The organism is Streptomyces sp. NPDC030165, assembly GCF_055573595.1.
Genome location: NZ_JBVIBD010000033.1, coordinates 1 through 56,867, shown reverse-complemented (window position 1 = coordinate 56,867; position 56,867 = coordinate 1). Strand labels below are relative to the sequence as shown.

Annotated in this window: 48 protein-coding genes and 6 pseudogenes; 27 read left to right on the top strand and 27 right to left on the bottom strand. The window is 68.1% G+C overall.

Going from position 1 to position 56,867, the window contains the following annotated elements:
* Window positions 1-278: 278 nt before the first annotated feature.
* Window positions 279-493: pseudogene (locus ACZ4Z1_RS38155) on the top strand (IS5/IS1182 family transposase); the annotation flags it as partial.
* A 93-nt stretch (window positions 494-586) separates the two neighbouring features.
* Here ACZ4Z1_RS38155 and ACZ4Z1_RS38150 read toward each other — a convergent pair.
* The 5 genes and pseudogenes from ACZ4Z1_RS38150 to ACZ4Z1_RS38130 all read right to left on the bottom strand — a co-directional run.
* Window positions 587-754 (bottom strand): annotated as a pseudogene (locus ACZ4Z1_RS38150) (transposase); the annotation flags it as partial.
* Window positions 755-1,004: 250 nt separating this feature from the next.
* Window positions 1,005-1,706, bottom strand: a complete 702-nt coding sequence (locus ACZ4Z1_RS38145; RefSeq protein ID WP_468491273.1) for a DUF6283 family protein — start codon at window positions 1,704-1,706, stop codon at window positions 1,005-1,007.
* Between the two features lie 82 nt (window positions 1,707-1,788).
* Window positions 1,789-1,935: a hypothetical protein gene (locus ACZ4Z1_RS38140; protein WP_468491272.1), complete on the bottom strand. Its 147-nt coding sequence runs from the start codon at window positions 1,933-1,935 to the stop codon at window positions 1,789-1,791.
* 344 nt (window positions 1,936-2,279) lie between these two features.
* A complete protein-coding gene (locus ACZ4Z1_RS38135; RefSeq protein WP_468491271.1) occupies window positions 2,280-3,422 on the bottom strand; it encodes a hypothetical protein in 1,143 nt (380 codons plus the stop codon).
* 98 nt (window positions 3,423-3,520) lie between these two features.
* Window positions 3,521-3,997, bottom strand: a complete 477-nt coding sequence (locus tag ACZ4Z1_RS38130; protein ID WP_468491270.1) for a transposase — start codon at window positions 3,995-3,997, stop codon at window positions 3,521-3,523.
* A 1,409-nt stretch (window positions 3,998-5,406) separates the two neighbouring features.
* Between ACZ4Z1_RS38130 and ACZ4Z1_RS38125 the strand changes: the two genes are divergently transcribed.
* Window positions 5,407-5,889: a hypothetical protein gene (locus tag ACZ4Z1_RS38125; RefSeq protein ID WP_468491269.1), complete on the top strand. Its 483-nt coding sequence runs from the start codon at window positions 5,407-5,409 to the stop codon at window positions 5,887-5,889.
* On the opposite strand, the gene ACZ4Z1_RS38120 is transcribed toward ACZ4Z1_RS38125, so the two are convergent.
* Window positions 5,886-6,116: a hypothetical protein gene (locus ACZ4Z1_RS38120; RefSeq protein ID WP_468491268.1), complete on the bottom strand. Its 231-nt coding sequence runs from the start codon at window positions 6,114-6,116 to the stop codon at window positions 5,886-5,888. The two genes, ACZ4Z1_RS38125 and ACZ4Z1_RS38120, sit on opposite strands and share 4 nt — an antisense overlap.
* 215 nt (window positions 6,117-6,331) lie before the next feature.
* Here ACZ4Z1_RS38120 and ACZ4Z1_RS38115 point away from each other — a divergent pair, with 215 nt between their 5' ends.
* The 5 genes and pseudogenes from ACZ4Z1_RS38115 (at window position 6,332) to ACZ4Z1_RS38095 (ending at window position 16,399) form a co-directional block, all read left to right on the top strand.
* On the top strand, window positions 6,332-8,203 hold the full coding sequence (locus tag ACZ4Z1_RS38115) for an HNH endonuclease (protein WP_468491267.1): 1,872 nt from the start codon (window positions 6,332-6,334) through the stop codon (window positions 8,201-8,203).
* A gap of 697 nt (window positions 8,204-8,900) precedes the next feature.
* Window positions 8,901-11,162, top strand: a complete 2,262-nt coding sequence (locus tag ACZ4Z1_RS38110; protein ID WP_468491266.1) for an ATP-dependent nuclease — start codon at window positions 8,901-8,903, stop codon at window positions 11,160-11,162.
* Complete coding sequence (locus ACZ4Z1_RS38105) at window positions 11,155-12,636, top strand: UvrD-helicase domain-containing protein (RefSeq protein WP_468491265.1); 1,482 nt, start codon at window positions 11,155-11,157, stop codon at window positions 12,634-12,636. The genes ACZ4Z1_RS38110 and ACZ4Z1_RS38105 overlap by 8 nt, the downstream gene beginning before the upstream one ends.
* A 125-nt stretch (window positions 12,637-12,761) precedes the next feature.
* Window positions 12,762-13,196: pseudogene (locus ACZ4Z1_RS38100) on the top strand (transposase family protein); the annotation flags it as partial.
* Window positions 13,197-13,378: 182 nt separating this feature from the next.
* On the top strand, window positions 13,379-16,399 hold the full coding sequence (locus ACZ4Z1_RS38095) for an NB-ARC domain-containing protein (RefSeq protein ID WP_468491264.1): 3,021 nt from the start codon (window positions 13,379-13,381) through the stop codon (window positions 16,397-16,399).
* A gap of 387 nt (window positions 16,400-16,786) precedes the next feature.
* On the opposite strand, the pseudogene ACZ4Z1_RS38090 reads toward ACZ4Z1_RS38095, so the two are convergent.
* Window positions 16,787-17,148 (bottom strand): annotated as a pseudogene (locus ACZ4Z1_RS38090) (transporter); the annotation flags it as partial.
* Between the two features lie 108 nt (window positions 17,149-17,256).
* Between ACZ4Z1_RS38090 and ACZ4Z1_RS38085 the strand changes: the two are divergent.
* Window positions 17,257-17,511: a hypothetical protein gene (locus ACZ4Z1_RS38085; protein WP_468491263.1), complete on the top strand. Its 255-nt coding sequence runs from the start codon at window positions 17,257-17,259 to the stop codon at window positions 17,509-17,511.
* Window positions 17,512-18,056: 545 nt separating this feature from the next.
* On the opposite strand, the gene ACZ4Z1_RS38080 is transcribed toward ACZ4Z1_RS38085, so the two are convergent.
* From ACZ4Z1_RS38080 to ACZ4Z1_RS38070, 3 genes are all read right to left on the bottom strand, one after another.
* Window positions 18,057-19,454: a tyrosine-type recombinase/integrase gene (locus ACZ4Z1_RS38080; RefSeq protein ID WP_468491262.1), complete on the bottom strand. Its 1,398-nt coding sequence runs from the start codon at window positions 19,452-19,454 to the stop codon at window positions 18,057-18,059.
* Complete coding sequence (locus ACZ4Z1_RS38075; protein ID WP_468491285.1) at window positions 19,451-19,648, bottom strand: helix-turn-helix transcriptional regulator; 198 nt, start codon at window positions 19,646-19,648, stop codon at window positions 19,451-19,453. Before ACZ4Z1_RS38075 ends, ACZ4Z1_RS38080 begins: the two co-directional genes overlap by 4 nt.
* A 1,098-nt stretch (window positions 19,649-20,746) precedes the next feature.
* Window positions 20,747-20,902 carry a hypothetical protein gene (locus tag ACZ4Z1_RS38070; protein WP_468491261.1) on the bottom strand — a complete coding sequence of 52 codons (156 nt, stop codon included), beginning with the start codon at window positions 20,900-20,902 and terminating at the stop codon, window positions 20,747-20,749.
* A 389-nt stretch (window positions 20,903-21,291) separates the two neighbouring features.
* Between ACZ4Z1_RS38070 and ACZ4Z1_RS38065 the strand changes: the two genes are divergently transcribed.
* Entirely contained in the window at window positions 21,292-22,422 is a 1,131-nt protein-coding gene (locus ACZ4Z1_RS38065) for a tyrosine-type recombinase/integrase (protein ID WP_468491260.1), read from the top strand.
* 49 nt (window positions 22,423-22,471) lie between these two features.
* On the opposite strand, the gene ACZ4Z1_RS38060 is transcribed toward ACZ4Z1_RS38065, so the two are convergent.
* The 4 genes from ACZ4Z1_RS38060 to ACZ4Z1_RS38045 are packed head-to-tail and all read right to left on the bottom strand — an operon-like array spanning window position 22,472 to window position 25,552.
* The gene (locus tag ACZ4Z1_RS38060) at window positions 22,472-23,308 is read right to left on the bottom strand and encodes a phosphotransferase (RefSeq protein WP_468491259.1); all 837 of its coding nucleotides are present in this window, start codon (window positions 23,306-23,308) and stop codon (window positions 22,472-22,474) included.
* Window positions 23,280-24,194 carry an aldo/keto reductase gene (locus tag ACZ4Z1_RS38055; protein WP_468491258.1) on the bottom strand — a complete coding sequence of 305 codons (915 nt, stop codon included), beginning with the start codon at window positions 24,192-24,194 and terminating at the stop codon, window positions 23,280-23,282. The genes ACZ4Z1_RS38060 and ACZ4Z1_RS38055 overlap by 29 nt, the downstream gene beginning before the upstream one ends.
* Window positions 24,191-25,387, bottom strand: a complete 1,197-nt coding sequence (locus ACZ4Z1_RS38050; RefSeq protein ID WP_468491257.1) for a cupin domain-containing protein — start codon at window positions 25,385-25,387, stop codon at window positions 24,191-24,193. Before ACZ4Z1_RS38050 ends, ACZ4Z1_RS38055 begins: the two co-directional genes overlap by 4 nt.
* 27 nt (window positions 25,388-25,414) lie before the next feature.
* A complete protein-coding gene (locus tag ACZ4Z1_RS38045; RefSeq protein ID WP_468491256.1) occupies window positions 25,415-25,552 on the bottom strand; it encodes a hypothetical protein in 138 nt (45 codons plus the stop codon).
* Between the two features lie 233 nt (window positions 25,553-25,785).
* Here ACZ4Z1_RS38045 and ACZ4Z1_RS38040 point away from each other — a divergent pair, with 233 nt between their 5' ends.
* On the top strand, window positions 25,786-27,222 hold the full coding sequence (locus tag ACZ4Z1_RS38040) for a Twin-arginine translocation pathway signal (protein ID WP_468491255.1): 1,437 nt from the start codon (window positions 25,786-25,788) through the stop codon (window positions 27,220-27,222).
* Window positions 27,223-27,610: 388 nt separating this feature from the next.
* Here the strand turns inward: ACZ4Z1_RS38040 and ACZ4Z1_RS38035 are convergent, their stop codons facing one another.
* On the bottom strand, window positions 27,611-28,555 hold the full coding sequence (locus ACZ4Z1_RS38035; RefSeq protein ID WP_468491254.1) for a recombinase family protein: 945 nt from the start codon (window positions 28,553-28,555) through the stop codon (window positions 27,611-27,613).
* A gap of 438 nt (window positions 28,556-28,993) precedes the next feature.
* Between ACZ4Z1_RS38035 and ACZ4Z1_RS38030 the strand changes: the two genes are divergently transcribed.
* Window positions 28,994-29,413, top strand: coding sequence for a phage tail protein (locus ACZ4Z1_RS38030; RefSeq protein WP_468491253.1), 420 nt, complete (start codon window positions 28,994-28,996; stop codon window positions 29,411-29,413).
* 147 nt (window positions 29,414-29,560) lie between these two features.
* Here the strand turns inward: ACZ4Z1_RS38030 and ACZ4Z1_RS38025 are convergent, their stop codons facing one another.
* Window positions 29,561-32,692 carry a Tn3 family transposase gene (locus ACZ4Z1_RS38025; RefSeq protein WP_468491252.1) on the bottom strand — a complete coding sequence of 1,044 codons (3,132 nt, stop codon included), beginning with the start codon at window positions 32,690-32,692 and terminating at the stop codon, window positions 29,561-29,563.
* Between the two features lie 357 nt (window positions 32,693-33,049).
* Between ACZ4Z1_RS38025 and ACZ4Z1_RS38020 the strand changes: the two genes are divergently transcribed.
* The 3 genes from ACZ4Z1_RS38020 (at window position 33,050) to ACZ4Z1_RS38010 (ending at window position 35,971) form a co-directional block, all read left to right on the top strand.
* Window positions 33,050-34,168, top strand: a complete 1,119-nt coding sequence (locus tag ACZ4Z1_RS38020; protein WP_468491251.1) for a tyrosine-type recombinase/integrase — start codon at window positions 33,050-33,052, stop codon at window positions 34,166-34,168.
* On the top strand, window positions 34,168-34,494 hold the full coding sequence (locus ACZ4Z1_RS38015; protein ID WP_468491250.1) for a helix-turn-helix domain-containing protein: 327 nt from the start codon (window positions 34,168-34,170) through the stop codon (window positions 34,492-34,494). The genes ACZ4Z1_RS38020 and ACZ4Z1_RS38015 overlap by 1 nt, the downstream gene beginning before the upstream one ends.
* Window positions 34,495-34,762: 268 nt before the next feature.
* Window positions 34,763-35,971 (top strand): hypothetical protein, encoded by a 1,209-nt coding sequence (locus ACZ4Z1_RS38010; RefSeq protein ID WP_468491249.1) that lies wholly within the window; start codon window positions 34,763-34,765, stop codon window positions 35,969-35,971.
* 31 nt (window positions 35,972-36,002) lie between these two features.
* On the opposite strand, the gene ACZ4Z1_RS38005 is transcribed toward ACZ4Z1_RS38010, so the two are convergent.
* From ACZ4Z1_RS38005 to ACZ4Z1_RS37995, 3 genes are all read right to left on the bottom strand, one after another.
* A complete protein-coding gene (locus ACZ4Z1_RS38005; RefSeq protein ID WP_052877024.1) occupies window positions 36,003-36,230 on the bottom strand; it encodes a hypothetical protein in 228 nt (75 codons plus the stop codon).
* Window positions 36,231-36,540: 310 nt separating this feature from the next.
* Window positions 36,541-36,777 carry a DUF397 domain-containing protein gene (locus ACZ4Z1_RS38000; protein WP_468491248.1) on the bottom strand — a complete coding sequence of 79 codons (237 nt, stop codon included), beginning with the start codon at window positions 36,775-36,777 and terminating at the stop codon, window positions 36,541-36,543.
* Window positions 36,768-37,634, bottom strand: coding sequence for a helix-turn-helix domain-containing protein (locus ACZ4Z1_RS37995; RefSeq protein ID WP_468491247.1), 867 nt, complete (start codon window positions 37,632-37,634; stop codon window positions 36,768-36,770). Before ACZ4Z1_RS37995 ends, ACZ4Z1_RS38000 begins: the two co-directional genes overlap by 10 nt.
* Before the next feature lie 429 nt (window positions 37,635-38,063).
* On the opposite strand from ACZ4Z1_RS37995, the gene ACZ4Z1_RS37990 reads away from it, so the two are divergent.
* The 12 genes from ACZ4Z1_RS37990 (at window position 38,064) to ACZ4Z1_RS37935 (ending at window position 45,283) form a co-directional block, all read left to right on the top strand.
* Window positions 38,064-38,924, top strand: coding sequence for an ATP-binding protein (locus ACZ4Z1_RS37990; RefSeq protein WP_468491246.1), 861 nt, complete (start codon window positions 38,064-38,066; stop codon window positions 38,922-38,924).
* Between the two features lie 85 nt (window positions 38,925-39,009).
* Window positions 39,010-39,240: a DUF5999 family protein gene (locus ACZ4Z1_RS37985; protein ID WP_468491245.1), complete on the top strand. Its 231-nt coding sequence runs from the start codon at window positions 39,010-39,012 to the stop codon at window positions 39,238-39,240.
* On the top strand, window positions 39,240-39,749 hold the full coding sequence (locus tag ACZ4Z1_RS37980) for a hypothetical protein (RefSeq protein WP_468491244.1): 510 nt from the start codon (window positions 39,240-39,242) through the stop codon (window positions 39,747-39,749). The genes ACZ4Z1_RS37985 and ACZ4Z1_RS37980 overlap by 1 nt, the downstream gene beginning before the upstream one ends.
* Window positions 39,746-40,156, top strand: a complete 411-nt coding sequence (locus ACZ4Z1_RS37975; protein ID WP_468491243.1) for a hypothetical protein — start codon at window positions 39,746-39,748, stop codon at window positions 40,154-40,156. The genes ACZ4Z1_RS37980 and ACZ4Z1_RS37975 overlap by 4 nt, the downstream gene beginning before the upstream one ends.
* A gap of 57 nt (window positions 40,157-40,213) precedes the next feature.
* Window positions 40,214-40,693 carry an NUDIX hydrolase gene (locus ACZ4Z1_RS37970; protein ID WP_468491242.1) on the top strand — a complete coding sequence of 160 codons (480 nt, stop codon included), beginning with the start codon at window positions 40,214-40,216 and terminating at the stop codon, window positions 40,691-40,693.
* A gap of 3 nt (window positions 40,694-40,696) precedes the next feature.
* Complete coding sequence (locus ACZ4Z1_RS37965) at window positions 40,697-41,311, top strand: hypothetical protein (protein WP_468491241.1); 615 nt, start codon at window positions 40,697-40,699, stop codon at window positions 41,309-41,311.
* Between the two features lie 291 nt (window positions 41,312-41,602).
* On the top strand, window positions 41,603-41,845 hold the full coding sequence (locus tag ACZ4Z1_RS37960) for a hypothetical protein (RefSeq protein ID WP_468491240.1): 243 nt from the start codon (window positions 41,603-41,605) through the stop codon (window positions 41,843-41,845).
* Window positions 41,836-42,873: an MvdC/MvdD family ATP grasp protein gene (locus tag ACZ4Z1_RS37955; RefSeq protein WP_468491239.1), complete on the top strand. Its 1,038-nt coding sequence runs from the start codon at window positions 41,836-41,838 to the stop codon at window positions 42,871-42,873. Before ACZ4Z1_RS37960 ends, ACZ4Z1_RS37955 begins: the two co-directional genes overlap by 10 nt.
* Window positions 42,874-42,880: 7 nt before the next feature.
* On the top strand, window positions 42,881-43,381 hold the full coding sequence (locus ACZ4Z1_RS37950; RefSeq protein WP_468491238.1) for an NUDIX domain-containing protein: 501 nt from the start codon (window positions 42,881-42,883) through the stop codon (window positions 43,379-43,381).
* Complete coding sequence (locus ACZ4Z1_RS37945) at window positions 43,378-44,052, top strand: phytanoyl-CoA dioxygenase family protein (protein WP_468491237.1); 675 nt, start codon at window positions 43,378-43,380, stop codon at window positions 44,050-44,052. The genes ACZ4Z1_RS37950 and ACZ4Z1_RS37945 overlap by 4 nt, the downstream gene beginning before the upstream one ends.
* Before the next feature lie 123 nt (window positions 44,053-44,175).
* Window positions 44,176-44,805, top strand: coding sequence for a phytanoyl-CoA dioxygenase family protein (locus ACZ4Z1_RS37940; RefSeq protein WP_468491236.1), 630 nt, complete (start codon window positions 44,176-44,178; stop codon window positions 44,803-44,805).
* Window positions 44,806-44,833: 28 nt separating this feature from the next.
* Window positions 44,834-45,283, top strand: coding sequence for a hypothetical protein (locus tag ACZ4Z1_RS37935; protein ID WP_468491235.1), 450 nt, complete (start codon window positions 44,834-44,836; stop codon window positions 45,281-45,283).
* Window positions 45,284-45,330: 47 nt separating this feature from the next.
* Here the strand turns inward: ACZ4Z1_RS37935 and ACZ4Z1_RS37930 are convergent, their stop codons facing one another.
* Window positions 45,331-46,560: an MFS transporter gene (locus ACZ4Z1_RS37930; RefSeq protein WP_468491234.1), complete on the bottom strand. Its 1,230-nt coding sequence runs from the start codon at window positions 46,558-46,560 to the stop codon at window positions 45,331-45,333.
* A gap of 319 nt (window positions 46,561-46,879) precedes the next feature.
* On the opposite strand from ACZ4Z1_RS37930, the gene ACZ4Z1_RS37925 reads away from it, so the two are divergent.
* Window positions 46,880-47,224 (top strand): hypothetical protein, encoded by a 345-nt coding sequence (locus ACZ4Z1_RS37925; RefSeq protein ID WP_468491233.1) that lies wholly within the window; start codon window positions 46,880-46,882, stop codon window positions 47,222-47,224.
* A gap of 458 nt (window positions 47,225-47,682) precedes the next feature.
* Here ACZ4Z1_RS37925 and ACZ4Z1_RS37920 read toward each other — a convergent pair whose 3' ends face one another.
* The 7 genes and pseudogenes from ACZ4Z1_RS37920 to ACZ4Z1_RS37890 all read right to left on the bottom strand — a co-directional run.
* The gene (locus ACZ4Z1_RS37920) at window positions 47,683-48,306 is read right to left on the bottom strand and encodes a ScbR family autoregulator-binding transcription factor (RefSeq protein ID WP_468491232.1); all 624 of its coding nucleotides are present in this window, start codon (window positions 48,304-48,306) and stop codon (window positions 47,683-47,685) included.
* Between the two features lie 302 nt (window positions 48,307-48,608).
* Complete coding sequence (locus tag ACZ4Z1_RS37915) at window positions 48,609-49,976, bottom strand: helix-turn-helix transcriptional regulator (RefSeq protein ID WP_468491231.1); 1,368 nt, start codon at window positions 49,974-49,976, stop codon at window positions 48,609-48,611.
* A gap of 132 nt (window positions 49,977-50,108) precedes the next feature.
* Window positions 50,109-51,344 (bottom strand): IS701 family transposase, encoded by a 1,236-nt coding sequence (locus tag ACZ4Z1_RS37910; RefSeq protein WP_468491284.1) that lies wholly within the window; start codon window positions 51,342-51,344, stop codon window positions 50,109-50,111.
* Between the two features lie 237 nt (window positions 51,345-51,581).
* Window positions 51,582-52,622: a polyprenyl synthetase family protein gene (locus ACZ4Z1_RS37905; protein ID WP_468491230.1), complete on the bottom strand. Its 1,041-nt coding sequence runs from the start codon at window positions 52,620-52,622 to the stop codon at window positions 51,582-51,584.
* Between the two features lie 93 nt (window positions 52,623-52,715).
* Window positions 52,716-53,969 (bottom strand): terpene synthase family protein, encoded by a 1,254-nt coding sequence (locus tag ACZ4Z1_RS37900; RefSeq protein WP_468491229.1) that lies wholly within the window; start codon window positions 53,967-53,969, stop codon window positions 52,716-52,718.
* Window positions 53,970-54,080: 111 nt separating this feature from the next.
* Window positions 54,081-55,454: pseudogene (locus ACZ4Z1_RS37895) on the bottom strand (cytochrome P450).
* A gap of 1,248 nt (window positions 55,455-56,702) precedes the next feature.
* Window positions 56,703-56,867 (bottom strand): annotated as a pseudogene (locus ACZ4Z1_RS37890) (transposase); the annotation flags it as partial.

Sequence of the window (56,867 nt, the reverse complement as noted above, 5' to 3'; positions counted from 1 at the left end):
CCGACCGCCGGACGGAGCAACATCTTCTGGCCCGCCGCTTCCATACTACGAAGCCGCCAGGCTCGGCGGTCACCGTCGCCGGCGGAACGTGCACCTGGCCCGTGTCCTGGCCGCTGCCTGCGCACCGCTGTGGCCTCGGCAATCAGCGTGTGCCGGAAGTCGTGCCCCGGAGCTGACGGCGTTCCTGGGGACCGACGCCGAAGGTTCCTGCGAGCGAGCCCTACCGAGCAGCCCTCACCCTCGCATCACTCCCGATGCGGGCGTGACGTTCGAAGACAATTCCTCATCGTCACGCACCGCAAAAACGGCCCGGGTGGCCACTGCTGAGGGGCGAGTAAGAAGACAACGCCGCCCCCAGCAGGGCCCACCCCCGGGTGGGCATGTGATCGGCCGGATGAAGAACCACAAGATCCTCCGCTACTGCCGGCAACGCGGCGACGGTCTCCATCACGCCGTCCAGGGCGTCGCCCACATGCACAATCTCGCTCTTGCAGCATGCATGAACAGACAACGCCAAAATCACAGGCGCGGCTGGCAGTTCACAGCCTTCTGCAACACACTTTAGAGGGCGCCTGAGAGGTCCCGTTCAGGGCAGCGGTCTTCCGACGCGGTGCAGCAGGAGCAGCACGGTCGCCAGGTAAATCGCGTTCTCCTGGCTGGCGGCCAGGTACTCGTAGTCCTTCGAAAGCCGCCGGTAGCGTCCCAGCCAGGCGAAACTCCGCTCGATCACCCAGCGGCGGGGAACGACCGCGAACATCGGCACCACGCGTGGTGGAGCGTCGGCCCTGGCCCAAGTACTGCGGAAGCCGCCGTCCTTGCGCTGGTGCCGGGCAGGGCGGCCAGGTGTCCGGCACACGCGGCGAAACGCGGCTGGCGCTTCAGCGCCGCCACCGCGGCCCGGGTTTGGCCCGGGCGGCGGGGAGCGGGCAGCGGCCGTGCCCTCTGGTCCGCGGCGGACCGGGCCGTACCCGGCGGCTCGGCGCGGCGGGAGCAGGACTTGACACTCATCGCGGGTCCCCCTTCTTCGATTGGTCGCAGGAGAACGGCACGAAGTCCGCTGTGGCGCGCGCGGTGTTCGGAGCCGGGCCGGTCAGGACCGGGTCGTCGGGGGCGACGCCGTTGGCGACGGCCATGGCGGCATAGGAGTCGTACAGCTCCATCCCGGCAGGCAGGACAGGGCGGGCCAGGGTGCCGTCGGCGAGCATCCGCTGCACACCGGCGTGGTGCCGGGCGCCGCGCAGCAGCCACCCGGCGCAGGTCTGAGGCTGCTCGGGGCGGCTGGCGTGGCAGCCGAAATGCCGGTCGGCCCCCGGCAGGGAGGTCGCGGCCGAGTGCCGGAACGCTTCGGCAGGGAACTGGCCGGGCGGGGCGTCGCGGCGCCACGGGCACGGCTCGGGCCCGCCGCACGGCCGCGCCCGCGCGGCGGACGGACCGGCATAGGCCACGGACGTCGTCACGCTCCACTCGCCGTCGGCGAGGCGCCGGGCGATCACCCGGGCCCGGGGGCTTTTGGTGTCCGCTGCCGCGCTGTCGGCGGCCGCCGGCTGCGGCGCGGGAGGCCGGCCGTCGGCGAACGCCGCGTTCAACTGGGCGAGCACCTCCTCGGCCGGCAGACCGCGTTCGGCGGAGAGTTCGGCCAGCCGGGCACGCACCCGGCGGTCGTGCGCACGGTCCCCGCTGGACGGCAGGGCGTCGGCGGCGCTCACCGGGCACCCCCGCCCGGGACGCCGGAGCGGCCGGCGGCGACGTGCACCTGGCGCTGCCAGCGGCGTAAGACGCGCGGCGAGATCAGCGCCTCCCCCTGAACCGGGCCGCCGCCACCACGGCGGAGCCGGTGGTCAGGGCGAGCCCGGCCACCGTGCAGGCGGCCAGGCGCAGCGCGGCGGGCCCGCCGACGGGCACCAGCATCGCGGCGGTCCCGGCCAGGGTCAACACGACTGTTCGCGAGTGCCCCGTCCCCGGCATGCGCCTCGCCGGTGTCCTTGGCCAGCTCTTGCTGCCTTCCTGGCCTCACTCGCAACGCTCCTCCGCCCCAGCTTATTGCTTTGCATTCTGCCCGATCGCGGTCGCCCGGCAAGGTACGGCACATGAGAAGTAGACCGTCGGCGACTACGTTCTCCGTCTGCGTCGGCTCCAACGTGGTCCACGGCACCAACATCAGCATTCCCTGCCTTTGCCCTATACACGAGCGCTTCCGGTTCCATCATCGCGAGGGACACTGACAATGCAGGCCCGCCGACCAGGCGAGGGTGGTTGCCGCAGGAACGGTAGGCACGACGTCAGCCGGAGGAGGCAGCAGCCGCCTGGTAGCGCTCCGCGTAGTCGCGCACCCTGCGCTGGGCGTCGGGCGCGTGGAAGACGAGGGTGTGTGAGGTGAAGTAGTCGGGGCGGGTGGAGGTCGTCAGGACCAACCCGTCGTCCCGGAGGCGATGTTCGGTGAAGCCGGGGAAGGCACCGTCGGCGATCGGGATGCTCGCCCACGGGTTGTGAAGGATGTGGAAGCCCTCGCTGAAGGTTTCACGCTCCTCGGGGCCGTAGTCCCCCACCACGTAGGCGTGCTCGATGGGCCGGTCCACATTCGGGTCTGGGTCGGGCAAGGTTCCGTACCGCAGCATGGCGACATCGTCCGGCCCGTAGCCCAGCTCGGTGCCGATGCGGTGAAACTTCGCGACCGTGGCGCTGTTGGAGAAGATAACGGCCGAAAGATGCGAGGCTTCGGGCTGGGCGAACAGGCCGCTGGGGATGCTGGTGTCGCCGCGCCGATGTTCGGTGATCTTCTCGCTGGTCAGGACGAGAGCGCCACGGTCGTCGCGCGTGGTCACGTCTCGGCGCCCATACAGGTAGCTGGCCAGCGGGCCAACGGTGTGGAACAGCGCGCTGAGGTGATGAAAGGACTCCAGGGCGATCACGAACGGGCGGCCCTGCACGTGGAGGGCCTGCCAGTAGGCGTGCCCCTGGGCGGACCGCTTCTCGAGCTTACGGCGCAGCGCCTTGGCAGACTGGAGCACGAACTCGGCTTCGGCATCGTCCAGGTCCGCGGGGACCAAGGGGTGCTTGCCCTGTGGGAGCTGTTCGAGATCGGCCGCAGGCGACGCGCCTTGAGTGGGATTGCTGGTGGTGGCTTCAATTGCCACCGGGTCGTCTCCCCCGAGGAGGAAGTCCGGTGCACCCCCGGTGTGTTCGAGAGTGTGTCCCTGTTCGTGGAGCGCCGCGAACAGAGCCAGCTCCAGGACGCGGGGAGAGAAGCCGCCGGTCTGGAACTCGCGGACGAAGCTTCGGTCAGCGCCGTTGAACGTGGCGAAGGTTTCGTCCATCAGCCGCCGGGTGGCTTGGTGGATGTGGTGGTCGCGGAGGACGCGGAAGCGCGGGTCCATGACCTCGTCGGACACCTTGCGCACGCGCTCAAACAAGCTGCTGGGCATAGCCGCATATTTACACCAGATCATCAGTTCGATGCCATGTTTTGTCGATCGCCTCAAGGTCTGCTATCCGTGTATGGGCGGTACTGGCACTGGGACGGTTACACAGGCGAGATGGTGCGGATCACGTGGCCGGACTGGCCACTGCGAGGGTCCGGCAGAGACCGAATGGCATGGCCCTCTTCGGAGGGACCGCGAACTGAGGCAATGCTCGACGGTATGTCCGGTCTTCTTGCCCCCAGCGTGGCGGTGGAGGAAGCGACTCTGCCCGTGGGCGTCGGGCGGGCGGGGGCGGGGGCGTCGATGCCTAGGTGGGCGCCGTGGTCGATGACCGTGGTGCGGTAGCCGGCGTGCAGCCAGGCTTTGCGGATGCGGGGATGGGCGGGGGCGGTGCGGGACAGCAGGGCGACGTCGGCCGCGGTGTCGGACACGCTTGCGGCGGTGACTTGCCCGGTAAACAGGCCCACGGTGTCGCAGTCCAGATGCCGCTTGCACCCGATGGGCCATTTGCCCGCGTCGGTGCATAGCCCGGCCCGCGGCACGTTCGCCGAGGTCTTGATCGTCTGAGAGTCGAGCACGCCGAGGGCTCGACATCGCGGCCCTCACACACCGGACCAGCCGCCGGAGCAACCCGGTGAGCTGCTCGAAGATGCCGTCCTGCTGCCAGTGGACGAAGGAGCCGTAGACAGTACTGGAAACCGCCGTTTGAGTCCCAGCTAAGGTCGCTCACAAGCGTCCGTCACGCTACAAGTTCGGCTGTTCGGGCCTACCTCTCAGTCGCTGCACCGGCCCGCTGTGCCGGAATACAAGCCTGCTACGGCTCGGCCGACGCGAGGGCACAACCTTCGACTCCGCACGATCTTGGATCGGCCCGCGGGTCCACCCACGCTCGAACCCAGACAGCGAGCGTCCGGGCAACCAACCACCTATCCCGTCTGCTCTCAATCCCTCTCACTGCCGCCGCAACATGACCCGAACTAACGCCACCAAACCAAGATCCGGACCATTTCCGGACCAGCCTCCGCCCGAAGGGGGCACCAACTACCGTTTTACGAGGTCAGGATGGGATCAGCTGCTGTACCACCAACAGACGAAGAATCTTCTTTGTTCCTACAACCCAAAGAAACTTGGATTCTTCTAGAGTCTGAAGTCGGTTGCCTGGAGGCATCGTTGCGCTCCAGGCAAACCCGACACGCCAGTTACTTTACGCAATCAGCAGCGCGCCTCATGGCACTACCCGATGTCCAAGCAGGCGCTCCCGGACCTGCCGCGGACCAAAACAGCGCCCGCGTGGAACCACTTCCGCGGGGTATGTCCGGCGTGGCAGTCGAGCGGCCCAGTCTTGCCGCTGGCACCTGCCGCCGTGTGTCGGCCGGGTGAGGGCGACGTCGCAGGCGACTTGGGCGCAGAACTAACCGTACTGGGCCGCCGAGCGGCCCCAGCTCTGCGACGCCGCCCCCAGGCTCTGTCCGCTTGGTCGAGCAATCGGTCCTCGTGGACTTGGTCTTCCCGGTGTTGTCGGGGCCGCTGAAAGCGACCGACACGGGGTGCATGTCGTCGCCATGCTGGCTGGGCATCGGCTTTCCTTCTTTCGCTGTGATGCGAGGCACGCGTGGGCCGGCGCCTCTATCGGGCGCCGCCAGCCAAAGGGACGTCGTCGGCACTGATCGGCGGGTGCGCCAACGGCATCTGCACCGACGACTGCCCGGCCTGGACCATGACTCTGAGGGCCGCGAGTCCAGCAGCCGTACCGAGCCGCCCAGACCCAGCTCAGGGCCGTCCCCAGCGGGGTCGGATAACGGGACCCGGCTCACCGCCGCGCCTCCCGGAGGGCGGAAACAGCAGACACCGACCAGTCCGGAAGGCGGGTTCGTAAGGGTCCGTGCGCTGCCAGCGGGCATCGCCGCCACGGTTCCTCTCACGTGTCCAGGCAGGCGCCAACGGGACCTGAACAGGGCCTTCGAGCCATTCGGAGATCTGCAGGGTGATGTTCAGTGAACGGCGGTCCGCCCTCTCCGGAGCCGTCCGCGTCGCCCAGGACGACGACCGCCGCATGGCCACCAAGCACCTCGCCATGTACGAGACCGACATCGGCAAGTCGGCCGCCGCGGGCGGCGGCTCCTGGGCCGACCGCCCCCCCGGCCGCTGGGCCCACGAATCCGGCATCCTTCTTTCCCGCCTCGGCGACCTCGATGCCGCCGAAGAACACCTCCACCTCGCCCTCGACATCCACGGCCTCGACCGCCGCCGCACCCGCGCCATCGTCCTCGCCGACCTTGGCGGCGTACGGCTCAGCCAAGACTACGTCGACGGCGCGATGGCGACCTGGCGGGGCTTCCTCGCCTGCGCGGACGGCACCCGTTCAGTGAAGGTCCAAGCTGCCCTCTGGGACATGCGCGTCCGCCTGCGGCGATACAGCGGAGTCCCCGGAAGCCGAGGAGCTCCGCGAGAGGGCAGCCCGCACCGCTAGTTGACGGCAACTTCACTGATCAGGCAGATGATCGCGGATTGAAGACTGGGATGGGGGCGGGAATCACCCGCCCCCAGACACTCCAACTCCTCTGTGGTGGTCTGCTCGTCAGTGGAGCGCCAGCTGCTTCGGATCCGCCAGGTCGCCCACGTGGCGGCGGCAATTACAAGAACGGCGGCAAGACTTCCCAGATACTCGGACAGAACGTCACGGAACAGGCCGTTCACAGAGTCATTCCATCAGTGCGCATACGTCCTCGCTGACGGGACGGCTTACCGCAGCAGACAGCGCCCGATCCGACGATCTTGAATCGTCGGCCGGTTCACCAACCCATTTCGGCAAGGTTGGTACGCCATCCGTTGCGTGCTCTCCGGCGGTCACGAGCCACCTGTCGAGCAGTCCCGGCGAGAGCTTCCTAAAGTCTGCAAGATCCGGTGCCCCCATGGCAGCAGCTTCCATGTCACTTCGGTTCGGATCGTCGGCCCTCCTCAATCTGACCAACTGTGTTGTCAGACCCTGCCGTTACCCTGCCCGGAACCGAGCCGATGGCAACAGCCGGATGGAGAACCAGAAGATGGCATCAACCTGCGCATGGTGTGGCGGCAGCATCCCACCAGACCGGGCTCCCCAGGCCAAGTACTGCGGGGTGGAGTGCCGCGAACGACGAGGCGTTGCGAGCAAACGGGGTACCCGCCGCCCCCCGCAGAAGCACTTCGTCTGCGTGGTATGCGCAGGCCCTATCCCCTCCACCCAGCATCGTGCCTGTAAAACCTGCTCCGAGGAGTGCACTGCGGAGCGGCGCCGTGAATTGGGCAATGAGGCCCGCCGGGCCAAGACTCAGCGCAAGCTCGCCAGCCTCACAAGGGCATGTGCCCACTGCCAGCAGGTGTTCGCACCGCAGTCCATGCCGTGGCAAAAGTTCTGCTCCCAGCGGTGCGCCCAGCGGGCAGGTGGTGAGCGCGCAGAGCTCAAGCGGCAGGAGCGCCTCTCGACCGGCGATTTCAAGCAGTGCACTCTCGAAGGTTGCGGCGGCCTGGTCGTCGCGCATGGGTACTGCCGTACTCACTACGCGCGCTGGCACAAGCACGGAAATCCACTGCACCAAGCAGTTCCTCGGCAGAAGCGCTGCTGCGCTGTTGAGGGCTGCCTGAAGGCGGCAGCCGCATTCGGACTTTGCCCTCGGCACCGACGCCTGCAGAAGCTCTACGGGGACGTCTTGGGGGCCAAGTGCACCCAGTGTCGTATCAGATACACGGCATCTGGGCGACCCGGCTGGTGTGCGCATTGCGTCTCGGAAGTGTTTGCGAACAACGGCTACCGGGTGCTGGAGGCCTTCCAAGGCAGTAACCGGCCCGTCAAGGTCGCATGCCTGAGCTGCGGCGAGGAGTCGGCGGTGCTCCTCAGTAACGCGATCCGAGGTGGTTCTTGCGTCCACTGTTTCCGACGCCTCCGAGCCGGTCGGGACCGCGCTCTGCCCAAGTCCGAGGCGCTCAGAGCTCTGGCAAGTCTCCGACTGGTTCTGGCTGGACCTTACGCCCGGGCCACGCTCGCAGTAGCTGCCGAGTGCCTGGACTGCGGCACCGGCACGACCGTCAAGATTTCCGACATCACGCGCGGGCAGCGCCTCATCGGGTGCCGAAGCTGTGCAAGAAATGCCGCAGCCAATGAGATCACCTACTGTGCGGCAGGTTGCGGCCGATCATTCGGACAGCCACTCGGCGGCCCCCGCCGAAAGTGGTGCAGTCAAGCGTGCATGGAGTACTTCGGGCAGTACTCAAATCCCTACCCGAAGAACGTGGGGACACGCCACTGCCGGGACTGTGAGACGGACATCACAGCCAAGCAGCTGTCAGCGGTCCGCTGTGATGCTTGTCTCCCGGCGTGGAAGAACGAAGCGCGTCGCAGACTGTGGGCCGGAAATCCGGAACTCCGTCGCCGCCAGCAAGCAGATGCAGCGAACCGTCGTCGGGCCCGGATCCGGGGCAATGGCCGCGAGCGATACGGGCGACTCGATGTGTTCGAACGCGACCGTTGGCGGTGCCAGCTCTGCTCCTTCCCGGTAGACCAGGCAGCACAGTGGCCGAACCCCTTGTCCGCCGCTATCGACCATGTAGTACCCATCGCCGCTGGCGGGGCTGACGCCCTGAGCAACGTGCAGCTGGCTCACCAGGGCTGCAACTGGCGTAAGTGGAGCAAGGACTCGATCGGGATCGGCCCAGACAAATTCATCCACCCGGCCGTGGCCGCTCGATTCCTCGGCCGAAAGGAATCGGGTCCTTCGGAATCGTCTCCTGCGAGAGCTCTCAAGGGCTGACTCCGGTCGGTTGCGCCGCTCTTCACGAAACCTGTGCCTCCGCAGCCGCCCACCAGGGCAAATAGGGGACCCGACCGCTCAGCGGCCGAGTCCCCTATCGTTCCGTGCTTGCAGTGGCCGCCCCAGCCTCTGGGCCCCCTGCCAGAGATCGTTTAGGTAAGACGGCACAACAGCGCCCCCGTTCCTGGCACCATCGGTTCATACACACCCGTGGAAGGGACGCCTTGAGCCTGGCCCGCACGACCACCCAGTAGGTCCCGCCGCATGTCGCACAAGCCCGATTACGGCTTCAGTCCTGGCGTCTCCGCGTTAATCGGCGGGTTATCGGTGCCCGTCTCCGCAACCTCACCTCGTCACTCCAAGCACTGCAGGTGGCGGGGCGAAGGCTTCCTTACACCAGGCGAGTGCCGCGGGACACCCGGGCAACCCTCGAAACAGCCTCCTACGGCTCCATCGCCCTGACGCTCCTCGCCCTGTTGCTTGGCCTGAGGCTGATCAAGTTCTCTGCGGTCGTCGTCCACGACTTGGCCGCTACTCTCGGCATCGCATCATCAGTGGCTGTTCCTGAACTGGCAGCCCATGACTCGGGAGCCATGCGCGCAGCGGGCGGCACATTCGGAGCTCCGCCCTGGGTGGCCAGCGTTCCAAAGGGGAAACTGCGCAGTGCAGCGGACCGCTGAGCGATGATGTTGCCAGAGTGACGGAGTCGATCGGGGGGCCTGCCATGTATCTGAGCCGCGTCAAGGTGAGCGGTCTACGCGCGAGCGCAGAGACGCCATTGAGCTGCGACCTTCCTGGCAGGTTCAGTGTGATGATCGGGCCCAACGGCGCGGGTAAGACCACACTCACCGACGCGATCTACCTCGCGCACCCAGGAAACCGGTTTCCAGTGCTCCCGAGGCCGACTTCAGCCACGCTGGCATCGCCTGATGCCGGCGTCGAGCGCAGCATCGACATCGCGTACGCCCTGGCCGACGACCTCCACGCCGAGGGGCGCCTCGGCCGCGAGCTTCACACCACAGGGCACCGGCGGCTCGGCGGAGAAGCTGAATCCTGGAGTGTCTCCCTTCACCGACAACTAGGAACAGTCGCCTCGCGCCTGACAAGCAGCCACGGCCTCGCCCGGAAGATCGACCAATTCAAGCTGATCTATCTTCCCGCCTGGCGTCATCCACTGGACGAACTGGCGCGCCGCGAGGTGCGCATCCTGGTGGAGCTGCTACGCGCACGGCAGCAGGAACTCCATGGCAGCCGCAACCTGGTGGCTCTACGCGCCCGTGCCTCACGGCTATTAGAGGATCTCGCCAAGGACAGCTTGATAGACGCCGTTGAGGCACGCATCGGCGAGCAGCTGGGCAGACTGTCCGCCGGCGTGAACCCACAATGGCCCTACGTGCGAGGCCAGGTCATCGACGACACCTATCTCGCCCGCGTCCTGGAGATCATGCTCGCCGTGATCGAAGGCCGCTCCGCAGCCCGGCCTCTGGAGGTCTCTGGCCTTGGGTACGTCAATCTGCTCCATATTGCCGTGACGTTGGCTGCGATACCTGATTCCGCCGAGGTTCCCCTCGCCTCAACGAACCCACCGGAGAGCGGCGAGCGCCAATCCCCATCCGAGGAGGAGCAGGCGCGGCAAGCGTTCGAGAACCTGGCGCAAGCACAAGCTGAGGCGGCCTCCGAGGAAGACTCTTTCTTCTCCACAGCCCCTTTTCACGCAACGGTCGTCATCGAGGAGCCAGAAGCCCATCTCCATCCCCAGCTGCAACACTCGTTGGTCCGCTACCTGCGCAGAACCGTCAAGGCGCGCCCCGAGCTACAGGTGATCCTCACCAGTCACGCGACTGACATCATCACAGCCTGCGACCCCACCGAGCTCGTCGTCGTGCGTCGCACCGACCATGGAAGTGTGAGCCACTGCGTCAAGGACGTTGTCCCGGACCAGCATCGCGATGCCACACTCCGCATGGCCAGATTGCACCTGGACGCGAGTCGTTCGTCGGCTCTCTTCGCCGAACGCCTGCTCCTGGTCGAAGGCGTTACCGAGGGCGCGGTGGTGCGTGAATTCGGCCGTGCCTGGGCAGGTGACGATGAAGCCAAGCAAGCCTTCATTGATGCCCTGAGCATCGTCCCTATGGGCACCAAAGTCGGCCAGTGGGCTGCCCATCTTCTGGCGACCCCGGGCAAGGAACTGTGCGCGAAGCTGGCGATCCTCCGTGATAGCGACAGCGACCTTCCCTTCGACAGCACGCGCGACATGCCCAGGTGGGCTGCAGAGCACGACACGTCCGTTGTCCGGGTCTTCATCAGTCATCCCACCCTCGAGCCGGCGATCACTCCGGGCAACGAGGGCCTAGTCGCGGAAGCCCAACAGGTGGTCGACCCAAACCATCCATTGGCCGAAGTCACCGCCGACAACGTTCGGTCCTACTTCGCCAGTCGGAGGGCCGGAAAGGACGGCGAGGAAGCAGTCAAAGAAGGCCGGGGTGCGCGGCGTAAGGCCGAATTCGCCCTCGCTCTCGCCGCGGCGCTCCGGGAAGCCAACGACGCCGCCCGCGAGGCGGACGACGGCTTCTCCCTCGTATCCGTACCCGATCACCTCGAAAAGCTCTTCGACTTCCTCTATCCAGCCGCGCCAGGCTCCCCTCGCGATCTGACGTCAGAAGACGCCGCCATGGAACCGCCCGAGTGGCTTGCTCCCGACACCATCTGGGATCGATTGCCTGACGTCATCGACTGGGATGAGGACCTCGACGACCCGGCGTACTGGCCAGAGAACGAGCCCACCGATCCAGAGCACGAGTTCGATACCGCGGCAAGCGAGGGGGAAGAAACCCCGGACTGGGATTATCCCCTGCGCTCACATCCGATTCGGCAGAACCACACGGCAGGCCGCCAGCAAGGAAGCTGGCCCACGCAAGCGATACCCGGAGCCTGGCCGCAGGAACAGGACAATGCCTAGAACCAGCACAGGTCTTCATGCACTGACACCCCAACAGCTCACCGCTAGTGGCAGCCCCCATGACCGCGTCTATATCGAAGCGGCACCCGGCTCCGGAAAGACCACTGTATCGGCCCTGCGCTTCGGCCTGCACCGCTTTGCCACCCCCACCGATGCACGCGCTGTCGTAGCGCTCAGTTTCACCAGATCAGCCACCGAAGAATTGCGTACGCGGGCCGCCCAGCAATGGGGTTCGGCCTCACTGCACTGGCCGCATCGCGTCGTGACCCTGGACACCCTTCTGTGTGACCTGCTCTTCCACCTACTCGATGAAGGCGTTCTGCACTGGCCAGGAGAACACACGGAACTTGACGTGTTGGACTCATGGCGGTCAATCCTCCCAACAAAACCCGGCCGCATAAGGCCCGTTCTGCAGGTCGACTGCGGCCACGTCGTCATAAGAACCGTCAACGAGCCCCGGAACGCCAGCCACCCTTCACCCCTGCACTTCAAGGGAGCCGTCTCGGCCGGCACGTGCACTCATGACAACGTACGGGAGGTTCTTCAGGGGGCTCTGACAGCTGATCCCGCGCGCCGAGCACTAATCTCGTACTTCGAGAACTCGGTGCGCTCATTAATCGTAGATGAGGTATTCGACGCCAATGATCTGGACCGGGAGATCTTCTCACTCGCTGCGTCAGCGTCCAGTTCTCTCACCTTGGTCGGCGATCCATGGCAGGCTCTCTATCAGTTCAGAGGCGCTCGTCCCGCTGCCATGGCGGCGTACATAAGCGAGAACGGCTTCTCCACACACTACTTGGACGACTCCTTTCGGTGGGGAACCGACAGACAGGCATGGCTTACACAGCGCCTACGACGACGCCTGCCCGTCACGCTGCAGGCCGGTTCTGCCCGCAATGCCGATATGGTCATCGCCCTCAAGTGGAAGGCACTATGGGAGTGCGATCCACAGGTCCTGCCCCTCGCTATCAAGCCAGGCGTCGGTCAGGTTCAAGAGGCGATCTGCACCCTGCTCCTCAATGAGACCGCACAGAATGCGCTGGGCATGCAGGCAGTTTTTCTGCACGACGCTCTGGTCACGCTCGGGCTGGAAAGAGAAATGCTAGCGACAACGCTCCGTCCCAGCCTGCAGTCCGCAACAACTGACCTCAAGAACGGCGACCAACCGGCCGTGGTGTGGCGGAGACTGACACGCAATCTCGCTGAGCACATTCCGGTAATCACTACAGCACAGCTCGCACGCAAACCACTTCGCGCCCTGAATCGTCTACAGCAACGGCTCGCAAACGACCAGCTCATACCCGGCCTCACCGCCCATCAGTCCAAGGGACGTGAGTGGAACACCGTAGCCGTTAGGTTGAGCCCGGCAGACGCTGCGGCCCTGGCGCACGGCCTCGACCCTGCACGGTCAGACCATCGTGCCCTGTACGTGGCACTCACGCGCGCCCGCCTCAACACCATTGCCCTAACTTGAAAGTGGCGCGCCCCATACATCCCAAGCCGAACATCGTGGACGTCCCCACGGGAAGCAGGAGTTTACTCCTCGACAACCAGGTGGCTGCGAAGGGTTGCCGGGGGCACCCCGGCCTTGTGTAGTTCGACCGGATCGCCGCGGACCGGCCCTACGCCGGCAAGAAGCGGCACGATGGCATGCACGTTCAGGTGCTGGCCGGTCCATTCGGGAGATTGCTGTGGACCTCGCCCGCACTGCCCGGTGCGACGGCACGACCTGAGGGCGGCGCCCGCGAGCACGGCATCATCGACGCCCTCGGCGAGGCCGGCCTCAAGGCTGACGCCGACAAGGCATACCAAGGCGCGGCCCGGAACATCCGAGTTCCCTTCAAGGGGCGCCGCCCTAAGCGGTGGCAATAACGTCACAACACCACCAATGCCAAGATCCGCTGCGTTGGCGAGCAGGCCATGGCCGCGTTTAAGGGCTGGCGCCTCCTGAGCAAGCTGTGTTGCAGTACCAACCGCATCACCGCGATCGACGAGGCCGTTCTCGCCCTTCACCTCGCTGCCGCGTCAGGATGAAGAGCCCTCAGTGGTCAGACCGCAGCACGCTATACCCCCAGCCGGCCCACCGCCGTACGGCCTCAGGCGACCGATGTCCGAGGTGCCCGATAGGTTGGTTACCTTCATACGGGCGGGAGGGGCACCGGGTGGCGGAGCGCGGGGGGCGGGCGGCAGCAGATGGGTTCCAATACCAGTACCTCGTGACACTGGAAGCGCTTCTCGATGCCGCAGAAGACCGCTACCCCGGAGTCGCTGCAGCGCTGATCGAACCCGCAACCACCCCGGATGAAGACTCGACGGACCCCGACGCAATCGACTTCGAACTTGTCGACCAGCACCGCGGCAGCATCCATGCAGCCCAGGTGAAGTCCGGCGGTTCAGGTACGGAGATGTCTGCTCCTGATGCGTTCGGCATCCTGCTTCGGATGATCCGCGCACGGCCGCGGGCAGGGTCGTACCGACTGATCACGAACATGCGGCTCCACCCCAAGGCGGTGCAGCTGGACCGGGCCTTGAGTGTCGACGATCCATACGAGCTCCGCGAGCACCTTCAGCGGTTGATGGAGCGCGGACGCTGGCGGGACGAGCCGGCGGGAATGAGCGATGACGAGCTGCACCGACTGGGCCGCGCACGAATCTCGGTGGATTCCAGGCAGCGGTATCAACTGCGGGATCAGCTCCGGGAACGCATGCGGCGACTCCGAAACGAGCATTGCCGCGGACTTGGCCATGAGTCTGCCAGCCGACTGACGAACTATCTGGCATTCGAGATCCACCGTCGCGCTTCGGGCGAGTTCGACGGCGTGTTCCCCCTGGCGGGGTTCCGCGAGGAACTCCTCACCCCCGGGCGCCATCTGGCCTATGAACTCGGCGAGTTCGACTGGGGGATCTTGGTGGGGGCTGTGCCGGCCGCACCAGATGTCCCCCGCCCGGATCTCATCGACCGTATCCGCGCGGCACTAACAAGCAGCGGACGGGAACGCACGGTTCCCACCTGCGCGCTGCTCGGCCCCTCCGGCATCGGCAAGACGAGTACCGCCGCCGACTACGCCTACGACATGGCCGACTCCTACGACCACATCTTCTGGGTGGACGGCGAGAGCAGCACGTCCCTGCGCTCCTCCTTCCAGAGCATTCACGACTGGATGCTCCGTCGCACGGACAACGGCCCAGATACCGACAGCAGTCGGCTCCGTGACCGGGTGCGCACGCTACTGAGCTCCTGGGCACGCCCCTGGCTCGTGATCATCGACAATGTCGTCGACCGCCGTTTGGTGGATCCTTGGGTTCCGAGCAGCGGGCGCGGCCACGTCCTCATCACCTCGACCAACCAGGTCAGTTGGGCAACCCAGAGAGCCAAGATAGCGATCCAGAGTATGACTCCCGATCAGGCCACGGAGCTGATCAGGATGCGCCTGCACCATGAGGGAGATTGTGATGCCGACAGCGAGGGGACCGCTGCGGCTCTCGCAGAACAGCTTGAGTACTGGCCACTGGCGATAGAGCTCGCCTGCGGTCACCTTGCCGGCTGCGAGTTCGGGCTCAGGGAAGCGGGCCGCTATCTGGGGCAGATCCGTGACCTGGCGCTGAATGACCGAGACGCCATTCCGCACGGGTACCCTGAGACGCTGGTCGGAGCCATCCGGTTGGCTCTGAAGCGCCTGATGGACAAGGAAGAGCTACAGCCGGCGTCCGAGGGCGCAGCCCACGCGCTGTTCCCCGCAGCCTATTTCGCCTCCCGGCAGATTCCGATCTGGCTTCTCTACTTCTCCACCCTGATGTCCAGCGACAACGCCGTCCGGTCGGGTCTTCGCCATCCAGCGGTCTTTGGCCCGCAGGCCAAGGTCCCTTTCAACGCCCATGAGATGCATCGTGCGCTGCGTGCCGAGTCACTGGCCCGGCGCGATGAACCCCTGTGCACGCTGCCTCAGCAGGAATGGTCCACCGCGCACTGCGAAGGCGTCGATGACACGATCAACGTCAACGAGATCGTGCAGCATGTCATCCGCACGCTGGCGGAAGGCCGCACCGACGTGACCGAGATCCTGAGCCGAGCTGCGTACCATGCTCAGGGGTGGCTGACGGCGTTTATCGAGGCGAATGACGACAAGCATCTCCTGGCGGTCCTGCCGCACGTGCAGAGCCTCGCCAGCCATGCCGGCCGACTGGGCATCGCCACGGACACGCTGGCGATCATGTGGGGCAACCTGGCCGGTACCTACGTGCTGCGGGGGAAGCTGGACGACGCCCGGCAGGCATTCGAGAACGAGCTGGAGTACCTGCTGACCCGCAAGGAACCGGCCCCCATGCTTGAGCTGAAGACCCGTTCCCAGCTCGCGGACGTACTGAGAAACACCGGTGAGGCATCCGCAGTGTGGCTGCCTCATCTGCAACGCGCCCGAGACCTCGCCTTCCAACTGGCCGACTCCCGGCCCGAGGACGTGTCCATGGCCGTCGCCAACTGCCTGACGGTGCTTAGCAGTCACACCGGCCAGGGCGCCCTGGAGCCAGAGGTACAAGCCCTCACAGCCGATTTCGCCTCCCTGCGCCAACGAATGCCGGCCACTCAGTCCTTGCGCATTCAGCACGAGATCGGCCAGATCAATAACGCCCTCACGACCGGGCTCATGACCGACGAGGAAGTCGAGCAGCGCTGCCGAACGCTGCTTAAGGACGACGGTCTTCGCGGCCCACAACGCCTCGAACTGACAGGCCTCGTCGCCGAGTCCCTGGCCTATCAGCATCGATGGAACGATGCCCTGGAACACCTTCAAACCATCCACGCGTACGCGGTCGAGCAGCCGCTGCACCCGCAGGTGATCGCCAAGACCCTGCACAACGTGGGGCTGCGAGTAGGGCTGGCCACCGCCCGCGGCGTGCCCGAATGCCGCACCGCACTCATGGTCCTCATCGGCGAAGCCGACGCACCACCCGCCCCCGAGTGCCAGCAGCTTCTATCCCTTCTCGTCAGCATCGCGTCGCGCATGGCGGTCGAGCATCTCAGTCTCCAAGCAGGGGTGACCTGCATGCCCTTCAAGATGCAGACGCTGCGCCTCCTGGAAGCCGTGTGCGACCGGGAGCACGACGCGATTCGCGAAATCCACGAGGGCCTCAATGGTCTCGACGCGGCGGCACTCAACCGGGAAGACGAGTTCGGTTGGAGGCTACTTTCCCAGGTCGTCTCCGCTTCCGCTGTCAGCATGAGGCTCCGCGGCGATTGAGCTGATCACGCTCTTCCCGGCGGACTCGAACCACGCGGTGCAGGTGGTCGAAAGTCCCCTGCCGATGACGGCAGCCAGGTTGACACAGCGTCGTGGTGTCCGGCGGGAATCCGGACACCTTCGTGGTCTTGGCGCTCAGGTCCGCCCTGGGGAAGGCCGGCGCCGACACCGGAAGCCAACTGCTGCAGAGGACCGAGAGCAGCAGGCCGAGGGCCCGCAAAGGAAGACGGCGGCGATATAGCGGCGGGTCCCCGGCTACCGAAACCGGGGATCCACCAAATACTTGTAGCTCCACCGCCACTTCCTGACCACCCCGTCGAAAGGCAGCACGCAGCGACCCACAACCTCACTCGAGCAATCGGACTAACGCCACGAGGCTTGGTCCTGTCAGGCCGCGGAATAGCTGAGCCGAAACGGAGCCTGGGCACGCTCCAGGTCTCGCTCCGTACGCAGCTGCACCTCCAAGTCACCCGTGCCGTGATAGCCGAGCCCCGTCACATCCCGAGTAAAGCCGGGAACGAGGTCCACCGAAGCCGGGTCGGCCTTCAGATAGACCAGCACCTCGGACTGCTATGGGGGGGAATGAGGCAGGCAAAGTTCCGCAGCCGCTGGTACGCCGCGTACTGCTTGCGCTGCACTCGGGTGACGCCGTATCCGAGACCGACGAGCACCTCGTCGGCAGCCTTGGCCAAATCAGTCATGGAGCTGGCCTGTATCCGCGCCCCGGACACCACGGCCGCGCGCCGACGACGGATCCCTCCGGCCGCCCGGCCTCCGCGCAGTCGGATATTCCGCGCCAGCTGAAGCGGGACACCGATGACCGTGCCAAGCACTTCCCGGGCAAGTGGAATCTGCTGGTGCGCTGGAAGGACGGCTCCATCAACACCTACACCGGCACCACCACCAGCAGCCTGGGCGCCACCCACACCGTCGGGGGCGGCAAGTGGAGCACCTGGACCCACTCCACGGTGATGACCACCGGCAACTTCACCGGCAACGGCCGCACCGACGACCTCGTTATCCGCTGGTCCGACGGCGAGACCGCCCTCTACCAGGACACCACCACCGAATACCTCGGCACCGAACGCAACCTCGTCCCCGCAGCCTCCTGACCCGCCGAACGTGGCGCCTGCCCGACACGCCTCCCGGCCGGCGCCACCCGCATACACGCCATCAGGTACCGGGCGACGACCCAAGACTGAGCAGGACCTGATCGACCTCCGCGGGCAGCCCCCTCCGAAGCGCCGCCGGCCGCACGGGCACCCGAAGAAGCGGTAGCGGACCGGGTCGATGCTGCGCCGGTTCTCGTGGATGGCGTGCACGTCGTAACGGGCCGGACGAACGGACCAAGATCCGGACCATTTCCGGGCCATCCCGCTCCAAGGATCCGCACCAACTGCCGTTTCCGCTGGTCAGCGGGGGTGTAACTGCTGTACCACCAGCAGACGAAGAACTTGCTGGTGTCGTATTCGCCGAAGAAGCTGGGCCTCTTCTGAGCCCATGAAAAAAGGCGCCTGACCTGGTCTTTTGCCCGTCAGGCGCCTTCCGCTGGACTCACTCAGAGCCAGGCCCGGTTTCCGTCGTACCCCCAGTTCCTCCCACCGCTATACCCGTCCTGACCAGCTCTTCCGGACCAGTCACGGACCAAAACTGCACTTCACCCCGCAGAAACGCCTCCTCCGCTGAAGCGGTCCCACTCCTGCAAAGACTGCTCGATGAGCCGGTTGGCCTGCTCGCGCACACCGTCCAGAAACTTCGCGTAGTGACGGAAGAGCACCTGGATGCTCTGGCCCGCGCGGCGGGCGCATTCGGCCGGGTCCACACCCGAGTGCAGCCAGAACGAGATCCCGGCATGCCGCAGGTCATAGGGCCGCTTGGCCAGACCGGAAGCGCGCTCCGTCCGAGTCAGGGCCAGCTCGCGGGCCCGCGCCCACGTCGTTCCGTACGCCGCGGCCTCCACGTAGTTGCCCGCCCTGTTGCGAAACAGCCGTCCGTCCGGTGCCACGCCGAACCGTTCGATGTGCGCCCTGAGCATGCGTACGAACTGCGGCGGGATGGGCACCGGCCGGGTCGCGCTGACCGCACGGCGCTTGAGCGAGTGCACTTCGTGCGTCACCCCGTCGTCCGTCCACTCCTTGCCCGAGGTGACCACGCCACCCGACAGGTTCAGCAACCCCCACCCTGTTTCGGGCAAGTGGCATTGGTCGAGCCGAAGGTGGATGACCTCCGCGGGCCGCATGGCCGCGTAGTACATGCACCCGAAGAACGCCTCCAGGTGGGGACCGCGCCCGCCGCGCCCGCTCTGGTGAGCAACCGCCGCGAGCAACCGGGTGACCTGATTGGGGTTGGGGACAGCGGCCGGGTCCACTTCCTCGTTGACCGCCGGAGCGTTCCACCTGAGCCCCAGAAGCGGGTTCTCAGCGAAGTAACCTTTCTCCACGGCAGTGTTGAGAACCTCATTGAACGCGGCCCGCTTGCGCCGTGCCGTCTTGGCCGCAGCGGCCGTGCCGTCCAGCTTGCGGCACATGGCATCCAGCGCCCTGCGCAGCACATCGGCTTCCGCGAGAGCGCTGACGGGCAGGGAGTGGTGCTGCATCCAGTCGAGGGCTTTGCGCCACTCGTCGGCCGGCTCCTGGGGCCATGCGTTCTTGTTGAAGGCCCACGAGTACAAGGCACGCCGCAGCACCCTGGGCTCCGGGTAGGCTGCACCCGGGAGCACCAGCGCAGGGGTGATGGTGGCGAACGCGTCGGCCAGGGTGCGGCGGGTGTTTCCCGGTGTGCGGTCCCACCGCTGGTCGAGGTATATGTGGGCCAGGTCGTACCACGTCGTCCGCTGCTTGACGGCGCGCAGCTCGGACGCCGGAAGCCCCGTGTGTTCGTCGAAAGGCTCACCGTCGCGCGCCGCTGTCACCAGCTTCGAACGCCTGCTGTCGGCAAGCCCGGAGGTCATGAAAGACTCGGACTTCTCGCGTCCGTTGACCGTCCAGCGGACCATGAACGGCTCGCGCCGATCGGGGCGTTCGCGTATGTCCCAGACGCGAACGTTGTAACTCATCGCCAAGCGTCAGAATCCCTCTCGCACGCCTCCCACCAGGCGTCCAGGTCGGCACGGCGGCACCGGAGCTCGCCATTGGGAAGTTTGACCATGCGGGGGGCCTGGCCACGGGCGCGCATGCGGTAGAACGCCGACGCGCTCATACGTATCTCGGCCAGGACCTCAACGAGTTTCAGCGCAGGGGGACGAGCCACAAGTGTTTCCTTCATTCCAGGACGCCATCGTAAAGCCGGTGCTGTGCAGGTTGGCGGACATTCCAGAGCCGAGTACGAGGCATACACGCCTCACGCCTCACCTCGCATTTCCGTCAGGGCGCGGCCTCCGCGACCAGATGCGCACAGCCATGTACCACCGCGCCCGCTGTTCTACCGCCAAATCGGTCCGCTGCGGACTCCTCAATGGTCGCGACGATCGCCGGTTTGGCTAACCGGCAATCGTCGGCTATGTTGCGCTCCCCCACCCTGATACACGTCCTCATCTGCCGATATCCGGCGCATGTTCAATCGCCCCATGCCGCCTCGGACACTCGACCAGCGAGCTGCCTCGCAATGGAGGCAGTTGTCCGAACAGGCCGGAGAGCACGAGTCAACAGAACAGACTCCTCATTTGTCGCCCGGTGAGCTGCCAGCGAGCCCTGTCTTCCCGGGGGTGTTGTAAGTTCACATAGTCTCGGAAGGAGTTCCAGCCTTTTGCGGTCTTTTCTTGCTCGTCTGCCGTGGGCGAATGGGCTGACTACTGGCATGCGCGATGTAACCGGGAAGCAAGCAAGAAAGCCGGACACCGGCGCCCAAACCGTCATGCCGTCGCCGACCGACACCGCACAGTCGACGCGGAACTTCGCGGCGATGCCTCCCCGAGGTGGAACCAGCTCTCAGTCGCTGTGGCGCACCGGGGCTGCCTTGCGCGCCTCGGCGAGCTCCTCGGATACCACCAGCTTACGATCTTGTCGTCGATGCCGCGGGGGACCAAGGGCCGGAGCCTCGGTGTTCTTGGCTCGGCGTGCGGCGAGCTCCGTCGAGCGGGGTACCGGAAAGGGGCGCCCTTGATGCCCCTGCGTTCCACTGGTCTCTTTGATGACCGCCCGCAAAGAGGTCCGTGTTCCTGATGGCCCCCGCGAGAAGCGGACTGGAGCAGTTCAGCGGCCACGATCATCTCGGCAGCTCAGTCCATCGGGAAGCCGAAAACGTCAGCGAGGTCCGGCTTCTCGCGCGCGGCGATGGCAAGGGTGAAGAGACTGTAGACGTACAGCAAGGCCGCGTCGCGCCCGGGAGCGACGCCTCAGCCTTCCCAGTTCAAGGTTGCCGAGTCGTAATCAGTGCGGTTGGCGAAGTGCAGGTCGCCAGCACCTCGCCGATGACGGCGGCGACGCCGGGCGCACGCGGCGCGAGCGAAGGGAAGGCCACGACGAGCAGACCGGAGCCATGGAACACCAGGTCGAACTTGCACATCAGGGTGCCACGTTAAGCCCGGGGTCGATAGTTGCCCTCCGGCGCCCTGCGCCAACTTCTCAGCTGACCAGCGTAGTTCTTCAACCGGAAGAACACGCTGGCCAGAGCCAGTCATACATGAAAATTACGGTTTTCATGTAGCCTCTCGGCTGCCTGTCCGCACTACCGTCAAGTCGTCGGCCGACGCGAGGGGTTCACGTGAAGCATTCCCGGCAGCCAGGAAGCGAGATATCGCCGTGCGGCGGAAGGCAGCCGCACCGAGCCCACCTCGTTTGGGTTACGCCCGAGGTCGGCCTCTGTCCCGGCGCCGCCACGGTGAACACTGCGCAGCCGTCGCCGGACTTCGACACCTGGGTCGCCTCCTTCACCCCCGAGCAAGCCACGCGGTGATGCCCGTTTCCGCCGAAGGCCCCGAGATGTACGCGCTGGCCCTCGCGACGGACGGTGAGGAGCGCTCCGCCCGCGCGAGCCTCGCCAGGCTCAGCGGCGATCCGCGGGACGACTGGCCATCGCACGCCCAGCGCCTGTACGCGTACCTGGCCGAGTTCTACGGCGAGCGCGATGCGCTGCCCGCCCTCGCCGCGGCCTGGATCGCCCATCAGCGCTCGGACGGCACCCGCAAGACGTACGCCCAGAACTTCAAGCTCTTGGAGGGCTACCTGCGGGAGCGCGGCGTGCACCCGCTCACCCTCACGTTCCTGGTCGCCGACACCTTCGCCAGCCACCTCAAGACGCTGCCCACCCTCGTCTGGCGCGGCGGCCGGCGCGTGCCGGAGGGCGGGCCGCGTGACGCTGCCACCCGGCACAACGTGCTCTCCGCCAACTCCTCGTTCTTCAAGTTCGTGCTGCAGACCCGGGTCCTGCCCAGGGAAGCGATGGACAGCAATCCCTTCGACGGGGTGCTGTACCCGGCCATGGACCCGCTGTTCACCCGCACCGAGGGCCTGACCGAAGCCGAATACGTCACGCTGGCGCGCACCGCCCGGCACGAGCATCCGTGCCGCCGTACGGCGTTCCGGCTGTACGCTCTGATCCTGGTCCTGTACCACCTGTGCCTGCGCATCGACGCCGCACTCGGCGCGCGGATCGAAAAGCTGGGCTACGACAAGGGCCACCACATCCTGGAAGTACAGATCAAGGGCGGCACCTGGGTCACCAAGGCGGTGCCGCCGTTCGTCTGGCACACCCTCCAGGTCCTCATCGGCGACCGCACCGAGGGCTTCATCTTCTGCACCACCACCGGTCAGCGGCTCGACCAGGCGTCGCAGTGGCGCGCGATCCGCGCCACCGCGAAACGGGCCGGTCTGCCGCAGAAGAAAATCGGCCCGCACTCCCTGAAGCACTCCACGATCACCCACGCGTACGACCGGCCCGGCGCCCGCCCGGAGAAGATCCAGCACTGGGCCGACCACAAGGACCCGCGCACGACACAACGGTACAACCAGCGCCGCGGCGCGCTGGAAGGCAGCCCCGCCTACGACGCGGCCGCCTCCATGGCCGAGCAACTGGAGGCACGGTGATGGTGGTGACCGCCCCGGACAGACAGCGGAGTTCGCAACGCTGCCTTGCCTAGAGCGGTTCGCTGATCTTCTTGATGACCTCCCGCAACGGCGGTACGAGTTGAGGATGGTCGCCGCGGGAGGCGGACTGGAGCAGTTCGGTGGCCACGATCGCCTGAGCGGCTTGGCCTTGCGGGGAGTCGAGAACGTCAGCGAACTCGTGCTTCACACGCGCGGCGGTGGCAGGAGCGAGGAGGCTGTAGACGTACAGCAGGGCGGCATCGTAGCCGTACGGAGCGATGCCCCAGCCTTCCCAGTCCAGGATCATCGGGCCGCTGCTGGTGAGGTTGGCGAAGTGCAGGTCGCCATGGACGGTGCCCCACTCGGTGATCTGCGGGGCGGGCGCGCCGGTGAAGCGGGGTACGGCCCGGTCGATCCACTCCTGGCGCACCGCGACCCGGTCCGTGTGGGCTGCGGCGAGCTGTTCCAGGTCCGTGCGGAGCGATGTCCACCACGTGGCGGGCAGGTCGAGTTCGTGGCGCAGGACCGGATCGGGTGAGCAGGTTGGGGAGTCGACGAAGCTGGTCAGCTCTGCGCGGTAGGCGTAGGCGGAGTCGGTGGTGTCGTGCACGGCATACAGCGCCGGGCGGTGTACTGCCTGCGGAACGCTCTGTGCGGCGTCGGCTGTACCGGTCCACAGCTTTCCGCCGGCCTTGTCCGCCGGGGCGGCCAGCAGTCTCAGCCAGCACGTTCCGTGCTCGGGGTGCTCAGCGCGGCGGCTGATGGTCCGGCCGTGCCAGCCCCACCTCGGAGCGCCGTGGAGGGTGGTACCGAGGGCGGCGGCGGCCTTGTCGTGGGCTTCGGCGAGGCGTTGCGCGTCAGCCGGGTTCGGGGGTGGCGAGTACATCCAGGACGCTCCGCAATCTCGTGGGCGGGATCGGTTCGGCGGCCAGGGCGCCGAGGGCGGCGTTCCAGTGTGCCCGGTGGGAGGCCGAGAGCAGGACCCGTGAGACGCCGGGGCAGGACGCGACGGCGAGCAGGCACGCCTGCGCGATGCTCAGCCCCGGGTGCAGTAGTGCGGCGAGTTCGGTGGTCGCCAGGCAGGGCAGTTCTCCGCCGTGCAGGGGCGCGGAGGCGTGCACGGCCCAGCCGCGGCCGGCTGCTTCGGTGATCGGCCCCCGTCCGTGCAGGGCCAGGGTGAAGGCGTCGGCGGCGACGAGGCTGACCGGGAGCTGGATCACCCGAAGGTGGTGGTCGGCGCTCCCCGCGGCTTCGGTGGCCAGGCGGTCGAGGTCGGCGATGGTGAAGGCCCCGGTGTCGAAGCCGTTCCAGGTGGCTACGCCGTACGTCTGCACGGCTCCCGTTGCTGCCAGCTCCTCCAAGACGGTGAACGCCTCCCGCATCTGTTCGTGCAGCCGCTCAGGGCGGCAGGTGCGTTCGGGGTTGTGCAGGAAGAGCGCCGCCAGCCGGTCGCGGCCCAGGTCGGCCCGGTTCTGCTGCACCTGCCAGCGCACGTACGGCGCGGCCAGGCTGTGGCCGGCCGTCGCGTCCGGCGCCGGCACCACGCCCGCGGCCCGCCCGAGGGTCAGCGCCGCCGCGTTGAGGAACCCGACCTTCGTGGCGACCGGCACCGTCTGATGGGCGGCGAGCAGGGGGGCGAGCTGGTCGTGCGCCCGGCCGCGGAGGTAGTTCGGGGCGGTGTCGATCCACGGGTCGGGCGAGGCGGCCGTCAGCTCGACGACGGCGGCCACCTCCCGGACGCGGTGCGTGCCCAGCCCCAGCGCCGCCGTCACCACTGGCTCGCGGCGAGGGTGGCAGCCTGGGCCTGGACCAGCTCCCCCACCACTGCGGCCACATCACCGAGCGGAAGCCCGGCGCGCTCGGCCAGGTCAGCGCAGGTGACCCAGGCCCCGGCCGGGGCCGTCAGCAGGTGCCGCAGGAGCGGCGCCGCAGCCGGATCGAACTCGATGACGTTGCCGGCCGCGGTGAAGATGGTCGCGTCCGCCGTCCCGTCCAGCCGGCCACGCCCCGTGGTCAGCCGCACCCGGGTCTCCGGCGTGTCCGGTGCCCCGGCCACGTGCGGGAGGCTGGGCCGCAGCCGACCCAGGTCATCCGCGTCGCGGGCGGCGGCGTACCGGGCCAGCAGCATCGGGTCCTCCAGCGCGGCTGCCACTTCCTTGCCCAGGGCGGCGAGGTAGTCGCTCTGTTCCTCGGCGGAACGGTGAACAGGCAAGTCACTGCGGACCCGGTCGCTGGCGCGCAGCTCGTCCGACAGCCAGCGGATCAGGTCGGCCCCGGTGTGGGTGCCGATTCCGCACGTCAGGTGCAAGGAGGCGCTGCCCTGGTCGGCGGTCACCGCGTGCCACCAGCCACGCGGCAGGTACAGCACGTCGCCAGGGTGCAGGACGAGGTCGGCCACCGGCTCCGTGGGCGGCTGCTCGGGCTCGGCGACGTCCCGGTACATCGGCGCGGTGCGCGTCGGCCCGAACAGACGCCACCGTTTGGCTCCGGCGATCTGGACCACGAGGACGTCGTGATCGTCCCAGTGCGTGCCGAAGCCCTCCGTCGACGTCCAGGACGCGTAGGCGTTGACCTGGACGTGGGTGCGCAGCCAGCCCTCCAGGTCTTGCGCGAGAGCGCTGATGGGGGCGTGCAGTTCGTCGATCGCATCGACCACCAGGGAGGCGCCGTCGGTCAGGCGCTCGTGCAGTTCGGCGGGGCGGATGCGCTGCCATACGGTGCTGCGGCGGGTGATCACAGGGACCGCGTAGCGGTGCTGGGCCAGCATCTCGCCGCCGGCCGACAGACGCAGCCGCGGCGGCTCCAGGCGGTGCGTGGCCAGCACGTCGTTGAGGGTGTCGAAGGAGCACAGCGCACCGGTTTCCTGCTCGGTCAGCGCGCCGGGGACATGGCGGTAGTCGCGGTGCAGCACCCGGGCCGGGAACGTGTCCCGGCCCAGGCGCTCCGCGAGAGACACGGAGGTCATCTCAGGTCTTCACCTCAGCCGTTGGCGTCAGTCGTTGCCGTCGGTACGGCCGGTGCCGCCGCCGTCGGAGGGGGCCGCGCCGCGGTTGCGCGCGCCGTTGATCCGGGTGCGGGCGCGCACCAGCCCGCTGTTCTGGCTGCTGTTCGAGGGGGTGGGGTTGGCCATCTCGTGCTCCTTGATGGTCGGTGACGCGGGACCTTGCGTTCATCAGAGTGCCGCCGCCGCTCCATGCGCGTCATTGCCACCGGGTGCTCAACTTATTGCGGTCCGCCCGCAATTGCGGCGCCCGCTGGAGTGCGCTGGCATGATGCTGTGCGCCGCCCGGATGCGCCTTTCGCCCGCCAGCGCAGGCGCTAGCGTGGGCGCACACCGCCCCGTCGCCGCGCACCGGGAGCCGTATGCCTGCCGTAGCCCGCTCACGACGCGCCGAGATCCGCCGGGAAGCGGCCGCCATCCGCAGCCGGGGCCAGCAGCACGGGTGGGGTGTGCACCGCACGCTCACTGCGATCCGCAGCACCCTGCCCGAGGTGTCCGTCCTGGAGGGCTGGCGGCTGGCCCTGGGCTGGTCGCGCGCGCAGACCATCGTCCGCGTCGCGGCCCTCTACCGTGCCGACGGATTGCGCTCCCCCGCTCTGTCGGAGTCCATGCTGTGCCGCTGGGAGCACGATCCGCACGAACGTCCTGGCGACGAGTACACGGTGATGCTGTGCCGCGTCTACGGCGCCCGGCCTGACCAGCTCGGCCTCGACCGTCCCGGTGATCCTTTCACCGCACGGGCCCAGCCCCGGGCTGTGATCCGATACGGTCGCCAGGCACCGCAGCCTCGAAAATGGGTGGAGCCGATGACCACAGCCGCCGGCCTGCCGGCCGTACGCGAATCACTTAGCCTCGCCCTGCTCGCCGACCCGACCGGCAGCAACACCGTGGCGGAACTGGCCGAGGCGGCCGTCGAGCACTACGCCCTCCACTACAGCAAGCACCCCCCACAGATCCTCTTCAACGAGGTCCACGCCACCCGGGGGCTGCTGGGCGAACCACTGGCGGCCGCCACCGCAGGCGCAGACGCCCCCGGCGCCCGCGACCTGCGCCGCAGCATCGGCTACCTGTCCGCCCTGCTGGGCAACCTCGCCGCCCACCTCGACGACCGGCCCGGCGCCCGCGCCCACCTGGCCACCGCGTACGCATACGGTCAGCGCACCGGCGACACACGACTGACAGCCTGGGCCTGCGGGGCCCGCAGCATGGTCGCCCTCGCCGACCACCAGCTCGACGCCGCGGCCCAGCACGCCGAGGAAGCCCTCACCCTCGCCCCGCGCGGACTGCCCCGCGCCCAGATCCACTCCTGGGCCCGCCTGCCCGTCCTCGCCCAGCAGGGCCGGGGGCAGGACGCCGACACGGCACTCGCCGCCGCCCTGGACGAACTGGACTCCGACCCCGTCGGCTGCGCACCGGGACGGTTCGGGTTCGACGAAGCCGAGCGCGCCCTGCACGAGGCCGAGGCGCACCTCGTCCTCGGCCGCAACGACCAGGCCATCCGGACGGCTGAAACCTCCGCCGCGCAGAAACCCGCCGGCACCCCCGGCTGGGCAGCGGCGACCCTGGTCCTCGCCCGCGCCGAGGCCACCGAACGCCCCGACGACGCCGCACAGCGCGCCCTGGACGTCCTCGACCGTGTGCCCCCGGCCCGGCTGCGCTCCACCGCCCGCCGACGCCTCATCAAGCTCGACACCGCCCTCAACACCAACGCCGCGCCGGCCGCCAGCGTCACCGACCTACACGAACGGCTGCGTGCCCTCCCGGCACCCATCGACCCGTACGGCGCCGGTACCGCCTGATTCAGGGCCCAGCTATTCGATGGCCGTTCGCTTGACGTGCTCGTCGGCACCGTCACCGGTGTGGAAGACGGTTGAGGTGGACGACGACGGCAACGAAACCGGCGAGTCGCAGTACGCCTGCGGTGATTGCGGACACGTCGAGTAGGGAAGACCGGTTTCCGCTCCGGACACGGCGCCGCGTCCGGAGCGGCCGCGCGTTGGGCCACCGCAAGATGGCGAGCCACTGATCATTCTCATGCTGGCGCACGTCTCGGGACACTGCGGCGTACGCCGAGCACAGGGCGGGACTGAGGAACATCGGCGTCGGATCGTGCGGCAGTGGCAGACGCCTCCTTGGGGTTGGCGGCCTCGGGGAACATCGGTACAGCGGTTAACGCTAAGCCGGTGATCATGGTCCGGGTGTGAGTGTGCTGACCCTGTTCTCGTACTCGCGGCGGGCCTTGCGCTGGGCAGGGATCGCGGGGCGGCTGTGGCCGCCGTCGAGCGGCTGGCAGCGGGCGAGGAACTGGCGGTGCACGGAGGGTGCGGCGGTGACGCGCAGGGTGTAGCCCTGGCCGCGCCGTACGGTTACCCCTTGGTTGAGCGCGGCCCGCTCGACGGGGTCCAGCTCGCCGGAGCGGAGGAAGTCGGCGACCTTGCCCGGCATGTCGAGGGTGACCGGCAGCTCAGGCGCCGGAACGTCTTCGGCGGCAGCGGTGTGGTCGGGTAGGAGGTCGGCGACGGCCGTGCGGATCGCGCCGCGACTGACGCCGTGGTCGCGGGCGAGGGCGGCGATCGAGCGGCCCTCCAGGTACGCGGCGCGGACCTGGGCAGCCTTGTCGACCGCGACGGCGGGGCGGCGTCCACCCTTGTTGCCCTTGGCCTCGGCGGCGCGCAGTCCGTCGTACGTCAGCTCGCGCTGGAGGTCGCGTTGGAGTTCGCCGGCGGCGGCGAGGGTCTGCACCATGAACTTCACGGTGGACAGCAGTTCGCCGGTGCGTGGGTGGCGGGCGGTGAGGTCCATCGCGGAGAACGCGCCGTCGTGGATGCGCAGGGCGAGCTGGTCGCGGTGCAGGACTTCGAGGACGTCGAGGATGTGCTGGTTGCCGCGCACGAGGCGGAACATCTCGGAGATGTGCACGGTGTCGCCCGGCCGCGCGTAGGTGAGCAGTTCGCCGAACTTCGGCCGCTGAAGCGGGTGGAGGCGGCTGGAGGTACCCGGGTCCTCCTCGAAGACGACCGGGTCCTCGATCCCGGCCTCGGCGAGGACGAGATCCTGGCGGGCGGTGGACTGCTGGTCGGTCGACACCCTCTTGTAGACGAGATTGGCCACGCTGTTCCCCGCTTCTGCCACCGCATCGGACCTTGGGTGTCATCTAATCCTGTCGTCAGCCGTCATCGGATCTCATTGGATCGGAGCCGTCGTCAGGCCCCGGAATCACCGGGCTCATTGGACGACCGGCGCCCCTGTCGTCATTCGTTCGTTTGACGACACTCACGCCGCCCCAGACGCGTTCTCGGCCGCGTGACGGCGTAGGCCGACAGGTCACCACGGCCCTGCTCGTGGAGCTGCGGTGAGCGGATATGTAGCACTGAGTGATGTTCTGGCTGCGTTTCGGCGCGGCTCGGGCCTGGGGCAGCGGGGCGCGGACGACGCCGTCGCCCCACTTTTGTCTCGTCTTCGGGCCTTACGGGCTCGTCGCCCGGTCTGAGCTGAAACACTACTGATCGCTGTTCACTAGTCAGCTCGCAGGCAGCCGGTCGGCTGGCGTGCGACGAAGAAGGAGCATTGATGGCGCTCGCTGCATACGCCTGGTTCGTCGACCTCGGTGGCTTCCACGTCGCGACCTTTCAGTCGGCTTCCTCCCCGACCCTAGGGAAAGAGTTTGTCGAGGTCCGCGCCGTCAGCCCTGAGGGTAACGACATTGTCGAGCTCGTCCCGGGGCCCTCTCCGGGGGCTGCGGAGGTCACCCTCGCTCGCGCCATGGATACGCGCACGGAGTTCGGCGACTGGGTGAGGGCTTGCATGGACCCGACCCGCGTGGACGAGAGCCGTCAGACCCTGGTCCTCTCGCTCGTCAACGCGCAAAAGGAGACCGTCAGGAAGATCGTGTATCAGAACGCGGTCGCCACGTCCTGGGATGGGGATGGCCGCAGCGCCGTCGAGCAGGTCACGATTGGCTATACGAACATGGAAATCATTAATACCTGATTCGGCCCTGCAGACAGTCGAACCGGCGACGCAGGCATGCCCCTGGCCACAGGGGCATGAGCTCAGCGTGGCCCGTATCTCGGACATTCCTCATCGCCCAGCTGCGGGCCGAGATCGAGGGCGCCGTGTAGCCATCGATCAGCGTGCTCACTCCTCGGCCTCGTCATCCTCGTCCAGCTCCGGCGCGTCCGGGTCGCGCAGTGGGCGCAGGGCGCCGGCGGCCGGGGTGGAGGCGGTGAAGCTGTAGCGGCCGAGCAGGTTCAGGTTGCGGTGCTTGAGCGGGGACAGGCGGGCGATGTCCTCGTCGCGAAGCTCGTGGCCCTCGGCGCGGAGTTGTTCGACGGCGGCGCCGATGTACTTCGTGGTCCAGAGCACGATGGCGTTGAGGACCAGGCCAAGCGCGCCGAGCTGGTCCTCCATGCCGTCGCGGTACGCCTGGTGGATGGTGCCGCGCTTTCCGTGGCACACGTCGCGGGCCAGTTTGTGGCGGGATTCCTGCACGGTGAGCTGCCGGTTCATCTGGCGACGGTAGGTGTCGTCGACCGGGTCGACCACCCGCAGCAGGTGCTCGGTCTTCGCGATCCGCCCGTACTCGGCGAATGCCGCCCCCAGCGGGGTGGGGCGGCCGTCGCGGCCGAACATGCGCAGCAGGCCGTAAGCGCGGACCTGGTTGGTGACCAGGGACCCGGCGACCTTCAGCATGTCCGGCCAGTGTGTGATCACCTTGTTCAGGTTCACGCGGTTGCGGGCCAGGTCCTCCACCGCGCCGTACGCGCCGGTCTCGACGCCGGGCATCGTGGCCCGCCAGAACCGCTGGTCGTCCAGGTCGCGGAAGCGGGGGCTGAAGTTGTAGCCGAGGATCTTGAACAGGCCGAACACTATGTCGGAGTACGAAGCGTTGTCGGTCGCCACCATCTCCGGCTTGACCCCGCCGTCCAGGTTCAGCAGGGCGTCCAGAATGTGGAGGGAGTCGCGCGGGGTGCCGGGGACGACCATCTGCCCGATGCCTGCGACCTGGTCGTTGACGGCGTTGAGCCAGGTGATGCCCCGCTTGAACCCGAAGTACTTCGGTGACGGGGCGGCGTTGATGGTGCGCACCGGTACCTGGAAGCGCAGCCCGTCCACGGAGGCGAGCAGCCCCTCTCCCCAGAACTGCACGATCGGGATGCTGGCCTGGGCGGCGATCAGCGCGGCGTTCGCCGCGGCGATGGTGTCGGCCCGCAGGTAGTACTGGTCGACGTGCACGAGCCGGGCCCGGGTCAGGGCCTCGTAACCGGGGTTCACCACCGGGGTCAGGCCGATGTTGCACGCCTCGGAGACCAGCAGCGCGACCATGGACGTGGGCAAGTCCTTCATCCGCGTCGTACCGTCGCCGAGATGCACGAAGGCGTTGAGGAACCCGGTCCAGGCGTTCACCTCGAACAACAGGTCCGGCAGGTCGATCTTCGGGAGCATCTTCTCGACCCGCTTGCGCAGCCAGGTCAGCGACTTGGGCTCGCCGAGCGCGCCGAGCTTGTCGACGTTCAGCTTCACCCGCCCGTCCTCCTGCACCTCGATGGACACCTTCGCCGCCGGCCCGGCTTCCGTGAGGCGTTCGGCGAGCTGCTTCCATCCGGCGTCCAGACCGCGCACCAGCTCCGCCAGGTGCTCGGTGACGGGCATGTCCAGGCTCAGGGCGGCCAGGACGTCCTCTTCGACCGCGTCCCAGTCCGGGCCCTCCAGGAGGCGGGCGCGCGGGTTGGACCAGCGGTGCGAGGGTGACGCGAACACGTCGCGGTTGTTCAGGGCCCGGTGCAGCTGCTCCAGCACGCACACCACGTACGCGTCCCGGTCGACCGCGCCCTGCGGCAGGTCAGGGTTGGTGTACACCGCCTTGCGCCACACCGGCGGCACCAGCTTGTCGTCCACCTCGCGCGGCAACAGCGGCTTCACCCCGACCTTCCGCCGCGGCAGCGCCGGCAGCCCGCGGACCCCGGCCAGGACCCGCTTGCCCGCGCTCGCCGCATCGAGCGCCTTCGACTCGCCCAGCAGCGCAAGGAACGGGCGCACCGTGGCGTACCGGGTCGTGAGCGCGGCCCGCATCGCCACGTCGGCCGAGTTCTCGTCCTCGGGCACCAGGGTCACCACGGTGGCCGCCGCGCTCATCACGGCGGCGCGCGGGGCGACCTCCTCCACCGCCGCCCACAGCGCGGCCACGTCCAGGCCCGCCTCCTGTTCCTCGACCAGCTCCAGCTCCTCGAACAGCACCTTCGCCGCCCGCGCGAGCGTGCGCGATGCCTTCTCCAGCTGCGGCAGCGTCGACAGCCGCTCCTTCTCCGTCTTCCGCTTCGCGGCGTTCAGCAGCCGGGTGGCCATCAGCACCTGGAAGAGATCCAGGGCCTCGTCGATCGCCTTCGCCTCCAGGTACCGCATCACCGCGATCAGCATCGCCGTGCGCTTCGGCTCCGCCGCCCGCTCCAGCAGCGGCGCCTTCGACCCCAGCGCGTACCGGGCCAGCGCCGCCATCCGGTTCGGCGGGATCTGCGACAGCCGCAGCCTCCCCAGCCGGTACGCGCCGATCTCGTCCACCCGCTCCAGCGCGCGGGCGAACGCCGTCCCCGTCGTCCGCGTCGGCGGCCGGCGCAGCCGCTCCAGCTCCGAGAACCGCGCCCCCTCCGGCGTCTTCAACGTCGCCACCAGAGCCCCGGGCAACGCCGGGTCCGCGCGGCGGGCCGCGCCCGCGACCGTGGCATGCAGCCGCTTCTCCGCGACCTTCCGGGCCTCCGCCACCTGCCGCGCGAGCACACTCACCCCCGGCAGCAGCACCCGGTGACGGCGCAGCCAGCCCACCGCCTGGTTGAACAACGCCACCGGCCCCTCGGCGTGCGTCCACGCCCGCCCGTGCAGGAACGTCCGGAACCGGCGCGACCACTCCGCATCCTCGTACTCGCGGTACTCGTAGGCGTCCCGGATCTCCCACGCGTGCTCATACGGCGTCGGCTTGCGCTCGGTGTACCGCTTCACGCACGAGACGTCCTCGATGCCGAGCTGCACGGCCAGGTGCTCGACCACGACCCACGGCACGTCCAGCGGGTCGTCCGGGAGGAACCGGCCGATGTAGCGCACGGTGCACATCTGGAGAGCGAACCCGAGCCGACTGTGGTCCCCGCGCCGCTTCGCGACCAGCTTGCGGTCCTCGTCGTCCAGGAAGAAGAACCGCTCCAGCTCCGGCCGGGTCGGCTCCTCGTTGAACTTGCCGTACGACGCTGCCTGCTCATCGGTCAGGAACTCCACTGGCATGGACGCGAAACTATCGGCGCCCGCAGGAGCTCAGGGATCTTCCGCCGAACCTCGCCGCCGGGCCTGCCGCCCGTGGTAGAGGCCATGATCACCGGCTTACCGTTAACCGCTGTACCGATGTTCCTACCGACGCCAATTGCATCGGATGCGAATAGGCGACACCCATCCTGGAGGTTGGCCTGGGACCGTCTGGAAGCGGTCCCACCAGGGACGCTGACCTCGGAACCACGGTAGCGGCCTCCTCGGCGGACATCTGCAGGTCTCACTCCATCGAGCGATTGAACTGCAAAGACGCCTCCGAGTCGCATCTGATGCGAAATTCTCGCGTCAGATGCGATGGACGGAGAGTGATGGCGGATGGGTAGGGACGGTCTCGTTCCAGGGTCTGCTCGGCTGCACCTGATCGACGGTCTGCCGTTGCTGCGGCCGGATGAGCAAGTCTTTGAGGCGATGATCAAGGGCTGGCGCAACCAGCAGCTCGCCCGGAATCTCTCACTGGGGTACGTCAATGACCAGGAACGTACGGTCCGGGCGTTCACCCGGCATGCCGATGCGATGCCGTGGCAGTGGACGCCGCAGCACGTCGACGAATGGTCGGCCGATCAGCGGGCCGTGCACGGCTGCGTCCGCTCCACCCTGCGCAACTACCAGGGCTCGGTACGGCAGTTCTGCGACTTCCTGACCAATCCTGCCTACGGCTGGAACGACGAGTGCCTGCGGCACTTCGGTACTCACCCAGTCCAGGTGGTCTACGACTGGAACGCCGCGACGCACGCCGACGAAGCCGAGGGCGAGCCAGAACGACGGGCCTTCACCAAGCCTGAGCTGGAGGCATTCTTCGATCATGCCGACGAGGAGGTCCTGCGCGTTCGCGGCAAGGGCCGCAAGGGCTGGCTGCCGGCCTTCCGGGATGCCGCCTTGTTCAAGGTCGCGTACGCCTACGGCCTGCGACGCAACGAGACCCGAATGCTGGATCTCACCGACTTCGGACGCAATCCGGAGGGCCGGGAGTTCGGTGAGTACGGCACCCTGCTGGTCCGCTACGGCAAGGCCAAGAAGGGGTCACCGCCCAAGCGCCGCAGCGTGCTGACCGTCTGGCACTGGACACCCGGCACGATCGAGGAATGGATCAGCGAGGTGCGTCCCGGGATGCGGCACTCGACCAGCCGGGCCCTGTGGCCGTCCGAGCGAGGGCCGCGGCTCGGGCTCCAACGCCTAGACTCCCGCTTCGCCGCCTACCGGGATGCCATCGGCCTGGACCCTGCGCTGGAGTTCCACTCGCTGCGCAGGTCCTACATGACCCACCTGATCGAGGACGGCCACGACCCGCTGTTCGTCCAGCAGCAGGTCGGCCACGACCACGCCTCCACCACCGCGATCTACACCTGCGTCTCCTCCGACTTCCGCACCCGCTCCCTGCGTCGCGTCCTGGACGCCACCATCGAGGCCGCTCTGCGGCAGGGAAGGACCTCCTGATGCCACGCCAGATCAGCTACCGGTGGCGCCTGCGCGAGCTGATGGCCGCCCGCGGCATGTTCACCGTCGCCGAACTGATGCCTCACCTGAGCGAACGCGGCATCACACTGTCCTCCTCCCAGGTCCACCGTCTGGTCTCCGGCACCCCGGAACGACTGTCCCTGCCGGTGTTGGCCACGCTCTGCGACATCCTCGACTGCACGCCCACCGACCTGATCGCCACCTCGGCCCAGAACCTCCCGGCCCGCCGAGCCGCCGGCGAAGAGGCGCCGATCAACCTGGCCGCCCGCCGACCCACACGGGTCCGGCTGACGCCCGAGGCGTGAGCGATGACGCCCGAGGAGTACGAGCGGTGGATGATCCGCGACTGCGCACGCTGCGGCCGTCGCGCCTCGAAGTCCGCCGAGTGGTCGGACGGTCCGATCTGCCGAACCTGCTACGACCGCGCGATGCGAGTCCGTGGCCGCTGCCCCTGCTGCGACACCGACCGGCTGCTGCCCGGGCGGGACACCGACGGCGCGCCGATCTGCCGTGACTGCGCGGGCATCGTCCGCGACTTCTTCTGCGATCGCTGCGGCTTCGAGGGGCTGCTGCTTGGCGGACGCCTCTGCGAACTGCACCCTCGCCGATACGCTCGCCCGCCTCCTCGATGACGGCACCGGCTGCGTCGCCCCGGCGTTCCTGCCATTGGTCAAGATCTTGCTGGAAATGGACCGGCCCAAGAGCCGACTCATCTGGCTGCGCAACCCCAACGTCGTCCGTCTCCTCCAGGGCCTGGCCACGGGCGGTATCCCGCTCTCGCATGACGGGCTGCACCAGGAAGCCCCCTGGCGAACCGTCACTCACCTGCGTGACCTGCTGGACAGCGGTGTCCTCCCGCGGGTCGACCGGCAGCTCCTGCTCTACCAGCGCTGGCTGACCGAACGGCTCGGCACCATCGAAGGCCCCGAACATCGCCAGCTTCTCCGCCACTTCGCCACCTGGCACCAGATGCGGCGCCTGCGGACCAAGGCGGAGAAGGGACCGCTGGGACGCTCCCAGACCAACCACACCAAGCAGGAGGTCACCCAGGCCGGTGCCTTCCTCGCATGGCTCGCCAGCCGAGGACGTGTAATCAGGCAGTGCCAGCAGGCCGACATCGACGCCTGGCACACCGATAGCCTGGCAACCCGCCGCCCGTCCCAGTCATTCCTGCGGTGGTGCATGAAGAGCGGCCGGATGCCCCGCCTCACGCTGCCGCCCGCGATCATCACTCAGGACTCGGAACCGCTGCACCAGCACCGCCGGCTCGCGATCCTCCGCCGGGTCCTCAATGACGTCTCCTTGCCCCTGCGGGCCCGGGTCGCCGGCGCCCTCGTTCTCCTCTATGCGCAACCCGTCAGCCGCATCGTCCGCCTCACCATCGACGACGTCATCGACGACGTCATCGACGACGAGACCGTCGTCACCGTCCGGCTGGGAGACCCGCCGTCCCCGCTGCCGGAGCCCGTCGCCGACCTGATGCGGGCCTACATGCACTCTCGCCAGCACTTGCCCTACGCCAGCAGCAGGAGTTCACAGTGGCTCTTCCCCGGCCGTCAGCCCGGACAGCCGATGAACCCGGTCAGCCTGCAAGTCCACCTGCGTGAGATCGGCGTCCCTCCACAGCGCGGCAGGACCTCCGCGATCCGTCAGCTCGTCCTCCAAGCCCCGGCCCCCGTCGTCGCGAAAGCACTCGGCTACCACGACAAGACCGCCACCCGCCTGGTCACCGAGGCCGGCGGAACCTGGAGCCGATACGCCCCCGGCGACCACACACAGTGAGTTGTCGCGTCGCTCCAGCTGGCATGCCTCGTCACTCGGGAAATGTGAAGCCCAGCTCCCGGAGGCGGGGCAGGCAGGCTTCGAGGCACTGCTCCACGGACGCGGCATCGGTACGCACGAGGATGTCGTCACGCAACGGGGCGCCACTGGCCACGAACGTCCAAGGCTTCCGCCTCTCTGCCATCCGCTCAGCATCAGCCTTGAACAGCACGGTTATGCCCTGTTCGGCGAGCGCCTCCATGATCGCGACAATGTCCACCAGTGACCCCTCCAGAAGTGGCTCGAACACACCACGGTGAACCTATCCGTCCGAGGACGGACCACGAACACTGGCCTCGCCACCCAGAGTGACCAACGAGAGCCGTCCAAGCTGGAATACGCGACACCTCAACATGCGGGCCTACCAGTCCCGAGGCCGGTTGGCGCGGCTGCCCCCAACGGCTTCATGCAGCCGATGTTCGTCGGGCGACGACGACGAGCGCAGCTTGTTTGCGATGCTGGGTAGGACACAGCACAGCCGTTGCCCTCCTTCCCGAAGCTGAGGAGGGCAACGGCTGCGTCGCTGGGTATCAGGCCCTGGGTGCTTCGAGCCCGCTCAAGAACTGGGTCCAAACGTCCTTCGGGAAGAGCAGGGCGGGGCCTTCGGCGTCCTTGGAGTCGCGAACGGCGATCTTGTCGCCCACATTGGTACGGCGGGCAAGTTCTACGCAGGAGCCCCCCTCCTGCGTGCTGTAGGAGGACTTCTGCCATTCGTCGGCTGCGGCCACATCGGGGGCCATGAGGTTGGTGTTGATGGCTACATCCACTTTCTTGCTAGTTGTTCCAGGAAGTGGGGTGTTTCCCCTGGTCCTAGAGCTTCGGCGCGCATTGCATCGAACTTGCGCGCGTGGGCCCAGACCTCTGTTTCCTTGTCCACGACGTTGACCGTGCCCACTCCGTCCGCATGGACCGCGGTCGGGAACGGCGGATCGAACTCCAGCAGCGTGAAGTCGCCCGTTGCTCGGTAGGACGCCTTGGACGAAGGAAGTATCTGTACCGTCACGTTGTCGCGCTTCGCCAACTCCGCGATCTCTTCGTACTGCTCACGCATGACGTCGCGGTTGCCGTACACGTTGCTCACGGCAGCCTCGCCCATGATGACGGACAGCTCTACCGGGTTTTCGCTACGGGTGATGAGCTCCTTGCGTTCCATCCGCAGTTGGATGTTGCGCTCAACGAACTCGGTAGTGGTCTCTTCGACGGGCTTGGCCGTCTCGAACAGAGCTCGCGCGTACCGCTCGGTCTGAAGCAGACCGAAGACCAGGTTCGGTTGCCACGCCCGCATCGTGCGGGCACCGGCCTCCAGTCCTACGTACAGAGCCATGCCGGATGGCATCACGCTGCGGAACGGCGACCACCACTCCTTGCTGAGGGAATCGGCGTGCAGGTTCAGAAGGAACTCGATGTCCTTCTCGTCCTGTACGCCGTAGCTCTCCAGGAGGGCGCGGAGCTGCACTCCGGTCCGCAGTTTCGTTGTGCCGTTCTCCAGCTTCGACAGGCGGGTCTTGTCGAACGGCATGTTCGCGCTCGCCTCGGCCAGCGTGAGGCCGGCCTTCTCGCGTAGGCGCAACAGTTCCTGCCCAAGCTGGATACGTCGGAGGGTGGGGCCCACCTTCGCTGCCACGTCCTTAGCCTCCCCGATTCCTGTGTCAGCCGCCAGCGCCCGTGTGTCGGGTCCGGGCACCGCTGTGTCAGTTCTCGCCACCGCTGTTACCGCCGAGAACGACGCTGTGCCGAGTCTGGCAGTGACTGTGCATGTTGCAAACCCCCTTGTGTCAGCAACAAAATATGCCAACTTTTTTGCAACTCGACTTTCAGTTGCATCGTAACTTGCCGTTGCAGCAGGCTGGTTGAGCTTCGCTGAACGGGTTGCAACATCCCGAGGCGAGCAGTCCGTACGCATAGGTGACTTCCCCTCTCACCTCGTGGTTCCTCTTCGCAAGCCGGGCGTCTGGCCCGGCTGAAGTAGAGCGCCGATCACGTAGGGGAGAGCGGCAGGGGCGCTACCGCGGGCCTGCGGCAGCGCTCCACGAGAGCGGTGGAGGACTGAACGATGAACGTTGCTGTGCATGGCGGCCTGCCCATCAGTGAGCACTCGCACTCGTCGGCCTTTGCCGTGGGCCACCCCCTCGACTTCATGGCGATGTCGTACCAGCCCACCGGGCACGCGGCCGGCACCCCTCCGTTGCCTCGGGTGGATGCCCAGGAGGTGCGGGACATGCGCCATGACGGGACCGCGCGGCTTCGTCGGTGGGGCGTTGGTGACGAGGTGGTCGCGGTCGCGGATTACGTGATCGGCGAGCTGGTCGCCAACGCGTTCCTGCACGGTGCCGTACCGGGCTGCGATGTCGTCCTCAGCCTCTCGTCGTACGAGTCGGTGATCGACGTGGCGGTGACGGACGGGTGCCCGAACATGCCGCGTCTGCCCCACGCATCCGCAGATCGCCGGGACGCCTACGAGAGCGGGCGGGGGCTGCTGCTCGTGCGCAACAAGACGTACCACCTGGGGGGCACGTGGCGCTTCACCAGGTGGAGCACCGGCAAGGAGATCGCCTGCACCCTGCCCCGCGAGCCTGTCGGCGACCACCGCGACCGGGTGGCCCGGTCCTATGACGCTGCGCGGATCAGCGAGGCGCTGGTCTACCTGAGAATGCCCGGCTTGTACTACGCCGACCCCCTGAGCTGGCGCCGGGCGCGCAAGGTGGTGTGGGGCTCGTGGCCCAGGCTCGTCCCCTTCGCGGAGCGCCACCTCCAGGACCTGCCGAAGGCGGACCCCGCGCGCTCGGAGATCCGCGCCTTCCTCGACTGGGCCCGACGGCTGCGCGCCGACGGGCCCGTCCCGATGCATTACCTGATCGTCGCTGTTTCGCGGCTGCTCGACCTTGCCGAGGACGCTTCGCGCCGACCGCGATGAGCCGGAACCGTTCCGGCAGCCGCCGGAACGGCGCCCTATCCGCTCGCCGCCACGGCGGGCCCATCCCTGACCAGAGGACCAGGACATGCCCCCGACCGACCAGCGCAGCAAACACCCGTGTAAGCACCAGCCGCCGTGCCCGGCCGCCGGTGCGCCGGACCGGGAAGCCGCCCGCATCGTGGCATCGCACACCGAGCAGGGCTGGGTGCTCCGCTGCAATGGCGTACTGGCGTTCGAGGACACTGGCGAAATTCTTCCGGACGGCCAGGTCATCGCCCCGCACCGCCCGCAGATCCGGACGGGAGCGGTCGCGTGATGACCGGCTTCACCTGGGGCGGTCGGCCCATCCCCCGCTGGCGCCGCTTCGCCTTACGCGCCCGCGGTCTCGGTGACGGTGTGCCGGCTACCGCGAGTGCAGGCGACTACGTCACGATCGACTGGGGGGACCGCCGCAGCACGGAGGCGGAGCCGATTCTCACGTGGTGGGTGTCGCGCAGCGTGTCCGGACCCGGAAGCGCGCAGGAGCACGCGGCGGAGGGCGGGCGGGCGGAGAACGCCATACACGCGGTCAACTGGCTCCACAGCAGCGGCACATGGCTGAAGCTGCGCCCGGGGCACCCGGCGGGCCTGTTCTTCGATGCCTTGGACGAGGCCGCCGTCCGGCTGGACTACGCCCGCCGCCTGACCGCGGACTGCACCGGCATCAGTGTCACGGTCACCGAGCGCGGGGTGTGCACCACCTTGTCGATCGGCTGCACCGTGGAGACGAACGGTGCAGCCTTCCTCAGCGAGCCCATGGTTCCCCGGACGAGGTGCGCTACATGAACGTCGAAGCGATGCTGGCCGGCCGGTGCTGGCATGGGTGCGAGCCGGCCGCCACCAACCCCGCCGTCTTCGTCGGGCCGGGCGACTTTCTCGGGCTGTACCTGCCGCTGTTCCTGTGCGAGTGGCACCGCCAGCGGTTGCAGGCGCGGGCCGGGCTCGGCTGCGCGGCGTGCTCGCTGTGCGAGGCCGTCGGCGTCCCGGTGGACCGGGTCGGCGAGGACACGTCGGTGGTGACCTCCGTACGCAAGTGGTCCGACGGGCGGCGCGTGGTCACCAAGTGGGCCCTGCACGTGGTGCTCTACGGCTGCGTGCCGTGCCAGGAGGCGGCCCTGGAGGCCATCGTCAACGCCCGCGACCGCAGCCGCTACGCCGGCAGCGCGCAGCGCCCCCTCACCCCCGCGGCCTGACGCCGCCTCACCGTCGCCGTCCGCTTCGGACGGCGCCCGACCTCACCGGAGAACCTGATGCCCCCGCTCCCCGCTCCCCGCCCGCGGACCCTGTACTCCGCGGTGCTGCTGGACCACCGGGACCGCGTGCTGGTGGTCCACGCCGACGATGCTCCCGGGGGCCTGTACGGGCTGCCGGGCGTGGCGCCCGACGGGGACGACACCGGATGGATGGGACTGGCATCCGCGATCAAGACCGCCACCGGGCTGGAGATCATGGTCGGCCGGCTGCTCGCCACCGACCTGACTCCCGCCGACCCGCAGACCGGTACGCCCGTCTACCGCCACCGGTTGCGATTCTGCGGCCGGGTGCCGCAACACCGACGGATCATTCTGGGCGGCGGTCTGGACCACCACCGGTGGCTGGCCGCCGGCGAGGTGGCCGAGTACTGCGGGAGCGCTGCGCCCCTGATCCAGTGCGCCCTGAAGGTGCAGGCCAGCGGGGAGAAGGTCGATCCGCGTGACGTGTCGTCCGTCGCCTCCCGCACGGAGGTGTAGACGATGCCTCTCACGATTCACGATGACCTCGCGCCGGAGCCCCGGGAGCCGGGCCGCCCGCCGCGCTACCGCATCGCTCCGGCCGGGGCCGCCGACCTCCCAGCGGTCAAGGCCCTGGTGAAGGCCCGTAGGGGCTGGCTGCGCCTGAGCGGTCTGGCACCCGGCTCGATCGAGCCTGCGGTGCTCAGCTACCTGCGGGCCTGCGCCGTCACCGATGCCCAGGTCTGGGTCCTGTATGAGGGGACGCTGCTGCGGGGCGCCGCGGTCACCTCGATCGATGCCACGGTGAACCTCCAGTGGCACCAGGACCCGGACAGCGACTCGCTGTGGCTGCACGACATGTACACCGACCCCGACGCCCGTGACGCGCCCGGCCGCTGGATGACGTGGTGGCTCAGCCAGCACTACCACCCGCAGCTGAAGTACGTCTTCGCGGCGCTGTGCGATGAGGTGCTGGCCCGCAAGGTCGCGTATGGCCACGGGCTGGAGCTGCATCTTACCGACGACGAGTTCCGCCCCTTCCTGCTGCGCCGCCGCACCGCGCCCGCCCGCCGTCTGCACACCGTCGTCGCGAGCGACATCCCGCCGCTGACCGGCCCCCTGCGCCTCAGACGCTGAGGCCCACCAGCTTCCGCGCGGGGCTGGCCTCCCCATAACCGCGCGGGAGGGCGCGGAAGTGCCTTCCGCGCCCCGGGGCGCCGCAGACGGCGGCGGCACCCCACCTCTGCGCAAGGACACCGTCACTCGCTGCCCGACGGCGTTCTCGTGCAGGGCCTGGCGTACCGCGACGCGTGGCGGGTGCGCGCTACGCCGGGGCCGGGGTGCTGGAGGGGTTCCCCCGAGCGCCTCCAGCACCCAACTCCCCAACCGGGCAGCGCCCGGCTCAACACCCATACCGAGGAGCACATTTTGCCTACCCTGTCCGCCCCGGCCGACCGGCCGTACGTGCTTGAGCACGTGAACTCGCTGCCGCTGGTCGACGGCGCCAGCGCCACCGAGCCGCAGTACCGCTACGCCCCGGACAGCCAGCTCGTCGTGGACGACGTGGGCTCGCCGATCCTGAGCATTATGGCCACCTGCCTGTACGGGGCACACCGCGGCGACCCGGACGAGAACATCGACCGCATGATCGGGGCCGACGCGTGGTGGTAGAAGACCTCGTCGCGCAGGCCGGGCGTCCGCGCCCGGTCTGCGTGGTCACCCGTGACGACGACGCCTCCCTCAACGGCGTCATCCAGAAGCTGCACGCCCTCGGCGCCCCGGTGCTCCGCTTCGACCTCGCCAGCTTCCCGAAGCGCGTCACCCTCGCCGCCCAACTGGCCGGCGACCGCATCGAGGGGACCCTGGAAGCCGACGGGCGCCGCGTACGGCTGGAGGACATCGGCGCCATCTTGTGGTGGCACCCGGCCACCCCCTGTATCCGCCCCGAGGGCGTGGACGAGCGCGAAGCCGAGTGGCTGAGCCGGGAGGCGGCTGCCGGACTGGCCGGCACCCTTGCCGCCCTCGGATGCCTGCACGTCAACCACCCCGACCACACCTACGTGGCGCAGAACAAGCCTTACGCCCTGGTCCAGGCGGTGGCCGCCGGACTGCGGGTGCCTGCCACCTGGATCGGCAACGACGTGGCCGACGCGCGCCGCGCCGTGGGCGATTACGGCCGGGCCGTGTGCAAATCGCTCGTGTCGCCGGCGATCGAAACCACCGGCAGGCCGAAGGCGCTCTTCACCAGCCCGGTGAACCCCGGCGGCCTCGGCGAGAACGTGGCCGCTGCCGCGCACCAGTTCCAGCAGCGGATCTTCGCGATGTACGAGGTACGCCTCGTCGTCGTCCAAGCGAAGCTGTTCGCCGCCCGGCTGACGGCGCCGGCTCACTCCACCGATTTCCGCGCCCACTACGACGAGCTGGACTACGCCTACACCGACGTGCCGACCGAGGTCCGGGACGGCGTGGTGCGGCTGATGAGCCGCCTGCACCTGCGCTACGCGGCCCTGGACCTGCTGGTGGACACCCAGGCCCGGTGGTGGCTGGTCGACGTGAACCCCGCCGGCCAGTTCGGCTTCGTCGAGCACCCCCTTCCCGACCTCACCATCTCCGCCGAGCTCGCCAACCTGCTGACCGACCCCCGCATCGCCCGGCGCCGCCGCACCTCCCGGCCCGAGCGCACGCGCACTGAGCGCTAGGAGCACCATGCACACGGGATACAACCCCGCGCCCCCGGTCCGCATCGGCGGACAAGGGCTGCTGACCGACACCGACGGCCGGACCCTGGTCGTCCGGCCCACCTACGCCGATGACCCCGAGCACTCCTACCAGCTCATCGGCGGCCACGCCCTGGAAGACGAGTGGTACGACGGCGCCGCCGCACGCGAAGCCCGCGAGGAGACGGGGCTGACGCTTTCCCCCGGACGGCTGCTGGTCATCGACCGCATGGACGGCAAACCGGGCCGTGCCCCGGGCTACAACTTCGTCCTCGACTTCGGCACCGTCCCCGCTGATGCGCAGATCCGGCTGCCCGCGCCGTCCGGGGCCGGGGAGTCGCCCGAACTCGATGCCTACCTGTTCCTCGCGGACGACGAACTGGATGCCTACTGCCAGGACTACATGGTCAAACGCATTCGCCGGGCCAAGGAGGCCCGCGACTTCGCGAAGACCATCGAGCTGCACCGTGGCGAACCGGTGCAGCGATGAGGGGCGGCAACGGGCCGCTGGGCCCGAAGGGGCTGCGCGAGATCGGCTGGGGCGACCCGGCCCCCGCGGCGCGGGCGATCCTGGAAGAACTCGGCGCCGAGCGCACCGAGATCATCCCCAACCCGCACCGGACCCGGGCCTGGGCCAAGGACCTCGTACGCGCCCCGCGCCTGCTGGAGCAGGTCCAGGACCTCATCGGGCCCGATGTCGCGGTGGAGCACACGTTCCTGGTCATCAAGTGGCCGGGCACCGACTTCGAGATCGGCTGGCACCAGGACGGCATTGACGACCGGATCGAGCTGGACCCCCAGCGCTCGGTCGCCGCGTGGCTGGCCCTGACCAACGCGCCCCCGTCCTCGGGCTGCCTGTATGTGGTGGCCGGCTCCCAGCGGCTCGGCTACCTGCCCTACGCCCTGGAGGAGGACACCGGCGCCACGCGCGGCCGGGCCCAGGTCGCCACCGTGCCCGACGGCACCGTCGGCACCCCGATGCTCTGCGGCCCCGGGCAGGGGGTGCTGATGGACGTCCGGCTGCTGCACCGCTCCGGCTCCAACCGCATCAGCGGCGTGCGCATCGGCCTGAACATCCGCTACGCCGCACCCGGAGGCGTCCAGATGCGCGACGGCTCCAGCCCCGCCCACCTGGACCCGGTCAGCGGAACAGGCTGGTGACGACCGTGGTCCCGCCCCGACGTGGGGTGGGGCGGGACCCCGATCGCAAACAGCAACGCGTTGTCGGCTTCACCCTTCACAGGAGTACGCAATGAACAGCCACGTCACCCTCGCGAGTTCCAGATGACCGGCGGGCAGGGGCCGGTGAGCCCGTACGGATGGCGCACCATCCGCTGGGGCGAGGCCCGGACCCTGTGCCACCAGCTGACCGAGCGCTACCGCAGCACCCGCACGCAGCTCGTCCGCAATCCGCACTGCGACCTGCCGGAGGCGCAGGCCATCGTGCGCTCCCCCCAGCTCCTGGACCAGGTGCGCGCGGCTATCGGCCCGAAGGTCTTCGTTGAGCACAGCGACCTGATCCTGAGATGGCCGGGCAGCACCTTCGCTGAGCCCTGGCACCAGGACGGCATCAACGACCGCCTGCACCTTGACCCGGACCGGTCGGTGGCCGCGTGGCTGGCGCTGACCGAGGTCACGCCGCACTCCGGCTGCCCGTTCGTGGCCTCCGGCGCGCACGCAGGCGGCTACCGGTCATCCGGCACCGGCCCGCCCAACGGCTCGTCCACCGCGTCGGTGACCCTCCCCGCGGGGCAGGGCGTGCTGATGGACGTCCGGCTGCCGCACCGCTCCACCACCAATGAGAGCGGCCTCGTACGGGCCGCGCTCAGCGTCCGCTTCGTCGCTCCGGACGGCATCCGGATACGCGACGGCTTAAGCCCCAGCCTGTTCCCGGTCAGCGGGACGGGCTGGTAATCCCACAGGGGAAAGAGAGGAGAGCACAGTGAGCATCCTCAAGGAATACGCCGAACAGCGCGACGCGCCGGTCAGCGTGCGCGTGCTGAACGGCGAGGACACCGACGCCGAGCGGCGCGGCACCAAGCAGCCGCTGCTGCGCAGCGACTGCACCTTCTACTGCGCCACCGAGGACATGGCCCGGCGCTGCATCGAGGAGCTGCGCGAGTCCGACGAGCGGCTGCGCTCGCGCCCGGAGGAGCTGATGCTCTGGGACTGGCAGGCCACGCACTTCGAGCCGGAGCCCGGCAACACGGACGGCGGCGGCTGGATACGGCTCGGCGTCGCCTGGTACGACCAGGGCTTCTTCGACGACCGGCGCGACGCCGCCTTCGGCTACCTGCACCGCAGGATCTACGACCGCATCGGCCTGACGGACAAGGACATCACCATCGTCCACTGGTCCCGCGTAGCGGAGCCCGTCCCCGCCGCCGCGTGATGCGGTAAGCCTGTCCGGCCCCGTTCCTTGACCGGCGGGGCCGGACATCACCGGGCCGGCTCGCGTACCGCTTCCTTGGGGAGGGAAGCACGCGAGCGGGCCCCCCAGGTGGCGGCCACCCCCCCGGTGGCCGCCACCGCCGTCACCAGCCCGCCGGCCACGAAGCCCGCCCGCGGGTCGGCCGCCGCCAGCGCCGGCACCACCAGCATCGCCACCGTCCCGCTCGTGCGGATCACCGTCAGATCCACCGTCATCAGCCGCAGCCGCTCCGCCGCCGGATGCGCCGCCAGGTGCGTGGCCAGCGTCACCTGGAGGAACGGCGCGACCGCCCCCGACAGCGCCGCCACCACCAGCAGGTACGGCAGGGACAGCGCGGCCGCCGTCGCGGCCAGCAGCAGCCCCGATGCCCCCCACGCCGCGCAGTAGCGCACCGGCGCACTCCCCTTCAGCCGCATGTTGCCGGCCACCCCGTTCGCGGCGAGCGCCCCCGCCCCGGTGGCCGCCAGCACCGCCCCGTACGCACCGGGCCCGCCGCCGACCGCGTCGGCCAGCAGCGCGGGCATCGCCATCGCCACGGCGCCCGCGCCGATCCCGACCCCGTGTACCGCGATGGCAGCGGCCGTCGGCGGATGCGCCCGCAACAGCCGCCATGCCGACACCCGCGCCGCCCCCGCCGCCGCGGCCGGCCCCCGACTCGCGGGGCCCGTATGCCGCCGCCCCAGCAGCGCCAGCGCCACCGCGGACACCGCGAACGTCGCCGCGTCCGCCCAGAACAGCGCTGCCTGCGGCACCACGGCCAGCAGCAGCCCCGCCGCCCCGGGCCCGGCGATCCGCGCCAGCCGCCCCGACAGGTCCATCAGCCCCACCACCGCCTGCACCTCGTCCGGCCGCACCAGGTCGGGCACCAGCGCCCCCAGGTTCGGGTCGAACAGCGCCCCGGCGGCGCCCAGCAGCAACGCCGCCGCCAGCAGCCCCGGCACCCCCAACCCCGCCCACGCCAGCGGCAGCAGGACCACCAGCAGCGCCCGCGCCACGTCCAGCCCGGCCAGGGTGCGCAGCGACGCGCACCGTGCCACCGCGGCCCGGCCCACCGTCCCGAGCACGATGTAGGGCAGCGACTCGGCCACCGCCACCAGACCCATCGCCGCCGCCCCGGACTCCTGCCAGGCGATCCACATCACTGCCATCGCATACAGCCGGTCCCCCAGCACCGACAACGCCTGCGCACCCCACAAGGCCAGCACCCGGCGACGCCGCAGCAGCCGTACGTAACCCAAGATCACTCCCGGCCCGGAAACGACACATCCCGGCCGAGGCAGCCGGGACGCGCGACACCTTAGGCCACGTACGAGGCTCCGAGAGGTCAATGGCACGAACGAAGCAATGCACCAGCTCTGTGTCTGCTACCGGCAGGACATCACTGCCCATGGTTCTACGCCGATGCGTACGGACAAACGCTCATATGGTGCCGCTTACACGGACGAGCGGAGGCAACCTGCTCGGTGCCTGATGTAACGGATCGGCCCGGACTGACGTTCCGCGCTATGTATCGGTTGGCCTTTGTGTCAACAGCAGCGACATGGCGCGGAGGAATGGGTGACGACTGCTACCGCTCCCCTATCACCAGCGGCGGGCCGGGCCTTCTGGCAGGAGCCCCTGTTTCCTGCGCATGTACCGGTACCGCAGGGCGCAGGGAAGAAGACGGAGACGAAGGCAGCTCCCCCCGTTCCGCTAGCCCCGGCCGTCGAACCGGCCAAGGACCTGTCGCACGTCTGGGTCGTCGCCGCTGAGATCGAGGTGGAGTCGCGCGTGGCGCGCATCGCCGACTTCCGCGGCAGCTTCAAGACGAGCGCTGATCAACGCGTCGACGCCCTGGAGGACTACTGCAAGGGCTGTCGCCGCCCGTACGACGAGGCACAAGGGCGGGACTGCGCGGAATAGATCGACAACCGGCACCTGATCGGGGGCGACCAGGCCACCCGGAAGAAGCGGAGGACCCCACCGCCGCCCAAGGGAGCCACCATCATCCCGGGCAGCACGATCCAGCGCCGCAGCATCAACGCCTACATGACCGGGGTCAGCCGCCCCCGCTGACCTTCCCGCAGCACCGCACGCTGACGGCCGGGGCGAGCACGCGACACAAACCGCGCTACGCGACATCAGTTAGTCGCTATGGGCCACTACAGCCTCCAAAAAGCTGTTCTGTGCCGACATCGCCCGCATCATCCTGGCCGCACAGCTTTTGGCGCCACTCGCACCACCGACAGTCGCACCTTGGCCTGGACGGCTATCTCGAACAGCGCGGACTGGCTCCCGGCTGCCGCTGAGCGCACCGCAGTTGCGGGAGGCCAACACCATAGAGGTGGTCAAGGGCGTGGTCCTGCAGGCGTTTTCTGATCCTAGGCAGCCTGATCGCAGCGCGTGGCGAAGCTGAGGCACGGTATGGCAGTAGGGGTCGCGATCCCTGGTAGGAGGTAGCGCCAGAGGGTGATCACCCGATGGTGCAAGTCGGCTCGGCCGACGGATATGTGGGAGAGGAGCTGTGTGCCGGAGTAGGAACTGACCAGCATCCAGGCCACTTCCTCTTCGTTCGCCTCCGGCAGTAGCTCCCCCCGGCTTCGGGCTGCGCGCAGCTGTACGGCGAACATCTCCGCCCAGTAGCGGTAGGCGGAATCGTCTTGGACACCCCAGGCTCCTTGCTCGATGGCAAGACGGACCCCCGCCCGGAGTTTCGGGTTGCTCTGCAACTCGCTGGCGAGGTACAAGGTGATGTCGATGAGCCGTTGCAGGCCGTCTTCGCCCGGCGGCATTTCCAGTCCTTCACCTTGCTCGGTCATCACGGCATGAGCCAGATCGCTCTTGCACGAGAAGTGGAAGTACATCGCGCCCGCCGTGACCTCCGCACGTCTCATGATCTTACTGATGCTCGCCGCAGAGTAGCCGTGCTCATCGAATAGCTCAGCTGCCGACCGGAGGATGGCCTCCCGCGTCTTGACCGCCCGTTCCTGCACTGCGCCGCACATCCCTTCGAAGATTTCCCTGGGTGGTACAAAAATGCCGAGCGCATCTCGTTGCGGAGTAGGCAAAAGTTGATCACCGCAAGGCGACGAGCTCTACTGATCGGGCCGCTGACTAGGACTTCGGGGCACGCGTTTCGGGCCTGCCGGGACACGGTACAGCGCTCCCAGCCGTTCAAGAAGGCGCGCTGTGAAAGCCTCTTCGGCGGCGGCTTGGCGCGCTTATACGCCGGACCGATTCCGGCCCGACGGATTGCTACGCGCCCGCCCCAGCGTGCCGGAGGCCGCGGCCAATCGTTAGGCAGATCTCAGGCATACGGCAGTAGGTTGTCCTGTTCGTACAGGTCCCGCCACACCTCACGCAGCAGCAGGATCCGGTGCTGCAGCTGTGGGAGCAGCTTTTGGATTTGGTCGACGGCTGCGTCCGGGGCGGCGGGCAGGGCACAACGCGTGAGCAGTTTCACTTCGTCACGCGCCTCGGGGATGAGGGCTGCCTGCGGCATGCGGGCGATCACCGCGTTCGCGTCGACCTCGGTGGCCGCCCATTCGCCCGGCGCCTCTTCGATCGCCCAGATGACCGAGTGGCTGCTCGGCGACAGCGTCAGGCGGCTGTCGGGCCCTATCAGGCGGCTGAGGACAGGCAGCGGAATGCCGTCGTCCCCCGCGAGGGCCGCTGCTTCCTCTGCCGTATCCAGGACGAGACGAGCAGTGAGCGAATGCGCGTGACGCTGGTGTATCGCGTCGTCCCGCCCCTCGCTCTTCTGGGCCCGGGCCGGTGCAGCTTGCGCCTTTCCGGCAGCCGGCGTCTCGGCCCAGGCGTTGCGGGCACCCCCGAGGGCGTCGTGCTCGTCGTCAGCGCGGTCGTCCTCGACCCAGGTGATGACGACGAAGCGGCAGTTAGGCATGCTCGCCGGGTACACCACGTGACTGACGACCTCAACGGTCTCCCAGCCCAGGGCCGGCACGTTCATGCGGAAGACGTGGCCGTCGCGGGTCTCGCCCAGCTCGTTCTCGGCCTCCCAGATGCGCCGTACGTCGGGGTCCTTCTTGACGTCGTCGATCAGCCGGCGGAGTTCGGCGTCGTGCTCGTTGGTGGCTTCCGCGAACTTGAGCATCTTCACGTAGGCCGCAGCGTGCTTGTGCCAGTCGTGGTACTGGGCCCGCGCTTCGGAGCGGGTCAGCGCCCAGCGTATGAGGTTGGCGCCGGGCTCCATGACCCACGGCCACCACTCCGCCATGGCCGTGTTGAAGCTGATGATGTTCCAGTACCGGTCGCAGAGGTACATCGGGCTGGGCATCTGCTGGTCGATCAGCAATCGCAGTGCACGCCGCAGCTCGGGGCGTCCTTCGGCGCTCGACGTGGGAAGGGATGTGCCGACGTTATACAGCAACAATGCGTGGCGTTCGTCACGGTCCAGTGCGAACAGAGCAGCCAGTGAATCGCACTGGGGCTGAGTGAATCGCGGCGGAGTCGCGCCCCGTTCAATCTTCCGGTACGTGCGTACTCCCATTCCCAGGGACTTAGCGGCCAGTGCTTGCGTGACGCCGGCGGTCTTACGCCACCTTCGCAGCAGCGCGCCAAACCCCATGAACTGTCCGGCAAGCTGCCCAGCGCCCTGCACTGAAGAAGCCTTTTTCTGGGCGGCGCCGTCGGGGTCCGGTTCCTTCGCGTCCATGACCCTTCCTCATTCCTTCGTCCTGCCTTCGGAGACGTCCGCTTTCGGGCATGAAAAAAGAGGGTCAGCTCACAATGGCTGGCCCCCGCCCTATCATCTCCGCCCTAGTACTCCAGCTGTAGATCGCGATCTTCATGTCTGGGCGGCTTGTCGCTGGTAGTGGCCGGTCTGGGATCGGGCTTGGTGTCTGCGTCGCCAGTGGGACCAGCTGAGCCGATGGGCCGCGTCGTGTGCGGGCCAGACCATGAGCGCGGTGAACAGGTGCTGGATCTCGTTGGAGGTCAGCGGTATGAGTCCCTCCGGCTTCGGGTGGCGGGCGTGTTCGTCGGCGCGGACGACGGTGAGGAAGGCGTGGGCGAGCATCGCGAGGGTAACCCAGCGGTGCCAGGACACCCAGCGCCTGACCTGGTGTTCGTCGAGCCCGGCCAGGCCCTTGCCGGACTGGAAGATCTCTTCGACGGTCCATCTGCGTCCGGCGACCCGCACCAGGGTGGACAGTGGCACGTGGGTGGCTGAGTAGCAGCGGTAGAAGGCGAGTTCTCGGGTGTGCCGGTTACGGCGGACGAGGAGCTGGTGGTGGCCGGGCCGGTCGTCGGCGATGCCGGCCAGGGCCCAGTCATAGAAGCGGTGCCCCTTGGCTCCGGCCCCGGCGGAGAGCTTCTGCCAGGCCCGTGCGGGGAGCTTCTTGACCAGGGCGTCGGCGCGGAGTGTGCCCGCCCGCATGGTGATCTGGTGGTCGCAGGCGACGGCGAGTACGTAGCCGATCTCGCGTCTTTCGAGCTCGCCTCGCAGGTGGGGGTTGCCTCCGTAGACCTCATCACCTGCCACCCAGGACGCGGCGACCCCGGCGTCCAGGGCACGGCCGATCATGCGTGCGGCGAGGGCGGGTTTCGTGGCGAAGCCGACGGCGTCGGGTATCCCGGCGGACCGGCACCGGGCCGCATCCTCGGTCCAGGAACGCGGGACATACAGCTCTCGGTCGATCGCCGCGTGCCCGAGCGGGGTGGAGTAGGCGAGGTATACGGCGACCTGGCTGTTCTCGATGCGTCCGGCGGTGCCGGTGTACTGGCGCTGCACGCCGACCGTGTGCGTGCCCTTCTTCAGGTCGCCGGTCTCGTCCACGACCAGCACCGCGTCCTGGTGGTGCAGGCGCTCGACGACGAAGCCGCGGATGTCATCGCGTACCGCGTCGGCATCCCACCTGGCCCTCGACAGCAGATGCTGCAGACCGTAGGGGGTCGCATCCCCGGCATGCTCAGAAAGCGTCCAGCAGTTCTTGCGCGGCAGATCCGACAGCAGCCCGAGCACGAACGCCCGCGCCCGCCGCCGAGGTTCCACCCGCACGAACCGTCCCGCGATACGACCCATCAGGACTTCGAACGTCTCCTGCCAGCGGGCAGGATTTATGCTGTGACCTGCGGCCACCGCCTGATTTTCCGTCATCACACACCGATGATCAACGGTTCCCGCACCCGTTCCCGGACCAGCCCCCTGATCAGCAAGATCGTGATCTATAACTGCGCCCTGAACTGGACTTCGACCACGCCATCTGTGGGAGCCGGTCGAGCATCGGCTGTGTGATGTCGGCTGTGGTGGCTGAACTCGTCAGCATTCCCGGTGGCCGAGCAGGTCGGCCAGGGCGGTCAGCTCGGCGCGTACGGACAGGACAGGCGTCGTCTCCCACAGGATGGCCAATGCCTCGCGCACGCGCCGATCGGCCTCCCGCCGGGCCCAGTCCCGTCCACCCGCGAGCTCGACCAGGTGGGTGGCGCGGGTTAGTTCGGCGTGGGTCAGGGGGTGGTCGAGGCGGTAGAGGCCGGCCAACTCCGCCCCCACCGCCGTGCCGGAGGCAAGAGCGGCTGCCACTGGCAGGGACTTCTTGCGGCGGGCCGCATCCCAGCCGACGGGCTTCCCCGTCACCGTGGGGTCACCCCAGAGGCCGAGCAGGTCGTCTACGAGTTGGAACGCGACGCCAAGCCGCTCGCCGAACTCCCGCAGGGCATCCATCTGGGGGCGGCTGCCACCGCCGGACAGTGCACCCAAGGCGCACGCCGCGCCCATCAGCATCCCAGTCTTGCCAAGCGCCATGGCTTCGCACTCTGGTAGGCCCACATCGTCACGGTGCTCGAAGTCCAGGTCCGCGCTCTGCCCGCCAACCAGACCTTGCAGGGCCGCGGTGAGTAGTTGGGATGCCTGACTCGAGATCGCGCCCGTGCCGGCCAGCACTTGCAGCGCCAGCGCCCACAATGCGTCCCCCGCCAGGACCGCCGTCGGAACCCCGAACGCCGCCCACACGGTCGGCCGGTGATGGCGCACCCGGTCGCCGTCCATCACGTCGTCATGCAGCAGGGAGAAGTTGTGCACCAACTCCACGGCCGTCGCTACGGTGACGGCGTTCTCGGCAGTGCCGCCGACCGCCTCGGCCGAGAGCAGTGCCAGCGCAGGTCGGAGCATCTTGCCCGCACCCGCGTTGACGGGCTGACCCTGGTCGTCGAGCCAGCCGAAGTGGTAGCCCGCCGCCCGCCGTAGCGGCCCCGGCAGCGAGTCCACCGCCGTGCGCAGGTGCGGTCCGACCAGCGTCCGCGCGTCGTTCAGCACCCGGGAGGCGGTCCTGGGATTACGGACGACCTCGGCGTTGGTCACCATCGGGTTTGCCTCCCGGTCCAACCCCCGCTCACAGGGCGGGCCCACATGCGCCTGGTCCCGGCCGCGCGGTGCGGCCGAGGGCGCTCGGTCACATCAAAAGCTGGGCGACGGAGCACCGGCAGATCCTTGCTGTCGGGCGAGCCGCACCACAGCCTCGACGTGACGGGTGGCCATCGCCTCGTGGTCCACGGCCATCTCCTTCCAGAGCGACTTCGGATACCGGTAGCGGCGGCTGACCGCGTGGAAGGTCCATTGGCTCTTCATCATCGTGTCCAGGCCGTCGAGGTAGCGCAGCAGGGCGCTGGCCCTGGGCTCATCGTGTGGGCGCACATCCCCGGCGAGGTTGGCCACGTACGACGAGAGGGTGACGAACTCCTGGATCATGTCGGCCACCAGGTAGCCGCTGGCTTTGATCGCCTCCAGCAGGCTGGTCCCGGGGCGGTTGAGCGCGAGGACGGTGATGAGGTTGTCACTGGCCCCGAGGTCTACGACTTCCTTCTCGAAGGACACGACGTCGTTCCCGATGGCCGGAATAGCCGCCGCTAGGAACATGAGACGGTCGAGGGCAGAGACCAGGTTGTCGGGCTCGCGGTAGAGGTCGTCGAGGTAGGCATCGAGGCCGAGCTCCAGCAAGGAGGTCACGTAGGCCATGCCGGAGGTTCGAAGCCGCTGTTGGATGTATCCGAAGATCGATGGCACAACCCCCGTGGCGGGAAGACTGAGATCTTGGTGCGTGAGCTGGACGTGATCGCGAAAGCGGCTGAGGAAGCAGGCGAACCACGACGCAGGAGAGCCGGCGCGGATCTCGCGCAGAAGCTGCCTGGCCGCTCCTTCCTGGATGCCCTCGCTGTCGGGGGCGGCATCGAGGTCATCGCAGATGGCGACGACGGCCGCGGCCAGATGAGGGGCCCCCTGCGCGTGCACGCCGGCCAGGTCCCTGCCCTGGGTATCGTTGAGAAACCAATTGAATGACAGGAGCTTGCTCTGCAGAATCAGCGCTGCCCTGCTCGCTGTGGGAAACACCCAGCTGCAGGCGCTGAGGATGTGGGGCGTCGTACTCAGCCAAAGCTGGTTCGCGCGCATCCAGGACTCGACCTCGGCCGTCACCGACTGCTCGGCCGGGTGCGGCCTGATGTGCGCACTGGCTTCCCCGAAAGGGAACCCGACCGGGCTGAGCAGGTCATCCAGCGACAGCAGCCCCGGGCCGTGCGAATCAATGAGTGCTACATATTCGCCTCGCAACAGACGTAGGCGTTCGGCATCGGCCGGCGTGTACGCACGAGTGTGATCGGTCAGGACTTCCATGAACGCGTTGCGGTAAGGCCAAGATGGTGTGAGAGTCGGCACGTCTCGCTCTTCCCGTGAGGATCTGCTGGCCGGTCGGGCGGACCAGATCGGCGCCATAAGCATGTCGGGGGCGGCTGCCGCCGCTCCCATCGCTGTGGTCGCCCGCGGGTGCTACGTCGTCACGCTCCGTGCCTCTTTGCGTTCGCGCGTGAGAGTACGCATGTACAGCCCTGAGGGGTTCAGGAGCGCGGACGGCGAAGCCTTGACCTGCCGGCCCGAGGCGGGCTCCAGCCGCCACCGGGCTGCAACCGTGGCCAGCGCCAGGACGGCCTCGGTCATCGCGACGGAGTCACCGATGCACTTGCGTGCGCCCGCCCCGAAAGCCAGATAAGCGTCACGGGGGATGGCTTTCGCTCGCTCGGGCACCCAACGGTCCGGATCGAAACGCTCCGGGTCGCGGTATAGATCGGCGCGGTGATGCACGAGGTAGGGGCTGTAGACGACGACGGTTCCGGCGCGGACGGGCCGGCCGCTGAGTTCGGTGTCAACTGTCGTGCGGCGGGTCAACAGCCAGGTCGGCGGATACAGGCGCTGGGTCTCGGTGATGATGTTCCGCGTCACCTCTAGCCGGGGCAGGTCCTCGAAGGTGGCAACCCTGTCGGTCAAAACGGCGTCGACCTCAGCGTGCAGTCTTGCCTCAATGCGAGGGTGGCGTCCCAGCAGGTGCAAGGCCCAGGCGAGACTTGCGCCGAGCGTTTCCGTCGCGGCGAAGAAAAACGTCATGACCTGGTCGCTGATCTCAACGTCGGACAAGTGCCCCCGCGCCTCTCGGCCGGCGAGGCCACCCTAGGCTGCCAACAGCATCGACATCAGGTCGCCACGGTCGATGTCGTCGGCTCGATAGTCGGCAATGACACGCTCGACGGTCCGCCGGAACCGGGTGCGTGCCCGGTCGAAGCGGCGCTTGCCGGGGGTAGGGATGGCAGCGGCGCAAGGCGGCAGGAGCATGCGCCGGTACGCCTCTGCTCCGACGGTCGCCATGTCGGTAATGAGTGACTCACGGACAGCGGCGGGCGTGGCGGAGAAGAACGTAGCTGCGGCGGTGCGCAGGCTGAGCATCGTCGTCTCCGCCAGGACGTCGATATTTCGGCCGGGCTGCCACGCGTCGGCCGCCGCACGGACCTGTGCGCTCATCTCTCGTGCGTAGGCTGGCAGGTTCGCTCGGTGGAAGGTCGGCTGGATCAGCCGTCGTTGCCGACGGTGCTCCTGGTATGGGCAGGTTGCCAGGCCGTTGCCCACAACCTCGCGGCCGCGATCGAAGAGGAAGCCGCCCTTGTCGAAGGTGCGGTCGTCCACCAGGACACGGCGGGTAAGTTCTGGGGTGCAGACCACGAGGGCGTTGACGGGCCCGAGCCGGATCGAAACAACATCTCCGAAGGCCGGCAATGACCGGAGGAAGTGCAGCGGGTCACGTAGAAACCGCAGCGTGTGGCCGAGCAGCGGCAACGCCCCCGGCGCGGTGGCGAAAGAGTTATCGGCCGACATGATCAGCCCTCCGCTGTGGTGTCGGGCGGGCCCCAGAACAGGGCTACGCATGCCTGAACTTCACGGCTGCTGGGACAGAGCAGGAGAAACCTGCAGACCACCGCCGCGCGGCAGGCCAACGCGTAGAGCAGGCAGGAGGTGGGCTGGCGCTGCAGCCCGGTGCGTTCGGCGGACCGCTGAGCCCGCGCGCGGCCCTGTGGGGCGGGGACTCGAAGACCTCCACCGCGCCCTCGGTCAAGTGTTGCGCCGTGACCAAAGTACCGTGGTGGACGGCGCGGCCACCCCGAGCTCCCTCGCTGCGAGACACGAAGTGCGCGAGCGTCTGAGCTCCCTCTCGGCCGCCAGTTGCCGTGGAGACGACCGCATCAGGCACCTCCGGATGGCGGCCCCAGATGGCCACCGAGCCGGTGATCAGGGAAAGCGTTGCCCCGGCGGCCATCTGCTCGACCCGCAGCCCCAGCTCTGCTTGTTCCTCGCGCCTTTGCCCGGGTAGGGCCGCGGTCCCCTCCGCCATCGTCACGCCGAGGAAGCTACAGCCTCACTCGCCTCTCAAGCGGTGTAATCCCGCTGGTGAGGCCACTCTCCACTCTTAAGAAGGGATGAGTGAATTCGATGAGGCAACGTCAGTTCTAGGGCGGATCGTATGATCTGACGAATACAGGCAAAAGGGGCACTGATCACGTCACCTCGCCATCAAGCACGTAACCCCAGCGCCTTAGCAACTCCTCCACGACCCCGGATAACTCGGCGACCCACGCCGCCCCGGCCTCTCTGTCGCGATCGACGGTGCTCTGTGCGAACTCCTTTGGCGGCGCGATCACCCTGGCGCCTTACGCGCCCGCCCGTCGCAGCTACCAAGCCCCAGCCTGCCGCTGGAGCCGCCCGGCAGACCGCACACTATGAAGGTCGCTATCTACAGCTGGAGTACTAGGAACCATCGCCAGGATTGAGGGGTTCTTCGGCCTGCCGCTGTGTCCTCAGCCGCTCCCCGTGAGTAACCGCCACAGAGGCGTGTTGGCCATCCACGCCACCGCCCGGCAAGAGGACCTTGAAGCCATTGCCCGACTCCGCGAGGCTCAGCAACAAGTTCAGGAGTTGCAGCAGGCCCTAGAGTCCGCTCGATCCGCTCTCCATGTCGCCGAGCAGGAGGCAACAGTCGCAGCTGGCCTCGTAGAATTGACGGCCACGCTCGCTGTACAAACCGCAGCTCAGGAGCAGATGGAAGCCCTGAGCTGACCAGACGTCTTTTCATTTGGCGAGTCGGCGGTGGCATATGAGGGTTGCCGCGATGGCGGTGAAGGCCAGGAAGTGGTCAGGGTTGCGTTCGTAGCGGCGGTGGAGCCGTCGGCATCCGGACAGCCAGGACACCGTGCGTTCCACGACCCAGCGCGGTGCCGGCCCAGACGGTGGGAG

Bases quoted from the DNA above. Each gene is read 5' to 3' on its own strand.
- ACZ4Z1_RS38135 (WP_468491271.1), bottom strand. From the start codon at position 3,422: ATGCCCAGCAGCTTGTTTGAGCGCGTGCGCAAGGTGTCCGACGAGGTC.
- ACZ4Z1_RS38125 (WP_468491269.1), top strand. From the start codon at position 5,407: ATGTTCAGTGAACGGCGGTCCGCCCTCTCCGGAGCCGTCCGCGTCGCC.
- ACZ4Z1_RS38115 (WP_468491267.1), top strand. From the start codon at position 6,332: ATGGCAGCAGCTTCCATGTCACTTCGGTTCGGATCGTCGGCCCTCCTC.
- ACZ4Z1_RS38105 (WP_468491265.1), top strand. From the start codon at position 11,155: ATGCCTAGAACCAGCACAGGTCTTCATGCACTGACACCCCAACAGCTC.
- ACZ4Z1_RS38080 (WP_468491262.1), bottom strand. From the start codon at position 19,454: ATGAGTTACAACGTTCGCGTCTGGGACATACGCGAACGCCCCGATCGG.
- ACZ4Z1_RS38070 (WP_468491261.1), bottom strand. From the start codon at position 20,902: ATGTGCAAGTTCGACCTGGTGTTCCATGGCTCCGGTCTGCTCGTCGTG.
- ACZ4Z1_RS38065 (WP_468491260.1), top strand. From the start codon at position 21,292: ATGCCCGTTTCCGCCGAAGGCCCCGAGATGTACGCGCTGGCCCTCGCG.
- ACZ4Z1_RS38060 (WP_468491259.1), bottom strand. From the start codon at position 23,308: ATGTACTCGCCACCCCCGAACCCGGCTGACGCGCAACGCCTCGCCGAA.
- ACZ4Z1_RS38050 (WP_468491257.1), bottom strand. From the start codon at position 25,387: ATGACCTCCGTGTCTCTCGCGGAGCGCCTGGGCCGGGACACGTTCCCG.
- ACZ4Z1_RS38045 (WP_468491256.1), bottom strand. From the start codon at position 25,552: ATGGCCAACCCCACCCCCTCGAACAGCAGCCAGAACAGCGGGCTGGTG.
- ACZ4Z1_RS38040 (WP_468491255.1), top strand. From the start codon at position 25,786: ATGCCTGCCGTAGCCCGCTCACGACGCGCCGAGATCCGCCGGGAAGCG.
- ACZ4Z1_RS38030 (WP_468491253.1), top strand. From the start codon at position 28,994: ATGGCGCTCGCTGCATACGCCTGGTTCGTCGACCTCGGTGGCTTCCAC.
- ACZ4Z1_RS38025 (WP_468491252.1), bottom strand. From the start codon at position 32,692: ATGCCAGTGGAGTTCCTGACCGATGAGCAGGCAGCGTCGTACGGCAAG.
- ACZ4Z1_RS38020 (WP_468491251.1), top strand. From the start codon at position 33,050: ATGGGTAGGGACGGTCTCGTTCCAGGGTCTGCTCGGCTGCACCTGATC.
- ACZ4Z1_RS38015 (WP_468491250.1), top strand. From the start codon at position 34,168: ATGCCACGCCAGATCAGCTACCGGTGGCGCCTGCGCGAGCTGATGGCC.
- ACZ4Z1_RS37990 (WP_468491246.1), top strand. From the start codon at position 38,064: ATGAACGTTGCTGTGCATGGCGGCCTGCCCATCAGTGAGCACTCGCAC.
- ACZ4Z1_RS37985 (WP_468491245.1), top strand. From the start codon at position 39,010: ATGCCCCCGACCGACCAGCGCAGCAAACACCCGTGTAAGCACCAGCCG.
- ACZ4Z1_RS37980 (WP_468491244.1), top strand. From the start codon at position 39,240: ATGACCGGCTTCACCTGGGGCGGTCGGCCCATCCCCCGCTGGCGCCGC.
- ACZ4Z1_RS37975 (WP_468491243.1), top strand. From the start codon at position 39,746: ATGAACGTCGAAGCGATGCTGGCCGGCCGGTGCTGGCATGGGTGCGAG.
- ACZ4Z1_RS37970 (WP_468491242.1), top strand. From the start codon at position 40,214: ATGCCCCCGCTCCCCGCTCCCCGCCCGCGGACCCTGTACTCCGCGGTG.
- ACZ4Z1_RS37965 (WP_468491241.1), top strand. From the start codon at position 40,697: ATGCCTCTCACGATTCACGATGACCTCGCGCCGGAGCCCCGGGAGCCG.
- ACZ4Z1_RS37950 (WP_468491238.1), top strand. From the start codon at position 42,881: ATGCACACGGGATACAACCCCGCGCCCCCGGTCCGCATCGGCGGACAA.
- ACZ4Z1_RS37945 (WP_468491237.1), top strand. From the start codon at position 43,378: ATGAGGGGCGGCAACGGGCCGCTGGGCCCGAAGGGGCTGCGCGAGATC.
- ACZ4Z1_RS37940 (WP_468491236.1), top strand. From the start codon at position 44,176: ATGACCGGCGGGCAGGGGCCGGTGAGCCCGTACGGATGGCGCACCATC.
- ACZ4Z1_RS37920 (WP_468491232.1), bottom strand. From the start codon at position 48,306: ATGTGCGGCGCAGTGCAGGAACGGGCGGTCAAGACGCGGGAGGCCATC.
- ACZ4Z1_RS37915 (WP_468491231.1), bottom strand. From the start codon at position 49,976: ATGGACGCGAAGGAACCGGACCCCGACGGCGCCGCCCAGAAAAAGGCT.
- ACZ4Z1_RS37910 (WP_468491284.1), bottom strand. From the start codon at position 51,344: ATGGGTCGTATCGCGGGACGGTTCGTGCGGGTGGAACCTCGGCGGCGG.
- ACZ4Z1_RS37905 (WP_468491230.1), bottom strand. From the start codon at position 52,622: ATGGTGACCAACGCCGAGGTCGTCCGTAATCCCAGGACCGCCTCCCGG.